This is a genomic window from Serratia sp. CY43202, from assembly GCF_052168755.1.
Lineage (GTDB): Bacteria > Pseudomonadota > Gammaproteobacteria > Enterobacterales > Enterobacteriaceae > Serratia > Serratia bockelmannii.
Genome location: NZ_JBJNMB010000002.1, coordinates 738,302 through 795,972 on the forward strand (window position 1 = coordinate 738,302; position 57,671 = coordinate 795,972).

The following is a 57,671-nucleotide window of genomic DNA, read 5'->3' on the forward strand; positions in this document are numbered from 1 at the left end:
CGACCACGCCGGCGACGCCTTCGTCGACCAAGCGCTGCGCCACGGCCACGGCGGTGCGCGGGTCGGACTGATCGTCCTCGGACAGTAATTTGAAGGTGACCGGTTTGCCGTTCAGCGTCGGTTTCTGTGCGTTAGCGTCGGCGATCGCCAGCCGTGCGCCGTTTTCGAGATCTTTGCCGATGCGCGCGGAAGGGCCGGTCAGCGGCCCGGCCAGGCCGATCAGCACGGTGTCGTCCGCCAGCGCCGGGAGGCTCAGGATCATTGTCATGGCGGCCAGCGCCAACGGCTTGATGCGAATGTTCTGCTGCATGTCATACTCCTGGTGCGGTTAAAGGTAACAACGGTTATTCACCCAAATAGATCTGTTTGATTTTTTCATCGTCCAGCATGTCGGCGGAGCGGCCGCTGTGGCTCAGGCTGCCGCTGTCCAATACGTAGGCGCGATCGGTGGACGCCAGCGCCAGGCGGGCGTTTTGCTCGACCAACAGCAGCGTGACACCGTCACGGGCTAACTGCTTGATGACCGAGAAAATGGCCTCCACCACAATCGGCGCCAGCCCCATCGACGGTTCGTCCAATATCAGCAGCCGCGGGCGGCTGAGCAGCGCGCGGCCCATCGCCACCATCTGTTGTTCACCGCCGGAAAGCAGCCCGGCCGGTTGATGCAGGCGCTCGCTCAGCCGTGGGAAGGTGGCGCACACGCGTTCGAAATCTTGCCGCACCGCCGATGCGTCACGCCGCGCATAGGCGCCCAGCTGCAGGTTTTCTCGCACCGTCAGGCGGGTGAAAATGCCGCGTCCCTCCGGCACCATCACCAGCCCCTGTTGCAGCAAGCGGTGCGGCGGCATGCCGCGAATCGAACGGCCGTCGAACAGGATGTCGCCCTCAAACGGCTGCAGGCCGGTCAGCGCCCGCAGGCTGGAGGTTTTGCCCGCGCCATTGGCGCCGATCAGCGTCACCTGTTCGCCGGCGTTCACCGTGAAATCGATGCCTTTGACCGCATGAATGCCGCCATAAGACACTTTGAGTCGTTTAACGCTCAGCAGGGCTTCAGACATGCGCGCCACCTCCCAGATAGGCCTGAATGACCGCCGGTTCGCGCCGCACCTGCGCCGGTTCGCCTTCGGCGATCGCTTTACCGTAATCCAGCACCGTCAGCCGATCGCACAGACCCATCACCAGCTTGACGTCATGTTCAATCAGCAGCAGCGTTTTGCCGCTGTCGCGGATGCGCAGCAGCAGTTCGCGCAGCGCCACTTTTTCTCCGGCGTTCATGCCGGCCGCCGGTTCGTCCAGCGCCAGCAACCGGGGCTCGGTCGCCAGCGCGCGGGCAATCTCCAGCCGCCGCTGATGGCCGTAGGCGAGATCGCCGGCGCGGTAATGAGCGAATTGGCTGATGCCGACGTACTCCAGCAGCGCATGAGATTTATCGCGCACCGCCTGTTCCTCCTCCCTGGCGCGACGGTGCCGGGCGATCGCCGCCCACAGGCCGTTGCGGGTGCGCACGTGGCAGCCGACCATCACGTTTTCCAGCACGCTCATTTCATTGAACAACCGCAGGTTTTGGAAGGTGCGGGCAATGCCGGCCTGCGCCACTTTGTCGATCGCCTGGGGTTTATAGCGCTGGCCCGCCAGGCGGAACTCGCCCGCGTCGGCGCGATACAGGCCGGTGATCAGGTTGAAGCAGGTGGTCTTACCGGCGCCGTTCGGCCCGATCAGGCCGTAGATTTCCCCCTGGCGGATGCTCATGCTGACGTCATCCACCGCCGTCAGGCCGCCGAAGCGTTTGCTGATATGGTGTAAAGCGAGCAGCGGTGTCATGCGGCGGTCCTCCCAGCATGGCGAGCCGGCCACAGGCCCGCCGGGCGATACAGCATCACCAGGATCAGCGCCAGGCCGTAAAACAGTTGGCGAATGATTTCCGGGTCGATCAGCACCTGGCCGAACAGCGCCTGCTGCAGCGGCCCCATGCTGCTGCGCAGCAGCTCCGGCAGGGCGGCCAGCAGCAGCGCGCCCAGGATCACGCCGGGGATGTGCCCCATGCCGCCGAGCACCACCATCGCCAGTACGGCGATCGATTCCTGCAGAGTGAACGATTCCGGCGACACGAAGCCCTGAAACGCGGCAAACAACGCGCCGGCCACACCGCCAAAGGTGGCGCCGATGGCGAAGGCCAGCAGCTTGAAGTTGCGGGTATTGATGCCCATCGCCCGCGCGGCGTCCTCGTCTTCGCGGATCGCTGTCCATGCGCGGCCAATGCGCGAGTTTTGCAGCCGCAGGCTGATAAACAGGATCGCCAGCAGCAGCGCGGCGAACAGGTAGTAATAGAGATACAGCCCGGAGAAACGCACGCCGAACCACTCATGCATGCCGGAGAACTTCAGGCCGAACAGGCTGACCGGGTCGATGCCGGAAATGCCTTTAGGGCCGTTGGTGAGGTTGACCGGGCGATCGAGGTTACGCATCAGAATGCGCACGATCTCGCCGAAACCGAGCGTGACGATCGCCAGATAGTCGCCGCGCAGCCGCAGCGTCGGCGCGCCAAGCAGGATGCCGCACGCCGCCGCCAGCAGCGCCGCCAGCGGGATCAGCCACAGCATCGACAGGTGCAGCCCGTCGGGGAACCACTGCAGCAGCAGCGGGAATTGCTGCGTCAGATGCGGTGATGACAGCAGCGCGGCCAAATAGGCGCCGACGGCGTAAAAGGCGATAAAGCCCATGTCCAGCAACCCGGTCATGCCCACTACGATGTTCAGCCCGAGCGCCAGCATCAGGTACAGCAGGGCGAAGTCGACGACCCGCACCCAGTAGTTGCCGCCGGCGGCGCCCGCCACCCAGGGCGCCAGCAGCAGCGCGAGAATGAACAGCGTCAGCCCCAGCCTGGCGCGACGCGGCGTGGCCAGAGGAACGGGGGGAGTCAAAACGGTCATGGTGATGTCCTTATGCGCGCGTCGCGATACGTTCGCCCAAGAGCCCGGAGGGGCGGAAGACCAGCACGGCGATCAGCACCAGAAACGCGAACACGTCCTGGTAGTTGCTGCCGAACACGCCGCCGGTCAGCTCGCCGAGATAGCCGGTGCCCAGCGATTCGAACAGGCCCAGCAGCAATCCGCCGAGCATCGCGCCGCGCAGGTTGCCGATGCCGCCGAGCACGGCGGCGGTAAACGCCTTGATGCCCGGCAGAAAGCCCATCGAGAAACCGGCGTTGCCGTAGTTGCTGGCCATCATGATGCCGGCCACCGCCGCCAGCGCGCCGCCGAGCGCAAAGGTCAGAACGATGATGCGGTCAGGACTGATGCCCATCAGGCCGGCGACCTGCGGGTTTTCCGCCGTGGCGCGCATGGCGCGGCCGAAACGGCTGTGTTCGACCAGCAGCCAGAGGCCGGCCATGACCGCCACGGCCACCACCAGCGTGACGATCGCCGTGCCGGTGATCACCGCCGGCGCATGCCCGCCGCTGCCTGCAGTCAGGGCGATGGGGGTCATTGGCAGCAGCTGCGGAAACATCAGGGGATTGCGTGACCAGATCAGCATCGCCAGGGTTTGCAGCAGCAGCGAGACGCCGATGCCGCTGATCAGCGGAGCCAGGCGCGGCGCAGTGCGCAACCGGCGGTAGGCGAGACGCTCGATCGCCATCGAGGTAATGGCGCAGACCGCCATGGCGAACAGGGCCGCCAGCAGCAGCGTGGCGTACGGTGATAACGCGGGAAAGTGGTGTTGCAACACGCCGATCGCCGACAACGCGCTCAGCGCACCGACCATCAGCACGTCGCCGTGCGCGAAATTGATGATGCGCAGGATGCCGTACACCATGGTGTAACCGAGCGCGATCAGCGCATAGATGCTGCCGAGCATCAAACCGTTGACGGTTTGCTGTACCAGCGTATCCATAAGGAGAGTCCGGAGATAATGAGTCAGGAGGCTCACAGTAGAGAATTTAAAAAAATTGTAAAATACGGAAAAATACTTTCTTATACAAAAAACGAGTGATTTTAATACGTTGATTTTTATGTATATTGAACCCATCCCTTCAGTGTCGATTTCCCAAAAACAGTCAATATATGAAAAAAACAGAACAGTACGATGAGCCATTGCCGATGCTGCCGAACGATCCGCCGCTGCGCGCCGTGCGGGCGTTCGAAGCCATCGCGCGCCTGGGTGGCATCAGCGCGGCGGCTAACGAGCTGATGATTTCGCCTTCGGCGGTCAGTCATCAACTCAAAACGCTGGAGGCATTTTTGCAGATGCCGTTGACCGAACGGCAGGGGCGTAACCTGGTGCTGCGCAGCGAGGGGCGGGAGTATTACCGTTCGATTCGCTCGGCGTTCAACGTGCTGCGCCAGGCGACCGAACACGTGCGCGAGCAGTCCGCATCGCGGCAGGTCACCATCAGCCTGATCCCGCTGTTCGGCATGGGCTGGTTCATTCCGCGGCTGCGTGGCTTTTTGCGCGAAAATCCGGATATCGACATCAATGTGGTTTACGCCAACCACCGCAATTACCTGAGCGACGCCGCCGATCTGTCGATTCGCTTCGGGGTTGGGCAGTGGACCGGCTATCGCAGCGAAAAGCTGATGTCTGGCCAAATGGTGCCGGTGTGCAGCCGGGCATTCAGTAAACTGCACGGTTTGCTGGATACGCCGGATCAGCTGGCGACGCTGCCGCTGCTGCACGACGAGGAGCGCAATACCTGGATGCAATGGTTTCAGCAGGCCGGCGTTAAACGCCCGCTGCGCAGCATCGGGCCGATGTTTGAAGACGGATTGTTGACACTGGCGGCGGTGCAGGCGGGGCTAGGGTGCGCGTTGATGCGTGAACCGTTAATCGCCCAGTACCTTGAGAGCGGTGAGTTGATCAAAATGTTCGATCTGCCGATCGACGACGGCCGCGATTATTACCTGTGCGCTCGACTGGATAGCGAGCTGTCGCAGGAAGGCGAAAATCTGCGGCAATGGCTGCGGCGTGAGGCGGCGGCTCAGAACGTCGGGGCATAATCTACAACCAACGCGTCTTTCAGCACCTGGCGGCTTGCAGTAGAGTGCGGGTTCCTGTGTCGCGATAAGGTATGACGATGCTGTTCGATTTAAACCAGCAGGCGGCCGAACTGCCCGAGGCCTGGCGTTCTGCCGTGCTGGGCCGCGTCGGTGCGGCCAATATCAAAGTGCTGCGCATGGACGCGCGCAGCATTGCGGATGAAGTGCATGATTACAGCGAAGGATTGCTGGTGATCAGCGGCCACCTGCGGCTGCAGGTGGCGGGGGAAGTGGTGGTGGTGCGCGCCGGCCAGCTGTATCAGGCCGCGGCCGGCGTGCCGCATCGCGTGTTGCCGGGCAGCGAAGGCACGCTGGTGATTGTCGATCTGCCGGAGGATTAAGCGGCGCCCAGGACCGCCAGCGCCACCTTTACCGCTGCCAATAGCCGCTCTTCAGTGACGCCGTCACGTGCCTGAATCGACAGGCCGTGCAGGAAGACGGCGAAATAGTCACCCAGGCTGTCGGCGTCGGTATCGGCCGGCAATTCGCCGGTTTGCACCGCCTGCCGCAGCCGTTCGATGATCTGCTGCGTACGCTGCAACCGATGCTCTGCCAGCCAGGTTTTGAGCCCATCGTTTTCCGCACTGACGCTGGCGGCGGCGGAGACCACCATGCAGCCCTGCGGCAGATCTGGCCGGCTGTAGAGGCGCACGGCATCTTCCAGCATACGTTGGATCGCCGGGCGAATGCCGCTTTCCTGCGCGAAGGCGCGATCGGCGAAGCCGCCTTCCTCGGTTTCGTAACTGGCGATTGCCTCGCGGAACAGCTGCTCTTTGGAGCCGAACGCCTTGTAGATGCGCGCGGAAGCAATGCCCAATTCCGCCACCAGATCCGACATCGAGGTGCCTTCGTAACCTTGCCGCCAAAATAAGTTTCGCGCCTTCAAGAGCGCCTGTTCGCGGTCGAACTCACGCGGTCTGCCAGCCATTCTCTGCTCCAATTTACCTGCCATTCAGCGACATAGGATCGCTTAAATCGGCGGGAATACCAATGTCTTTATAAATTTCGCTTGCGGTCATCGCGCCTTGCCTCTATTGTTTGTCAATTGACAACTAATAGGAGTTTACGATGAAAACCCTCAAAGGTCCAAGCCTACATCTCGCGCAGTTCAGCGATGAGACAGCGCCGTTCAACAGCCTGCCGGCCATCGCCGAGTGGGCGGCGCAAACCGGTTTTACCGCCTTGCAGATCCCGGCCTGGGATCGGCGTTTATTCGACGTGGCCACTGCCGCGGAAAGCCAAACATACTGCGACGATCTGACCGGGATGTTGGCGGAGCAGGGGTTGGTGGTCAGTGAATTGACCAGTCATATCTTCGGCCAGTTGATGGCGGTACACCCGGCTTACGATGCGCTGTTTGACAGCTTCGCGCCGCCGGCGCTGCAGAGCAATCCGCAGGCGCGCGGCGAGTGGGCGCGGCAGCAAATGCTGCTGGCGGTGAAGGCGTCGGCGCGGCTCGGGCTCAGCGAGCTGGGCACCTTTTCCGGTTCGCTGGCCTGGCCCTATCTGTTCCCGTTCCCACAGCGCCCGGAAGGATTGATCGACACCGCGTTCGACGAACTCGCCAAACGCTGGCTGCCGGTGCTTAACGCCTGCGACGAGCAGGGCATCAACCTGTGTTATGAAATTCACCCGAGTGAGGATCTGCACGACGGCGTGACGTTCGAGATGTTTCTTGAGCGCGTCGGCCATCATCCGCGCTGCCGGGTGCTGTTCGATCCGAGCCATATGGTGCTGCAGCAGCTCAACTATCTGGAGTTTATCGATATCTATAAAGAGGTTATCGGCATGTTCCACGTCAAGGACGCCGAGTTTAATCCGACCGGTCGCCAGGGCATTTACGGCGGCTATCAATCCTGGGTCGATCGCGCCGGCCGCTTCCGCTCGCTGGGCGACGGCCAGGTTGATTTCAACGGCATCTTTTCGCGCCTGACGCAGTACGGCTATTCGGGCTGGGCGGCATTGGAGTGGGAATGTTGCCTGAAAAACCCGCAGGACGGCGCGCGCGAAGGCGCAGCCTTCATTCGCGATCGCATTATCCGCGTCACCGACAAAGTGTTCGATGACTTCGCCGGTGCGCCGGTCAGCCCGCAGCAGATCAACGCCTTGCTCGGCATTCGCTGAGCCCAACTTTTCAGGGAGTCACCCCATGCAATATCGACAGAACGAGGTCCCGTTGGCGGATCTCGCGGCGGAACACGTCTATCTCCAGGTCAACGGCCGGCGCCTTCACTGCGTGGTGGCCGGTGAAGGGCGGCCGGTGCTGCTGATCCCCGGCTGGCCGCAAACCTGGTACACCTGGCGCCATGTGATGCAAGCGCTGGCGGCGGCCGGTTTTCAGGCGATCGCCGTCGATCCGCCGGGCATCGGCGATTCTGACAAGCCCGCTGGCGGCTACGACACCGGCAGCGTCGGTGCGGCGCTGCACACAATGATGGCGCAACTGGGCCATGAACGTTACCAACTGGTTGGCCACGACATCGGCATGTGGATCGGTTACGCCATGGCGAGCGATTTCCCGCAGGCGGTGGAGCGTCTGGTGCTGACGGAGGCCGTGATCCCCGGGCTGGCGCCGCCGCCGCCGATTTTCGTTGCGCCGGAGGAGAACATCTTCCTGTGGCATTTCATGTTCAACCAGCTGGCGGATTTGCCGGAGACCCTGACCCAGGGGCGCGAACGGGAGTATCTTGGCTATATCTTCAACCGCTGGTCCTATCGGCGCGATCGGGTGGCGGCGCAGGTGTATATCGCCGCCTATTCGGCACCGGGCGGCCTGCGCGCCGGATTCGACTATTACCGGGCGATCCCGGAGACCGTGCGGCAGAACCGGCTGCGCGCCGCTACGCCCTTGACGATGCCGGTGTTGACGGTGGGAGCGGAGCACGCCACCGGCGACGCGCCGCTGACGACGCTACAGGGCAATGCGCACGATCTGCGGGGCGAAACCGTCGCCGGCTGCGGCCATTTCATCACCGAGGAGTGTCATGAGGAATTTATTGCACTGATTACGTCATTCCTGGCGGGAGAGCCGTATGCCGCTTGATGAACGCATCGCCGCCTTTTTGACGGCATCGGCCGACGTGCCACCGCCCGCTTCGCTGGCGGCAATGCGCGCGGCCACGGAAACCGGTTTACGCCAGCTGCAGGGCGAGGCGGAACCGAGCGGCGGCGTCAGGGACCATACGGTGGTCGCCGCCGATGGACACCGGATTGCACTGCGCGCCTATCTACCGGCGGGGGAAAACGGCACGACCGCGCAGCCGGCGATGCTGTTCGCCCACGGCGGCGGCTGGTGCCTCGGCTCACTGGCGTTGTACGATCGGCCCTGTCAGGCGTTGGCTAACGCCACCGGCCGGGTGATCCTGTCGGTTGACTATCGTCTGGCGCCGGAATACCCGTTTCCACAGCCGCTGGAAGATGTCTATCAGGCGCTCTGCTGGGTGGCGCAACGGGCGTCGCAGTTGGGGATCGACGCGCAGCGCCTGGCGGTGGGCGGCGACAGCGCCGGGGGTAATCTGGCGGCGGCGGTCGCGCTGTTGGCGCGGGATCGCGGCGGCCCGCACATCGAGCGCCAGCTGCTGCTGTACCCGGCGCTCAGCCGCGAGATGGCGACGACGAGCTATCGCGAGTTTGCCGAGGGGCACTTTCTGACGCGCGACGCGATGGGGTTTTGTTGGCAGCAGTATCTGGGCCAGCGGCGTGATCCCGGCGCGGAACCGTTGTATGCCGCCACGCTGCGCGGGTTACCGCCGGCCACCATCCTGAGCTGCGAATACGATCCGCTGCGCGATGAGGCCGAGCAGTATGCGCAGCGGCTACGCGAGGCGGGCGTGCCGGTGCGCTGCGAACGGTTGCCGGGCATGGTGCATGCCTGTATTCACATGCTGGGGCTGACCCCGGCGGCGCGGCAGCTGTTCGAACTGGCCGGTGAGTAAAAAAAAAGCCCCGCATTGCGGGGCTTCTGGCTATTCATCCGCCGGGCGATTATCGGCCGGCGACGGTGACAAAGCGCGTTTCCAGGTAGGATTCGATCGCTTCGCTGCCGCCTTCGGTGCCGTGGCCGGAGTCTTTCACGCCGCCAAACGGCGTTTCCGGCAGGCCGAAACCGATGTGGTTGATGCTCAGCATGCCGCTCTCCACGTCACGCCCCAGCGCATTGACGGTGGCGATGTTGCGGCTGTAAGCGTAGGCGGCCAGCCCGTACGGCAGGCGGTTGGCTTCGGCGATCGCCTCGTCATAGGTAGCGAACGGGCGCAGCAGGGCGACCGGGCCAAACGGCTCTTCCGACATGGCGCGCGCGCTCAGCGGCACGTCGCGCAGCACCGTCGGCTCGAAGAAGTTGCCTTTGCCCGCCACGCGCTTGCCGCCGGTGCTGGCCTTGGCTCCGTGGGCGATAGCGTCCTGCACCAACGCCTCGATATTGTCGACGCTGCGGCCCAGCACCATCGGCCCCATTGTCACGCCGTCTTCCAGCCCGTTGCCAAGCTTGAGCTCACGCACCGCGGCGGTGAATTTCTCCACGAAGGCCTCATAAACGCCTTGCTGGATCAGGAAGCGGGTCGGGGCGATACAGACCTGGCCGGCGTTGCGGAACTTGGACTGCGCCAGCTCTTTGGCCGCCGCGTCGAGATCGGCATCGTCGAAGATCAGCACCGGCGCGTGGCCGCCCAGCTCCATGGTGGCCTTTTTCATATGCTGGCCGGCTAGCGCCGCCAAATGCTTGCCCACGCGAGTGGAGCCGGTGAAGGAGATCTTGCGAATGGTCGGATGGGGGATCAGATATTCCGAAATGTCCGCCGGGGTGCCGTACACCAGCGCGATCACCCCGGCCGGGATCCCGGCGTCGGCGAAGGCTTTGATCAGCTCAGCCGGCGAGGCCGGCGTTTCTTCCGGGCCTTTGACGATGATGGAACACCCCGCCGCCAGCGCGGCGGACAGCTTGCGCACGATCTGGTTGATCGGGAAGTTCCACGGCGTGAAGGCGGCCACCGGGCCGACCGGCAGCTTGAGGGTTTGCTGCTGCACGTCGCGGGCGCGGGACGGAATGATCTGCCCGTAGGTGCGGGTGGCTTCGCCGGCGAACCAGTCGATGACGTCGGCGGCGTTGAGAATTTCGACTTTGGCCTGCGCCACCGGTTTGCCCTGTTCCTGCGTCATGACGGCGGCGATGGCGTTAGCGCGTTCGCGCAGCAGCGCCGCCGCTTTGCGCATCAGGTTGGCGCGCTGGTGCGCGGCGGTGTCGCGCCAGACGTTAAATCCGCGCTCGGTGGCGGCCAGCGCCAGATCGAGATCCTCTGTGGCGGCGTGCGCCACTTGACCGATTATCTCGTCGGTGGCGGGGTTGGTGACCGGCAGGGTTTTTCCGGCCAGTGCGCTGCGCCATTGTCCATCGATATACAGTTGAGTATCCGGATACATTGTTGCCTCTTGTTTGCGGAGTGTCAGGGGCCGATGAGCTTCGCGATGCGGCGCGCCTGAAAGGGACAGGGACCTTAACCCTACGCCGAATGGCGGCGATCGTCCAGGCGAGGGGCACGAAAACGCCAGGGCGGCTACTCAACCGGCGATGTTTTGGCTATGCTGAGCAGATTGTCAGCACGGACGAGGAGGTCGGGTGCAAGGGGTACCACAACAGTTTCCGTTCGAGAAGGATTGCGCGCAGTTCCGGCATTTGTCGCATCTGCCGGGCGTCGAACTTTATCAGGCGCATATCGAACGCTATGCCTTCGAGCCGCATACCCACGACGCCTTCGCTATCGGCACCGTAGACACCGGGGCGGAGCGTTTCCGCTATCGCGGCGCGCAGCATCTGGCGGCGCCGGGCGCGCTGGTGCTGATGAACCCCGACGAGCTGCATACCGGCGAAGCCGAAACGCCGGGCGGCTGGTGTTACCGCATGCTCTATCTGGCGCCCGAGGCGCTGGAGCAGCTGTCCGGCGATAGGAGCCAGTGGTTCACCGATGCGGTGCGCCACGATCCGCGGGCGGCGCAGCGCCTGTCCGCCATTCTCGCCACGCTGTGGCAAACCGACGATCCGCTCACGCTGGACGGCCTGCTGTTGGAGGCGGTCGAGCTGTTGCACCCGCACATTCGCACCGGGCAGCGGGAAAAAGCCGAGGCGGCGCACCGTTTTGAGGTGGTGAAAAGCTACCTGCACGACAACTTCGCCGAGGCGGTGACCCTCAATCAGCTGGCCGAGCTGGTGTCGCTCAGCCCGTACCATTTTCTGCGCAAGTTCAAGGCCGAATACCACGTTTCGCCGCAGCAGATGCTGATGGCGATCCGGCTGTCGCAGGCCAAACGCATGCTGGAGCGCGGCATGCCCGCCGCACAGGTGGCGGCGGCGGCGGGGCTGACCGATCAGGCGCACCTGACGCGCGCCTTCGCCAATCGTTACGGCGTCACGCCAGTGCGTTTCCAGAAACAGGTGAAATTGGGCTAAAACAGCAACCTGCTACAATAATTCCTCCCCGCGTTTTCGTTACTCTGCCGCTGTCTTGTCGGGCGGGTTGGCCGCGCCGGCCGTTTGTCGGAGTCGTTATGTTCATTGGCGTTGTGTTTGCCCTGGCCGCCGGGCTGATGTGGGGACTGATTTTCGTCGGCCCGCTGCTGGTGCCGGATTATCCCGCCGCGCTGCAGTCCACCGGGCGCTATCTGGCCTTCGGGCTGATCACCTTGCCGCTGGCGTGGTTCGATCGCCGCCGCCTGCGCAAGCTGCGGCGCCAGGATTGGCTGGAAGCGCTCAAACTGACGGCCATCGGCAATCTGCTGTACTACCTGTGCCTGGCCAGCGCCATTCAGCGTACCGGCGCACCGGTATCGACCATGATCATCGGCACCTTGCCGGTGGTGATCGCCATCTGCGCCAATCTGTTTTACGGCAGGCACGACGGGCGGCTGGCCTGGAGCAAGCTGGCGCCGGCGCTGCTGCTGATCGTCTGCGGGTTAGCGTGCGTAAACATCGCCGAACTGCGCAGCAATGCGGTGCCGATCGACGGCTGGCGCTATCTCAGCGGCCTTGGGCTGGCGGTGTTGGCGGTGGCGTGCTGGACCTGGTTCCCGCTGCGCAATTCGCGTTGGCTGCGGGAGAACCCGACGCAGCGGCCGGCCACCTGGGCCACGGCGCAGGGGCTGGTGACGCTGCCGCTGGCGCTGCTGGGCTATCTGGCGGTCTGCGGCCAATTGGCGCTGAGCGAACCGGCGTTTGCCTTGCCGTTCGGCCCGCGCCCCGAGGTATTTATCCCACTGATGCTGGTTATCGGCGTGTTCTGCTCCTGGCTGGGGGCGCTGTGCTGGAACGAAGCCAGCCAGCGGCTGCCGACGGTGTTGGTGGGGCCGCTTATCGTGTTCGAAATTCTGGCGGGGTTGGCCTATACCTTTCTGCTGCGCCAGGCCTGGCCGCCGCTGCTGACATTGGCCGGCATCGTTTGCCTGATCGTCGGCGTGGTGTACGCCATGCGTATCAAGCCGCAGCCGGTGGTGGTGGCGTTGGAGGACAAGCCGAGGTGACGCCCGCCGCGAAGGCGGGCGCGAGGGTTAACGCTTGCTGTGGTGAATGATCTCTTCGGCCACGTTGCGCGGCGCTTCGGCGTAGTGGCTAAATTCCATGGTGTAGGTGGCGCGGCCCTGCGACATCGAACGCAGGGTGGTCGAGTAACCGAACATCTCGGACAGCGGCACCTTGGCGCGAATTTCCTTGCCGCCGCCGCCCGGGATCTCTTCCATACCCTGTACCAGACCGCGGCGTGAGGAGAGGTCGCCCATCACGTTGCCGGCATAATCCTCCGGCGTTTCCACTTCTACCGACATGATCGGCTCAAGGATCACCGGATCCGCCAGGCGGCAGGCTTCTTTGAAGCCGAAGATCGCCGCCATGCGGAACGCCTGTTCCGACGAGTCGACATCATGGTAAGAACCGAAGGTCAGGTGCACCTTGACGTCCACCACCTGATAACCGGCCAGCACCCCGTTGTTCAGCGCCTCGAGCACGCCTTTTTTCACCGCCGGGATAAATTCGCCCGGAATGACGCCACCCTTGATCTCATCGAAGAATTCGAAGCCTTTGCCGGGTTCGTTGGGTTCGACGGTCAGTACCACGTGGCCGTATTGCCCTTTACCGCCGGACTGGCGCACGAACTTGCCTTCCACGTCGGTTACCCGTTTGCGGATGGTTTCGCGGTACGACACCTGCGGCTTGCCGGTGGTAGTCTCCACCCCGAACTCGCGGCGCATGCGATCGACGATGATCTCCAGGTGCAGCTCGCCCATGCCGTAGATAATGGTCTGGCCGGATTCTTCATCGGTGCGCACGCGGAACGACGGATCTTCCGAAGAGAGACGCTGCAGCGCGATGCCCATTTTCTCCTGGTCGCCCTTGGTCTTTGGCTCGATCGCCTGGGCGATCACCGGCTCGGGGAAGGTCATGCGTTCCAGCGTGATGATGGCGCCAGGGTCGCACAGCGTATCGCCGGTGGTGACGTCCTTCAGGCCAACGCAGGCGGCGATATCACCGGCGTGCAGTTCGTCGATGTCCTTACGATCGTTGGCGTGCATCTGCACGATGCGGCCGATGCGTTCCTTTTTACCCTTGATCGGGTTGTAAACGCTGCTGCCTTTGGCCAGCACCCCGGAGTAGACGCGCACGAAAGTCAGCTGGCCGACGAACGGGTCGGTCATCAGCTTGAACGCCAGCGCCGAGAATTTTTCATTATCGTCGGCTTTGCGGGTGATGATTTCATCGTGTTCACCGTGGCCCTCCATCGGCGGCACGTCGAGCGGCGAGGGCATCAGTTCAATTACCGCATCCAGCATGCGCTGCACCCCTTTGTTGCGGAACGCAGAGCCGCACAGCATCGGCTGGATTTCGCCGGCGACGGTGCGCACCCGCAGCCCGTGAACGATCTCCTCTTCGCTCAGCGGCACCTGGTTGAGGTATTTCTCCATCAGTTCTTCCGACGCTTCGGCGGCGGCCTCAATCATGTTTTCACGCCACTCCTGTGCCGAGTCGCGCAGCTCTGCCGGGATCTCTTCGAAGCTGAAGTTCATGCCCTGCGAGGCCTCGTCCCACAGAATGGCTTTCATCCGCACCAGATCCACCACGCCGCTGAAGTGATCTTCGGCGCCGATAGGGATAACGATAGGCACCGGGTTGGCTTTCAGGCGCTCGATCATCATTTTGCGCACGCGGAAAAAATCCGCGCCGATGCGGTCCATCTTGTTGACGAACGCCAGCCGCGGCACTTTGTACTTGTTGGCCTGGCGCCAGACGGTTTCCGACTGCGGCTGCACGCCGCCCACCGAGTCATAGACCATCACGGCGCCGTCCAGCACGCGCATCGAACGCTCCACTTCAATGGTGAAATCGACGTGCCCGGGGGTGTCGATGATATTGATGCGGTGCTGCGGATAATTATGCTGCATGCCGTTCCAGAAGCAGGTGGTGGCCGCCGAGGTGATGGTGATGCCGCGCTCCTGTTCCTGCGCCATCCAGTCCATGGTCGCCGCGCCGTCATGCACTTCACCCAGCTTGTGGCTGACCCCGGTGTAAAACAGAATCCGCTCGGTGGTGGTGGTCTTGCCGGCATCGATATGCGCGGAGATGCCGATATTGCGGTAACGTTCGATAGGGGTGGTGCGAGCCATAATTAACCTTTCTTAGCCGCATGAAGGAGAGCGGCTTAAACAGCATGGATAATGATGATAATCCTCATAGGGTTATCCGCCGGATTGCAGAGCCTCGCTCTGGTCACAAACTAATCGTAGTTGAAGGCGTTAGTTTTTTTAAGCGATGGCTGTGATAGATGAAAGTTTGCGCGCATAACGGCTCGGGTAGAGGAAAGGGCGATAATGATCATACGGCAGCTACCTTTGTCGCGGAAATACAAAATCCATCGCGTGTATTCAGGCTAAAAAAGTCAAATATATAAATTAAATTTACGATATCAAGTAAATATCATTTAAGTGAATAATAAAGAAAGTGACGACGTGGGTGGACATCAATTTTTCATAGGTATTAGTGATGGCCGAACGCTCATTTTTGATAAAAATAAAAAACCAGTTGGCTCACGCGATTGATAGTATTTAACCCATCTTTTAATTCCCATGTTGAATTGATCAACTTCCTAGCCGCCTTGCTCCACAAGGCCTGAAAGAGGAGTTGCAGGAAAAATCTTATAAATCATAGTGATGATCTTTTGTTGTTAAGTGTGTTTGATGTAATTTTTTGTTACAAATTTTTGTTTTTACTCGCTTAACTAATGTTTCTACACTCCCTGCTCATCGGTGTTTATCTGAATTTCTTCATTTCAGAAAATCTCCCGAAAATATCGTGTCATATCGCTAGTGAATGGAATGCGCTTGCTTTTTACTCCGGAAGTTTAATTCACGTCGGATAACGTGGCTCGGGGTGTTGTTATGGCAATATTAGCCTTTCTTATTTGTTTTTCACTGGTATTGACCGTATCTATTAATTCATAGAACAGGGACAGCCATGTCTAATTCCTACCAGTCCGAGATCCCCAAGGCTCGCGTCAATATCAAACTCGATCTGCACACCGGTGGCGCTCAAAAGAAGGTTGAATTGCCCCTTAAACTGATGGTCGTGGGGGATTACAGCAACGGTGCCGAACAGCGTACGGTGTCCGAGCGTGCCAAGATCAACGTTAACAAAAACAATTTTGACAGTGTGTTGGCAGAATTCGCTCCTGCCGTAAACCTCGCCGTTGAAAACACGCTGGCTGGCGACGGCAGTGAAGAAAACGTCAGCCTGACTTTCCGTGAAATGAACGATTTCACGCCGGAACAGGTCGCCCGACAAATTCCCCAGCTTAAAGCCATGCTCTCCATGCGTAATTTGCTTCGTGATTTAAAGGCCAATCTGTTGGATAACCAGGCTTTCCGCAAGGAGCTGGAAAAAATTCTTCTGGATCCGGCGCTAAGCGCAGAACTGCGCAGCGAACTGTCAGCCCTGGCGCCGAAACGGCCTTAACCATCAAAAAGTGATAACGGATTACCGAGGAATGCTCATGTCTGTACAAAATGAAAATACGGCGGGTGGCGAAAGCGTCATCCTGGAACGCCCTTCAGCGGATGGGGTTTACGTATCCCTGTTTGAAAAAATCAATCTGAACCCAGTGTCTGAACTCAGTGCGTTGGAGATCTGGCAGGATACGCAGGCGATGTCGGATGCGACGGCTGATGAGCGTTTAACGGCCGGGATGCAGGTGTTTCTGGAGTGCTTGACGAAATCAGGTTCGAAAATTGAAAAGCTGGATAAGACCCTGATTGACCACCATATCGCCGAATTGGACCACCAGATTAGCCGCCAACTGGATGCCGTCATGCATCATGAGGATTTCCAGGCAGTAGAGAGCCTGTGGTGCGGGTTGAAGTCGTTGGTGGATAAAACCGATTTCCGCCAGAACGTCAAAATCGAATTGCTGGATCTGTCGAAAGACGACCTGCGTCAGGATTTTGAAGACGCGCCGGAAATTATTCAGAGCGGGTTATACCAGCATACGTACACGGCCGAGTACGACACCCCAGGAGGAGAGCCGATTGCCGCGCTGATCTCCGCCTATGAGTTCGATGCGTCTGCGCAGGACGTTGCCCTGTTGCGCAATATTTCGAAAGTGTCTGCGGCGGCGCATATGCCGTTTATCGGCTCTGCCGGCCCGAAATTCTTCCTCAAGGCGTCGATGGAGGAGGTGGCGGCCATCAAAGATATCGGCAACTACTTTGACCGTGCCGAGTACATCAAGTGGAAGTCCTTCCGTGAGACGGATGATGCCCGTTATATCGGTCTGGTGATGCCGCGTGTGCTGGGCCGTCTGCCGTATGGCCCGGACACCGTGCCGGTTCGTAGCTTCAATTACGTCGAAGAGGTGAAAGGCCCGGAGCACGATAAATACCTTTGGAGCAACGCCTCATTTGCATTTGCGGCCAACATGGTACGCAGCTTCATCAACAACGGTTGGTGCGTGCAGATCCGTGGCCCGCAGGCCGGTGGAGCGGTTCAGGACCTGCCCATTCATCTGTACGATCTCGGTACCGGCAATCAGGTAAAAATCCCGTCGGAGGTGATGATCCCCGAAACCCGCGAATTTGAGTTCGCTAATCTGGGGTTCATTCCGCTTAGCTACTACAAGAACCGCGATTATGCCTGCTTCTTCAGCGCTAACTCCACACAGAAGCCGGCACTGTACGAGACTGCCGATGCGACAGCCAACAGCCGTATTAACTCTCGCCTGCCGTACATCTTCCTGCTGTCGCGCATTGCGCACTACCTGAAGCTCATTCAGCGTGAAAACATCGGCACCACCAAGGATCGCCGTCTGCTGGAGCTGGAACTGAACACCTGGGTTCGTAGCCTGGTCACTGAAATGACCGATCCGGGCGACGAGCTGCAGGCCTCTCACCCGCTGCGTGACGCGAAAGTGGTGGTAGAAGATATCGAAGACAATCCGGGCTTCTTCCGCGTGAAGCTGTATGCGGTTCCACATTTCCAGGTGGAAGGTATGGACGTCAATCTGTCGTTGGTTTCCCAGATGCCGAAAGCGAAATCGTAACGTAAAGCAGGAAGCCGATGAAAACGGAACAACCGTTATGGGGCAGGGGCCAGATGGTTTCTCCCCAGCACTTTCAGCAACAGGTCGCCTATGCGGCCTGGTCTGCGGAATGCATCGCCCAGATGGGCCTGGCCCACCCCTGGGGGGTGATTGATGCCACTTTCGAACCGGATATTCTGAAACTGAGCCGCCTGCAGGCCCGTCATCTGCACGTTCGTTTTCAGGATGGCACGCTGATTGATACCGACAATGCTGACTCACTGCCGCCGGCGTTATCGCTTGAAAATGAATCGCACGACGTGGTGGTTGTCTTGGCACTGCCGCTGCTGCGGGCGAACGGCGGCAACTGCCTGAAACCCGAGGAAGTGGCCGAGCGACCAGTGCGCTATCGCCAGCGCTGGCGAGATATCCGCAATACCTTTGGTGACGACACACGTCAGATCGCAGTGATGCAACCGGCGCTGACGCTGCGTTTTGCTCATCAGAACAACAGTGATTACCTGACCTGCCCGGTCGCCCGTCTGCGGCAAGATTCGCAGGGGCTCTGGGCGCTGGACGAAACCTTTCTTCCCCCTTTGCTGGCGGTGCAGGGTAGCCGCTGGCTGGTCGCCCAACTGGAGCAACTGATGACGCAGCTGCGTGCCCGGTTGAGCCGCCTGATGGCGATGCGCCGGGAAAGTAACGAACGCATGGCTGATTTTGCCGTAGCCGACGTTTCTCTCTTCTGGTTACTCAACGCGCTGAACAGCGCAGAGCCGGTGCTGGGGCAGTTTCAGCGCAACTTGCAAAGCCCTCCCGAGCGGCTGTATCCGGAGCTGGCCCGGCTGGCCGGCAGTTTGCTGACGTTCTCGCTGGAGCATCAGGTGAGTGCCATTCCTGCCTGGCAGCATGAGCAACTCAATACGGTGTTTCCGTCGCTGTTTGATTTACTCGGTGACCTGCTCGAAGCCAGCCTGCCGTCGCGGGTGGTGGCGATTGAACTTGAGCATGATGCCCGGCTTCACTTCTGGCAGGCTCGCCTGCATGACCCACGTTTGCGCGAAGGGGCAGATTACTACCTCTCAGTGCGCTCCCCGATGCCGGTGGCGCAACTGCAGGAGCAGTTCCCGCGCCAGTGCAAAGTGGGCAGCCCGGATCACGTCAGGGGTATTGTCAACTCTTCCCGGATCGGGGTCCCTCTGACGTCCTTGCGGCACGTACCTGCAGCCATTCCGCTGCGCCTGGAAAACCAGTATTTCAGCCTGGATGTTGCGCATCCTCTGGCCATGGAAATGCTCCAGAGCGGCACCTGTATGTTTTACGTTCCCGGGATGCTCGGCGAGCCTGAACTTGAACTCTTTGCGGTACTGAGAACATGAGTGAGCGTAAACGCGGTACCGCCGCGTCCATTGATATCGATGCGCTGCTGCAGGATACCTGGCTGCAGGTTATCAGCCTACGCCACGGCCCGACATTTCAGGATGGGGAAGGGAGAAGGCTGTGGGAGCGTTGCATCGTCGATGTGGAACGCGTGCAGCGGGAACTGAAAGCGAGCGGGCTTGATGAGGCCGGCTGTCGGCATATCCTGACCGCGCAGTGTGCGCTGCTCGATGAAGCGGTCAAAGGCCGTGGCGTAGAGGATGATGCCTGCCTCCAATGGTATGACATTCCTCTACAGGGGCACTTCCTGGGCACCATGGATGCCGGTGACACGCTGTGCGAACGGATGCGTGATGTACTGCGTGAGCCGGTGCCCGACAACGCCGTCGTCACCTGCTTCCAGCGGGTGATGATGCTCGGCTTCCTGGGGAGTTTCCACTCCCTGAACGCCCCAGAGCGTCAGGCGCTCATCAACGCCCTGAGTGAACATGTCATGCCCTTTAGCTATCCGCAGACCCATCCCGTATTGGCGGAAAGCCGTACAGGACGAGGCATGGGCGGCTGGCTGGCGTCGTGGCCTGCACGCCTTGGACTGAGTGTGATCGTTGTCGTCGGCCTGTGGTGGGGGCTGAATCATTGGCTCGATCAGATGCTGCTGACCTTGCTGCCGGGAGCCGTGAAATGACGCCTGCACAACAGCGCGGGCTGGCGTTGTGGGCTGCTCTGTTGAGCGCGGTGGTTTGCCTGGGCTTTTTGCCGGTGTCCCGGCAGGTTTCCGTGCTTATTCTGCTGGCTGCCTTGGGGCTGACTGCGGTGTTCTGGTACATCGCCGGCCGTGGTTCTGAAGACAATGCCACTCTGCCGTTGGACGCCCTCCCGGAAGCCACATATCGCCGGCCGGTGGTTCTGATCTGCGGCGATCTGCCGCTGGCCTGGCCACAGCAGTCACAGGTTATGACTGCCGCGCAGGGCTGCTGGATCCGGGTGGAAGATCATCAGGACCTGGAACAGGTGGCTCGCCGGCTCCTGTGGCAACGCCCGGAGTGGGGGCGTCAGCTGTCGGTGATGGTCAGTGTCTGTCCCCAAAAGCAGGCTGACACCGAAGCGCTGGCCCGCCGCCTGCTGGCCCTGCGTTGGCAAATTAGCCGGCTGCGCAAGGCGATCGGCCATTGCGTGCCGCTGGTGCTGAGTGGCCAGATTGGCAGCGTGATGATGAGAGACAGGCTTTGGCAGGCGGCGATGCAGGGTGAAGGCGTGAGGGTTTGGCGTGAGTCAACGGCGCCTTGTTCGATAGCCACATGGGTCACCACCGGCGGGGCGCCTGCGATGCAGCAGCAGGTGCTGATGAACAGCCTGATGAGCTGGTTCCATCAGCACGTAAAGGCGGTATTTATGGATGAAAATCCCGATGTGCCGGCCATGGCTCCCACCGCGGTGCTGTGGGGGATGGGGCCCATTCTTGTCGGGAGCCTGGCCTCTTCGGCCTGGACGACGTGGTTGTCCCACCACACGGCGATGCGGCAGGTGGCGGGCTGGCAGCCGGTGGGCACGGACAGCACGGTGATGCCCCTGTTTCCGGATTTTGTGTTGCCGCTGTTGCCTGAAGGGCAAGGATTAACGCCACGAGGCCGCGCCTGGCGCTGCGCCCTCAGGTTATTCACGCTGGCGGCCATCGCGGCGCTGCTCAGCAGTGGCTGGAACAATCGTCAGTTGCTGCACCGGGTGAGTTTCGATATCGCCCGTTATGACCGGCTCTCAATGGATGATTCTGGCCCGAAGGCTGAGGCTGTCGCCGTTTTGCGAGAGGATGCCGCGCAGCTGGATAACCTGACACGTAATGGCGCACCGATTCGGATGGGCCTGGGGTTGTATCAGGGAGAACGCCTGCGCATGCCGGTGCTGGATGCCATCCGTTCGTATGTGCCACCGCTATCGCCGCCACCTGAACCTCAATCAAAGCCGAAGCTTGCACCGAAAATTGTGCGCCTCGACAGTCTGTCGCTGTTCGACTCCGGCCAGTCTGTGCTGAAGACCGGCTCCACCAAAGTGCTGATCAACGCCCTGGTCGATATAAAAGCGAAGCCAGGCGGGTTGATTGTCGTTAGTGGGCACACCGATAACACCGGCAACCCGCAGCAGAATCAGACGCTCTCCCAGAGGCGTGCCGAAGCGGTACGCGACTGGATGCGTGATACCGGCGACGTGTCTGAAAGCTGTTTTGCGGTCCAGGGTTACGGCGCAGGCCGCCCGATCGCCACCAACGAGACGTCGGAAGGGCGTGCGCTCAACCGCCGTGTCGAAATCAGTCTGGTGCCGCAGGCCGACGCCTGTCGGATGCCGGATACCCCCTGACGCCATCGCAGGATGATGGCGCATCACAACACAATGGAGAGTAATTTCATGGCAATTCCTGTTTATCTTTGGTTGAAAGACGACGGCGGTGCGGACATCAAAGGGTCTGTGGACGTTCAGGATCGCGAAGGCAGCATCGAAGTGGTGGCGCAGGCGCATAACCTGTACATCCCGACCGACAACAACACCGGCAAACTGACCGGTACGCGTATTCACACGCCATTCCTGTTCACCAAGGAAATCGATGCTTCCAGCCCATACCTGTACAAAGCGGTGACCACCGGTCAGACCCTCAAGTCTGCGGAATTCAAGTGGTACAAGATCAACGACGCCGGCCAGGAAGTGGAGTACTTCAACACCACACTGGAAAACGTAAAAGTGGTGAAAGTGAACCCCGTGATGCATGACATCAAGGATCCTGCCTACGAGAAACACAACCATCTCGAGCAGCTCGAACTGCGTTACGAAAAAATCACCTGGACCTACAAAGACGGCAACATCATTCATTCCGATTCCTGGAACGAACGCGCCACCGCGTAAACCCGATGCGGGCAGAGTCTCTCTGCCCGCTTTTTTGCTGAGCGCCTGCCTGGCACGGGGGTTGAGCAAAGAAACCTACTATCTGCCTGCCTGACCGTATGCGCTTTGGTCTCCCAAATGGGAAACAGCGAGGGGCGGTAGCGTGCCCGGAAGCCATCAAGAGAGAGAAAAATGGAAAACCCAGCCATCCTGTTACGTCGTTTGAATCCTTACTGTGCCCGCGCCCTGGAAGGCGCCGCCTCCCTGTGTCAGACCCGCGCCCATGCGGAAATTCTGCCGGAGCACTGGCTGCTTAAATTGCTAGAGCAGGGTGAGGGCGACTTGACGGTACTGGCGCGCCGCTATGAGTGGGATATGGATGCGTTATGGCAGGATTTGCTCCGTTGGCTGGACAAACAGCCGCGATCCGTGCGCCGCCGTCCGCAGTTATCTGACAGCATTCAACAGCTCATGCAGCAAGCCTGGCTGATTGCCTCGCTGAGGGGGGAGGAACAGATCCGCAGCGTCCATTTGCTGATGGCGCTGATTGATAAACCGCAGCAGGTGCGTTGCGATGGCCTGTGGCCGTTGCTGACGCTTGGGCAGAACCAGCTCGAACGTTTACGGCCATTACTGGATGCGCAGTCGGATGAACGCCCGGAGATGCAGCAAGAGGCTGCGCTGGCCCACCGTGGCGGGGAGGTGGAAAGCGCCGCACTTCCGGTAGCGGCCACTGCGTATAAAGAGGGCGAGCTGAGCCCGGCATTGCAGAGCGTGCTGGATAAATTCACCCTCGATGTGACCGCCAAAGCGAAAGAAGGCAAAATCGACCCGGTCTTTGGCCGCGATAGCGAAATCCGCCAGATGGTGGACATTCTTTCCCGTCGCCGCAAGAACAACCCGATCCTGGTGGGGGAACCTGGCGTCGGAAAAACCGCGTTGGTTGAAGGGCTCGCGCTGCGTATTGCCGAAGGCAACGTGCCGGAATCTCTCAAACCTGTCATCCTGCGCACCCTCGATCTCGGCCTGCTGCAGGCGGGGGCGGGCGTGAAAGGCGAATTCGAACAACGTCTGAAAAACGTCATCGACGCCGTGCAACAGTCGCCGGTGCCGGTTCTGCTGTTTATCGACGAAGCGCACACCCTTATCGGCGCGGGCAATCAGGCGGGTGGCGCTGATGCGGCTAACCTGTTGAAACCGGCGTTGGCTCGTGGCGAGCTGCGCACCATCGCCGCGACCACCTGGAGTGAATACAAGCAGTACTTTGAACGCGACGTCGCGCTGGAGCGCCGTTTTCAGCGGGTGAAAGTGGATGAGCCGGATGACGATACCGCCTGTCTGATGCTGCGGGGCCTGAAATCTCGCTACGCGCAACACCACAACGTGCACATCACCGACGATGCGGTGCGTGCCGCGGTCACGCTGTCCCGCCGTTACCTGACCGGCCGCCAGTTGCCGGACAAAGCCGTGGATCTGCTGGACACCGCAAGCGCCCGCGTACGCATGAGTCTCGATACCGTTCCGGAGGCCATCGTTCGCCTGAAAGCGCAACTGACTGCACTGGAACTGGAAGAGCAGGCGCTGCTGGAAGATATTGCCGCCGGCAGTCGCCGTCAAGGTGACCGCCTGGGTGCCATTGCGCAGCAGCGGGCTGAACGGGAAGCGCGAATCCAGGAGCAGGAAGCCCGTTTCAGCAACGAAAAGGCGCTGGTGCAGCAGTTGATGACCAGCCGTCTGGACATCAGTCAGCAGGCTGACATTGCCGATTTGCAACAGCAGCTTGAGCAGGCGCAGCAGGGTGATGTGCTGGTTCAGGCGGATGTGGATGCCCGCACTGTCGCGAATGTTATCGCCGACTGGACCGGCGTGCCGCTGTCCTCCTTGATGAAAGATGAGCAGACCGAACTGTTGAACCTGGAAAATGAAATCGGCCAGCGTGTGGTTGGGCAGGATGCCGCGCTCGACGCCATCGCTCAGCGCCTGCGCGCGGCGAAAACCGGGCTGACGGCGGAAAATGGCCCGCAGGGCGTGTTCCTGCTGGTCGGCCCGAGCGGGGTCGGCAAAACCGAAACCGCGCTGGCGTTGGCGGATGTGCTGTACGGCGGTGAAAAGTCCCTCATAACCATCAACCTCTCGGAATATCAGGAGCCGTACACCGTTTCCCAACTGAAAGGCTCCCCGCCGGGTTACGTGGGTTATGGCCAGGGCGGCATTCTGACGGAAGCGGTACGCAAGCGTCCCTACAGCGTGGTGCTGCTCGATGAAGTGGAAAAAGCCCACCGTGACGTGATGAACCTGTTCTATCAGGTATTCGACCGCGGTTTTATGCGCGACGGCGAAGGGCGCGAAATCGACTTCCGTAACACCGTTATTCTGATGACCTCCAACCTCGGCAGCGACTCCCTGATGCAGTGGCTTGATGAGCAGCCGGAAGCAACCGAAGGTGACCTGCACGAATTACTGCGCCCGATATTGCGCGACCATTTCCAGCCGGCCTTGCTGGCTCGCTTCCAAACCGTCATTTACCGGCCACTGGCGGAGACGGCAATGCGCACTATCGTCGGGATGAAACTCGGTCAGGTCAGCCAGCGTATGAACCGCCACTACGGTCTCAACACACATATCGACGAGAGCCTGTATGACGCTCTCACCGCCGCCTGTCTGCTGCCGGACACCGGCGCTCGCAATGTCGACAGCCTGCTTAATCAGCAAATATTGCCGGTGCTAAGCCGGCAGTTGCTGACTTATATGGCCGCGAAACAGAAGCCGCAGTCGTTACACCTTAGCTGGGATGAAGACGAGGGGATCGGGTTGGTGTTTGACGCTCTGCAACCGAACGTTTTGTGACGTGATATCAGACAGTTGCCACGCAATCGTAGTTCACCTCCACTCAGGAAAATAAAAATCATGAAAATGTTCAAAGCTCTATTTCTTGCCATGTTGATGACCGTACCAACGTTAGCGTTAAGCGGGTGTGGCACGCTGGACAGGGGAATGAGTTACCAATCGACATATCGAGGATTTGACAGGGATAAGACGGTGGGGAGTCAGGCTGTCCTATGGATATACACGTTAGGCGTTATACCTATTTTTTACATTGTGTCCATGCCCGTTGATCTCGTCGTTGATACGGTTCTGCTTCCTTGGGATCTTAATGCCAGCAGAGATAGCGATCGTAAAGCGCCAGCCTCAATAGTGACTCCCTTTCGGGAGTAGCAGGGAAGTAACGGTGCACTACAAATGATGCTGAACAACGCTGAGGTTTTGACGCGTTACGGAAACCGCCCGCGGTCTGATGGGCTCCGACTCAGCCGCAGGGAGTGGAAACGCCGGCGTACCGGCTGCAAAATAATAAGGACATCATCATGAGCGCAAACCCGATTTCTTTTTTCAGCCACAACCACCATCTGCTGACGGTGAAAGGCGGTGCGTCAGCGCTCGATGTGCTGGCGTTTACAGGCGATGAGGCACTAAGCCGGCCGTTCAGCTACCGTATTGAGTTCACAAGCTTTGACCCTGCCATCAGCAAAGAAATGATGCTGATGAAAGCCGCCTCCCTGACGCTGCAGGCCCCGGTGGACCAGGGCTGGGGCATCAAGGTGCAACAGCCGGTGCGCGTGGTGCAGGGGGTGATCACCGGCTTTGAGCGTTTTGGCTCCTCCGCCGACCAGACCCACTACGCCGTTACCCTGCAGCCGCGCCTGGCGCTGCTCGACCGTTCGCACCAGAACGCCATCTATCAGGATATCTCCGTCCCGCACATCGTGGAAAAAATCCTGCGTGAGCGCCACGGCATGCGCGGCCAGGATTTTCTGTTCTCGCTGACACGAGAATACCCGCGCCGCGAGCAGGTGATGCAGTACGGCGAAGACGATTTGCACTTTATTACTCGCCTGCTGGGCGAGGTCGGCATCTGGTTCCGCTTTACCACCGATACGCGTCTGAACATCGATGTGGTGGCGTTTTACGACAGCCGGCAGGGGTATGAGACAGGGCTGACGTTACCGGCGGTGCCGCCATCCGGCCAGCACTCAACCGGCGCGGACGCGGTCTGGGGGATGACATGCCACCACCAGGTGGTGCAGAAACAGGTCAGCACCCGCGATTACAACTACCGCCAGGCCACCGAAGACATGAATACGCAGGTCGACGCCACCCGGGGGGACACCACCACCTACGGCGATACCTATCACTACGCCGACAACTACCTGACGCCGGGCAGCACAGACGATAACAACCCGGCCCCGGAGTCCGGGGCGTTCTATGCCCGTATTCGCCATGAACGCTACCTGAATGGCCAGACGCAAACGCAGGCCCTCACCAGTTGCCCGACGCTCTCCCCGGGCCAGCTACTCAACGTCACCGGCGGTGATGACGTGGCGGAGGTGTTTGCTCAAGGCGTAGTCATCACGGCGATGCACAGCCAGGCCCGCCGTGACCGGGATTTTGAAGTGTCATTCAGCGGTATCCCTGACGGCAACGATTTTAGCTTCCGCCCCGAGCCCGGTGCCCGCCCGGTGATGGCCGGCACGTTGCCGGCGCGGGTGACCAGTACCACCGAAAATGACACCTACGGTCATATCGATAAAGACGGCCGCTACCGCGTCAACCTGCTGTTTGACCGCGATAACTGGGAAACCGGCTTTGAAAGCCTGTGGGTGCGTCAGTCCCGTCCGTATGCCGGGGACACCTACGGTCTGCATCTGCCGCTGCTGGCGGGCACCGAAGTGGCGATTGGTTTTGAGGACGGCAACCCGGACCGGCCGTACATCGCCGGGGTGCTGCACGATTCGGCGCACGGCGACCACGTCACTATCCGCAACTATAAACGCAACGTGTTGCGCACCCCGGCGAACAACAAAATCCGCCTCGACGATGAACGGGGAAAAGAGCACATCAAGGTCAGCACCGAGTACGGTGGCAAGAGCCAACTGAACCTCGGGCACCTGGTAGACAGCGAGCGGCAAAAGCGCGGCGAAGGTTTTGAGCTCAGAACCGACGGGTGGGGGGCGATACGCGCGCAGAAGGGCCTCTTCATCAGCGCGGACGGCCAGGCAAAGGCGCAGGGGCAGGTACTGGCGATGGAGCCGGCCATCAGCCTGCTGAAAGGGGCGGTGAATCAGGTTGCAGAATGGGGAACGCTTGCCCAGACCCACTACAACTTTGCACCGGATGCGCAGCCTCTTCAGGCGCTTGCTTCAGCTGCCAGTGAGCTGAAAGAACCGACGGTGTTGCTCTCTGCGCCGAAAGGTATTGCCGCCGTCACACCGGAAACGGCATTGCTGCATACAGGGAAAGGTCTGTATCTGCAAAGTCTGGGCGAGGTGAATATCAGCGCGGCGCAGCGTTATTCAGTCAATGCCAGCCAGGCCATCTCCATACTGGCTCATCAGGAGGGCATGCGCCTGGTCTCTGCCAAAGGCCCGCTGGCGGTGGAATCCCACGCAGATACGCTGTCCCTGACGTCGATGAAAGATGTCACGGTACAGTCCACCCAGGGACATTTGCAACTGACGGCAAAGAATGGGATCACGCTTGCCTGTGGCGGTGCTTACATCCAACTGACCCCACAGGGCGAAATCAATGTGCATGGTCCTGGTCTGCTAAGCCTCAAAGGGCAGCACAAATTACAGGGCCCGACGAGTGAGGATTATCCGCTGCCTGAATTGCCTTCGTCGGTGTGCAAAGAGTGTCTGAAAAAGGCGCAGCAGGCTGCACAAGGCTTTGTGCCAAGGGAGGTATAAGTGAACATGACACGCATTGCTGACTGGGTGAATCTGCTGGAGCAAACCTGCGCTAATATTGAAATGGCCCACCTTGATTTTATTATCGACCAGTGCGGTATCGATTTTTCCGTCATTCCTGTACTCCGGAGTTTTTCACCGCCTTTAGCATGGCAGTCTCTCTACCAGGGGCTGCCGGAAGAGGCTTTACCCGATGAGTCGCCGCTGTTGATCAGGATTTCGCTGAATGATCCTCAGCAGAAACAGTGGTTTATTGAGTTAGCTCAGAAAATACAAAAGACCGCCCCGCTATTGGTTCTCGGTTCTCGTTGGCCTTTCGCTATTCTGGCTGAATGGTTAACGACCTGTACCGACGCGACCCATGAGGGGCGTGCCGGGCTGTTCAGATACTTTGATGCCCGTATTTTCCCTTATCTGTTTTCTCATATTTTGTCATCCGAACAGCAGGTTCAGTTGCAGCGTCCTGCACTGTTCTGGAGTTGGCTGGATCTTGACGAGAAGCCGGCATTATTGCTGGGGCAAGGGGCTCAACCCGCAATCAATGAGAAGTGCCAGAACATCGCTTTTAGCGATAGCCAGTTTGAATCCCTGATGTGCATCTGCGACGTAAAGTTGATGCTTCGCTATCGAGACGTTCCCGCTACTGGATTTACCTCTCAGGATGAACGGTTTACTGCCTGTTTCAACGGCATGCTTTCAGCCACTGCCGAAGGAATACTAGGGGATAAAGAGCGTCAAGACTGGGTGATAGATACCCTGAGCGAGCGGCCTGCTGAACAGGCCTAAACGCGGAGTTATGGTGCTGCTCATCTTCTGGAGGGGCAGCATTATGCCATCCCGAAAAGCCATGGCTAAGCAAAACGCACATAACCTGTTAATTCATCAAAGGAATGTAAAATGAAAACACGACACTACCTCGTGGCACTGGGTGCGCTGTTGCTGGCGGGCTGCAGTCAGCCGACGGCGAAGGCCAAAACCCGAAGCGGTGGCGGTGGGATTATTGTCGCCATCAACCACACCAAATGGGCGATCAACCATTTCAGCGTCGACGGTCAGTCGGGGATAGACATTATCGGGCCCTATCAGGGCGGCGGTGGTGGCTGCTGCTATGGCGTGCCGGCGAAATGGCGGCCGGGTATGACGGTAAAAATCGACTGGGAAACAGGGGTGGGCGATATGGACGGATTTCCAGGGTTTGGTGATGATGCGAAATATCTGGCCTGGGAAAAAAAAATGAAGGCTCAGAATAAGCAGCACAGCACGGTGGTGCCGGTGCCGGACTATACGGGGCAGAAAACCTGCGGGATCACGGTGCATTTTATGCCCTGCGATGAGGTGAAGGTGACGACCAGCTGTGTGAGCCCCGGCCGACCGGGCTATCCGATCAACGAGCCGCTGCAGATGCCGGAGCCAAAAGTATGTCCGAAATAATCACCGATCTGGCGTGGTTCCTCTTCTGCAATGCTTAGCCATGCCATCCCGAAAGCCATGGCTAAGCAAGACGCACATAACCTGTTAATTCATCAAAGGAATGTAAAATGAAAACACGACACTACCTCGTGGCACTGGGTGCGCTGTTGCTGGCGGGCTGCAGTCAGCCGACGGCGAAGGCCAAAACCCGAAGCGGTGGCGGTGGGATTATTGTCGCCATCAATCACACCAAATGGGCGATCAACCATTTCAGCGTCGACGGTCAGTCGGGCATTGATGCTATTGGGCCCTATCAGGGCGGCGGTGGCGGCTGCTGCTATGGCGTGCCGGCGAAATGGCGACCGGGTATGACGGTAAAAGTCGACTGGGAAAGTGGTGAGGCATCTACAAAAGGGTTTCCGGGATTTGCAGATACGGAAAAGTACTTGGCTTGGGAAAAGAAAATGAGTGCGAATAACCAGCAGCACAGCACGGTGGTACCGGTGCCGGACTATACGGGGCAGAAAACCTGCGGGATCACGGTGCATTTTCTGCCCTGCGATGAGGTGAAGGTGACGACCAGCTGTGTGAGCCCCGGCCGACCGGGCTATCCGATCAACGAGCCGCTGCAGATGCCGGAGCCAAGAGTATGTCCGAAATAATCACCGATCTGGCGTGGTACCCGCCGGCGTTTCCGGCTCAGGGGCGTTTACCCACCCAGGCTGCGCTGGTTGGGGCCAACTGCGCCCGGCAGGACAGCCATGAGCTGACTTACCGACAGGCGTTATGCCTGGCGGCCGGGCGGCGCGTGGCGCCCCCCTGCTGCAAGACCCTGCATATCAGCCTGTTTTTCGACGGCACCGGCAATAACCTCAATCACGACTTATATATTGCTAAGCCGAAGCACCCGACCAATATTGCTCGGTTGTTCCGCGCTACCATCGGCCAGGGCTACGCCGGGGGGGGGGCGGATAACACAGAGGAGCTACTGGATGCCATCGGCAGCGGCGAGGATAAATACTACAAATATTATATTCCCGGCGTCGGCACGCCTTTCCCCGAAGTGAACGATCTGGATTTCAGCATGATGGGGCTGGCGGCGGCGACCCACGGGGAGGATCGTATCAACTGGGGCCTGCTGCGGCTTATCGACGCCCTGAAGAGGACGATGGGGAGCGATCCCCTGTCGGACGACGAGAGCTGGAAGGCGGTGGACAAAATGGCGACCTCGATGGCGTCCTTTGGGCTGACCGGCAGCGCTAACCGTTTTGAGACCTTCCAGCGCCTGCTGAAGGAGATGTCACCCGAGCTGCAAAAGGCGCTGATACCCGCCGAGCCTGGAAAGCCGAAGCTGCTAGGGATCAAACTGTACGTGTACGGCTTTTCGCGCGGGGCAGCGGCGGCGCGGGCCTTTGTTCGCTGGCTCAGCGAGCTGCTGCCAAAGCCTGAAGAGGGGCAGGACAAGCCCGAACAGTGCCTGGCGGTGGGGGGGCTAAAAATCCCGCTCAGCGTCGAGTTTCTTGGCCTGCTGGATACGGTAGCCTCGGTGGGGGTGGCACATATCGCCCCGGTGGCGGAAGGGCACATGGGCTGGGCCGACGGAACCCAGGAGCTGCCGGCAGAGAAGACCTACGGCGGGTTGATCAAAAAGTGTGTCCACCTGGTCTCTTCCCACGAGCAGCGGCTGTGCTTCCCGCTGGATTCGATCCGTCGCCCGGATGGTCAATATCCGGCTCATAGCGAGGAAATCGTCTATCCGGGCATGCACTCGGATTTAGGGGGCGGCTACCCGCCGGGGGATCAGGGAAAGGCAAATGGTGATAACGATAGTTTACTGTTGTCACAAATTGCGTTGAATGACATGTATGCCGCTGCTTTTGAATCAGGAGCCCCCTTAAAAGTCCCGGAAGATGCATTACCAGATGAATTAAAAAATGTGGAATGGAGAAAGATGACTTTAGATGTACTTAAAGCATTTTTTGTTCATAAAACTCTTTCCAATCGTTTCAACGCCTGGCGTGAGCTAACCCTGGGGGTGACCATCACCTCCGATCCTATTTCCCCCGAACAGGCAGCAAAATACGATCCGCCGCGCGCGCCCGTCAGCCTGGAGAAAGCCATTGAAAATCAGCTGGGTTGGATCACGGCGTGGCGCATCAACCGCTATGCCGGGGGAAGCTACAAGACCCAGCGTTTTTATGTCGATTCGGCGGCGAATGGGCTGGATAAAGACAGCGATCCGCTGGTCAGAAAGCAGTCTGAGAAAGACAGAGAAGCTGCACAGAAAAAAGTTAACGATGATCGTCGGGATATGAAAACGCAACATAATCCGGATGATGGCTTCCTGAAGCTCCCGCCGGGGCCGAAGGATTTTGATGCGGCGCTGGGGCAGACTCAGCTGCGTCAGGCGGCGGAGGAGTTCAGAGAGGATTATCACGGCCTCTCCCGAACCAGTACCGGGAACTGGTATTTTAGTATTGCTGATTCAATGAGTAACGCTATTTTCCTGCTGAATAATGATGATGAGTACGGCGAGTGGTTGAGAATAAAAACCGCCGGAGACGATCGCGTAAAAGTGCTTTTCCCGCTTACCGGGGAAGCGAGTAACGCCACGCAGCCTGCCGGGCTGGTGCGGGCGCTATTTGACGATCAGATCCACGATTCCCGCGCCTGGTTTATGCACAACGCCTTCGGCTCCCGTGAACCCTGGGGCAGCTATTTCCTCTACCGGATGATCTATTTCGGCAGCCGCAGCAGTAAACCGATGACGCCATTGATGATTGCCGGTGCGGTGGTGGGGGTTGCGACACTTGCAGCAGGCGCGGCCGTGATCATCAAACAGAAAAGCGTGAAGGGCAAACTGGCGGGCCTTGCCGGTACCGTAGGGGCTATTTATCTGGAAACTCAGGCGATCGATCTGCTTTCTGGTAAGCCTTTGCCTATGCTGCTCAATGCCGCACAGCTGCAGGCGCCGACAATGGAACCCGGTGTGATTGTCGCGCAGCAAACGCAGGCGATCGGTGAACAACGCTTGGCGCTGGCAAAGTCGCTGATTGAGTCCGGCTGGGCGGAAAAGCTTAAATCGACCGTGACGGCATAATTCATGGAGGGATGACGGATGAAAGCGATCATACGTGAGGGCGATACCCTGCGGGAGTACGGCGGGAAAGTGCTGGGCGGGCATTATCTGTGCTTCGGCAAAGGGATTGCCTGCAAAGGCGATGCGGTAAAGTGCAATAAGCATGGTATGACGGCCATCAGCGAAGGCAGTGCGTTATCGGAGGCAGACGGGCAGCCGGTGGCATTGCACGGCCACCGCTGCGCCTGTGGTTGCACGCTGGTGAGCTCTTTCCCTGATTGCGGCATTGCGCTGTGAGGCCGTTACCGAAGTATCCACCCTACCGGATCGCGCATCCGCCTGATGTTAAACGCTGGCTGTCAGTGGGTGCGCTGCTGGTACTGTTGTGCGCAGGCGGCGGTGCACTGCTTCATTCTGCTGGGAGCCGCGTTGGGCTGATGATTAAAGGGATGGCTGGCGCGGCGGTTCTGCTGGGCGTGCTCTGGTTAATGCGCTTGCTGTATTACCGGGTTTCGGCCTATAACGCCCGGTATTATGCGCAGCTGGTTGAACAGCAGCAGCAGGCCTGGTGGGAGCAGCATCAACGCCGTTTCGCGCTCAGTGAAATGGTGTTGCTGGGCCCGGCCGGAACCGATGCGCCACACTGGCTGCGGTTGTTACAGCGGGAGCATCGGGTTCCTGAGATAAAAAATGAGTCGAGCGGAAAAGCGCTGCGCATCGGCCGGACGTTGGTCGACTCGGTGGCTGAACGAGAGACTTTGTTGGCAAAAATGCTGGTGCTGCAGTGGCAGACGCAAAACGCAAATTCCCCCCTCCCGCACATACGGCGCTGCTACTGGCTGGGTTCCCTGGTGGCCTGGCGGGCATTTTGCGCGCAAATGCAGCTTTCGTTTGTTGACGCTGCGCTACCCGAAAAGCCGGAGAAATGGCAAGGCGAAGAGACGTTGTCAGTACTTGCCGCCGTCGCTCAAACGCTCCCGGAGACCGAAGCCATTCTGGTCGCCGGGTGCCATTCGATGACGGCCTCGTTTAACTCAGAGCAGCCTGCCGGTGAGTCTGCGGCTTTGTGTCTGGTGGCTCATAAAGGCCTGGTCAGCCTTACCCGAGGGGAGGTCTACGATCCCACCGGGAAAGAGGTTTTAACCGCAGTCAGCGAGCGAGCGGAGCAGCAAAGCGAAATCGAAAAGGCACCTGACGCTTGCATGCTGTTCTCACAGCCCACGTTACCCGTGCTGGCGCAAAGTGGCTGGAATGTGACTCATCACGTCCAAGATCTCAACTGGGGCAACCCGGGTGAGATGGAGATGCTCATCGTGCTGGTCCTGGCAGCCTTGTATGCCAAACAGTATCAAGAACCCTGCGGCTGGATAGCCAAAGATCCTCTACACACTCTCGCACTTGGAATTATTAAACCTTATGGAGAAGGAAAATAAACCCGCTGAATTTTCTGTGGTTTCCACAGCGGTGTTGTTTGTTGCTACTGTCACGTTGCTTGTGCTGGCAGGTGGATTGCTGTGGTGGTACTGGGAGAACGATCTCTCCACGGAATGGAATGTGCTACGCCAGATCATGACGGCCTGTTTTGTTGTCTGGGTAGCGTCGCTCTGTGTACTGGTACTGGGTTTTATCGCGTTTCATTTAGTGATTCGGGATAACGTGATGGGAGACGCTTCTTCCAGACCAGTGAAAAAGAAAAGCCCCTCCCGGTTGCCGCTCAAGGCAGACATCGCCAGTTATCTCCGCCAACGTTATACCTTCTTCTGGCGCCAAAAAGTCCGTCTCCTGCTTGTCACGGGCGATGAAGCCGTTATCGAACGGCTGGCACCGGGCCTTCAGCAGCAGCAATGGCTTGAAGGCAATCGCACGGTGCTGATTTACGGCGGCAGTCTGGCATTAGAGAGGGACAGTGATAAATACACCGCGCTGCGCAAGCTGCGCCGGGGCCGTCCGTTGGATGGCATCGTGCGGATGCTGGCTGAAGGCCAGGATCTTACCCCGCAGATGAGCGATAGCGATCTGCGGGGGCTGGAGAAAATTGGCGAGGCGCTACGCTATTCTGCCCCGGTCTATCTGTGGCAGCTGTGTGGCAGCAACTGGCCGCAGGCGGGGCGTAAATCTCAGCCAATTGGGGTGACGTTCCCGCCGCGAGCCGCGCCGGAAAATGTGGCTGCGCAGCTTAACGCGCTATTGCCGCAGCTGCGTGAACAAGGGCTTTCTCAGGTTGCAGAAAATCGCAGCTATGATTTTCTGCTGCGTTTGGCGCAACAGTTTGAACAGGGGGAAAGCGAACGCTGGAAAACGCGTCTGGCTCCCTGGCTCTACGGTTCCCAGCAGCAAGTCCCGCTACGAGGGCTGATGTTCAGCCTGAATGGCGAAGACGAACCGGCAATCGAGGCCGTTGGAATCGATGCTCGTCGCGCTCACCTGCATGCCCTGACCCTGCCGGTAACCTGGCAGGGCATCGTCGATGACTGTACCCGGGTTCGTGGGCGTCGGGTGGGGATGGCGTGGGAGCAGGCGCTCGTTTGGGCACTGTTGGGCATCATTGGCGTCTGGGGGACGGGGCTGTTGCTCTCCTTTGCGCTGAATTATAGCCAGATAACTTCCGTGGCAGGAAAAGCCCGCGTTTTGGTGGAACACCCTGCCATTTCCGATAGTCAACTGACCGGCCTGCATGATTTGCGTAATGAGGCTGGTCGACTGCAACAGCAGGTTGAGGATGGCGCCCCGTGGTACCAGCGTTTTGGGCTGGGCCACCATGCGCAGTTGCTGAATGCCATGTTGCCGTGGTATGGCGTGGCGAATAATCGTCTGATTCGTGACCCGGCGAATAATGCCTTGGCGCAGAAGCTCAGCGCCCTGGTCAATTCAGCGCCAAACAGCGACCAGCGCATCAAGCTGACGAAACCGGGTTATGACCAGCTTAAGGCCTGGCTGATGATGGCCCGTCCGGATAAAGCCGACGGTGCATTCTACGCGCAAACCATGAAAACGGTGCAGCCAACGCACAGGGGCATCTCAACCGGCCTGTGGCAAAGCCTGGCGCCGGATTTATGGGCCTTCTACATTTCCGAGCTGCCGAAGCAGCCCCAGTGGAAAGTTACCCCGGAGGCGCAACTGGTGAGCCAGGGGCGTCAGGTTCTGTTGCAGCAGATTGGTCGCCGCAACGCAGAAGGCGCGCTGTATGAAAACATGCTCAAGTCAGTACGCCGCAACTTCGCCGATGTGACACTGGAGGACATGACCGGCGGCACCGATGCGCGCCGCCTGTTTACCACCGATGAGGTGGTGCCGGGCATGTTCACCCGTCAGGCGTGGGAAGGCGGCGTTCAGCAGGCAATTGATAAAACGGCGAACACGCGTCGGGATGAGATCGACTGGGTGCTGAGCGACAACCGCAAAGCGCTATCCGCAGAAATCTCCCCGGAAGCACTGAAAGCGCGGCTGACCCAGCGTTACTTCGCCGACTTTGCCGGCAGCTGGCTGAACTTTCTCAACAGCCTGCGGCTGAACCCGGCGCATAACATCGCCGATGTGACCGACCAATTGACGTTGATGAGCGATGTGCGCCAGTCCCCGCTGATTGCGTTGATGAACACGCTGGCCTGGCAGGGGCAGACCGGGGAACAGGGGGAAGGACTGTCGGATTCCATCATTAAATCGGCAAAAGATCTGATCGGCAGTAAAGATAAACCGGTCATCGATCAACATGCTGCAGGCCCACAGGGGCCGCTGGATGAGACCTTCGGGCCGCTGCTGGTCCTGATGGGGAAAAACAAAGCCGGTAACGTGATGTCCGCGGATAACTCGCTCAGTTTGCAGACCTATCTGACCCGCATCACCCGCGTGCGATTGCGGTTGCAACAGGTGGCAAACGCGTCCGATCCGCAGGCGATGATGCAAACGCTGGCACAGACCGTTTTTCAGGGCAAAAGCGTGGATCTGACTGATACCCAGCAGTACGGCAGCCTGGTGGCGGCTAGCCTCGGGGAGGAGTGGAGCGGATTTGGCCGCACGCTGTTTGTGCAGCCGTTGACCCAGGCCTGGGAAACCGTGTTGCAACCGTCCGCCGCCAGCCTGAACGAACGCTGGCGCCGTTCGGTGGTCACGAACTGGCGCACGGCGTTTGATGGCCGCTTTCCGTTTAGCGTCGGCAAAAGCGATGCGTCCTTGCCGATGCTGGCCGAGTTCATCCGCAAGGATACCGGACGTATAGACCGCTTTCTGACGGCAGAGCTCGGCGGGGTGCTGCACAAAGAAGGCAGCCAGTGGGTGCCGGATAGCGCCCACAGTCAGGGCCTCACGTTTAACCCGGCGTTCCTTAAAGCCGTTAACCAGCTCAGCCAGCTGTCAGACATTCTGTTTACTGACGGTAGCCAGGGCATCAGCTTTGAGCTGCAGGCGCGCGCGGTGCCTCAGGTGGTGGAAACACAGCTGACGATCGACGGCCAAAAGCTGCACTACTTCAATCAGCTGGCCGACTGGCAGTCGTTCCGCTGGCCGGGGGAAAGCTACAAGCCGGGGACGATGCTGACCTGGACGTCAGTCCATGCCGGTGCGCGCCTGTTTGGGGACTATACGGGGACATGGGGGTTCATTCGCTGGCTGGAGCAGGGGAAACGTCAACAGCTTGACCGCAGCCAATGGATGGTGAGCTTTACGGCACCTGACGGAAGAACGCTGCAGTGGGTGCTGCGCACCCAGTTGGGCAACGGGCCGCTGGCGCTGCTGGGGCTACGCAATTTCAGTCTGCCGGATAGCGTATTCAGCGTAGAAACCTCAGCCGCCGAGCAGGCGCTGATCCGTTCGGAGCCCTCAATCCTGGATGAGGAGGAATAATGGCCGCATTACAGAATGTACTTCACGCGTGTGGAGTGGGTGAAGATGCCTTGCTGAGCCAGGCCCGGGCGCGTAGCGCTGACTGGGCGAGCTGAGACATCGGGTTCGGGAGCCTGAGGATGAAGGGGCCAGAAGGCGGTTTGAGATAGCCTGTCTCCGGTTGTTGTTTCCCGATGAATGAACGCCACATCTACAAGGAAAGTCAGATGAAACATGCATTATTAAGCCCGCTGCTGGCGGGATTGCTGCTGCTAACCGGCTGCTCACAGCCTGCCGCTCAGGCAGGGGGCGGTGGTGGCACCATCGACGCCATCAACCACACCAAATGGGCGATTAACCACTTCAGCGTGGATAACCAGTCGGGCATCGACATTATTGGCCCGTTCCAGGGCGGTGGCGGCGGTTGCTGCTACAGCGTGCCCGCCCGGTGGACGCCGGGTATGACGGTGCGTATTGACTGGGAAAGTGGGGAGGGTTCATCAGCTGGTTTCCCCGGATTTGCTGATGAGGATAAGTATCTTGTCTGGAAAAAAGGCATAGATGCCCAAAAACGTCAGCACAGCAAAACCGTCCCGGTTCCCGACTATACCGACCAGGATGTCTGCGGCATCACGGTGCACTTTTTGCCTTGTGATGACGTGAAGGTCACGACCAGTTGCTACACCTACGGCAGTCCGGCCTACCCGATAAAAGAGCCCATCAGGATGAAGGAGCCCAAAGACTGTCCGAGATAGCCTGTCTCCGGTTGTAGTTTCCCGATGAATGAACGCCACATCTACAAGGAAAGTCAGATGAAACATGCATTGTTAAGCCCGCTGCTGGCGGGCCTGCTGCTGCTAGCCGGTTGCTCACAGCCTGTCGCTCAGGCAGGGGGCGGTGGTGGCACCATCGACGCCATCAACCACACCAAATGGGCGATTAACCACTTCAGCGTGGATAACCAGTCGGGTATCGATTCTATAGGTCCATTCCAGGGCGGCGGCGGCGGTTGCTGCTACAGTGTGCCCGCCCGGTGGACACCGGGTATGACAGTGCGTATTGATTGGGAAACCGGAGTGGGTTCATCTGCTGGTTTCCCAGGATTTGCCGACAGAGCTAAATACAAGGCATGGATAGCAGATATTGACGCCCAAAAACGTCAGCACAGCAAAACAGTCCCGGTACCCGACTATACCGACCAGGATGTCTGCGGCATCACGGTGCACTTTTTGCCTTGTGATGACGTGAAGGTCACGACCAGTTGCTACACCTACGGCAGTCCGGCCTACCCGATAAAAGAGCCCATCAGGATGAAGGAGCCAAAAGACTGTCCGAGATAGCCTGTCTCCGGTTGTAGTTTCCCGATGAATGAACGCCACATCTACAAGGAAAGTCAGATGAAACATGCATTATTAAGCCCGCTGCTGGCGGGCCTGCTGCTGCTAACCGGCTGCTCACAGCCTGCCGCTCAGGCAGGGGGCGGAGGTGGCACTATCGACGCCATCAACCACACCAAATGGGCGATTAACCACTTCAGCGTGGATAACCAGTCGGGCATCGACATTATTGGCCCGTTCCAGGGCGGTGGCGGCGGTTGCTGCTACAGCGTGCCCGCCCGGTGGACGCCGGGTATGACGGTGCGTATTGACTGGGAAACCGGGGTTGGTGATACAGAAGGTTCCCCTGGATTTGGCGATGATGAAAAATATCTCGCCTGGGCTAAGAAAATGAAAGCCCAGAATCGCCAGCACAGCAAAACCGTCCCGGTACCCGACTATAACGGCCAGGATGTCTGCGGCATCACGGTGCACTTTTTGCCCTGTGATGACGTGAAGGTCACGACCAGTTGCTACACCTACGGCAGTCCGGCCTACCTGATAAAAGAGCCCATCAGGATGAAGGAGCCAAAAGACTGTCCGAGATAGCCTGTCTCCGGTTGTTGTTTCCCTATGAGTAAACGCCATATCTACAAGGAAAGTCAGATGAAACATGCATTATTAAGCCCGCTGCTGGCGGGATTGCTGTTGTTAACCGGCTGCTCACAGCCTGCCGCTCAGGCAGGGGGCGGTGGTGGCACCATTAAAGCCATCAACCACACCAAATGGGCGATTAACCACTTCAGCGTGGATAACCAGTCGGGTATCGATTCTATAGGTCCATTCCAGGGCGGCGGCGGCGGTTGCTGTTACAGCGTGCCCGCCCGGTGGACACCGGGTATGACGGTGCGTATTGATTGGGAAACGGGGGGGGGATATTCCATGGACTTTCCTGGCTATCAGAATAGGCAAAAATATCTTGCCTGGAAAAAAAACATAGATGCTCAAAAACGTCAGCACAGCAAAACCGTCCCGGTACCCGACTATAACGGCCAGGATGTCTGCGGTATCACGGTGCACTTTTTGCCCTGTGATGACGTGAAGGTCACGACCAGTTGCTGGTCACCGAGAAATGCCAACTACCCGATTAAAGAGCCCATCAGGATGAAGGAGCCCAAAGTATGTCCGAGATAAAGGAAACCGATTTAACCTGGGTGCCACCGCCATTTCCGGCGCAGGGGCGCCTGCCGAACCAGGCGCTGCAGGTGGGGCAGAGCCTCTATCAGCAGGACAGCGCCGAGCTGCTCTACCGTCAGGAGCTGTGCCTGGCCGCCGGACGACGCGTGGCCCCACCGTGCTGTAAAACGCTGCATATCAGCCTGTTTTTCGACGGCACCGGCAATAACCTGAATAATGATTTACTTCTGTCAAACCCAAAACACCCGACCAATATTGCCCGTCTGTTTCGTGCCACTATCGGGAGCGGTACGGCAGGTGGGGTACCGACCAACGATCAGAACGCGCTGTTAGATGCTGCTGAAGAAGGTGAGGGGAAATATTTTAAGTTCTATATGCCTGGCGTGGGCACCCCGTTCCCGGAAGTGAACGACCCGGACTATTCCACTATGGGTTTGGTGGGTGCCGCTAAGGGCGAGGAGCGGATTAACTGGGCGCTGCTGCGCATTATTGATGTACTGAAGTTTAGCGCCACGGAAAAGTGGCTGACTACTGCGGAGAGCCGCCGGTCTATCAACAACATGGGCACCAGCTGGAACCGCCTGTGGTTTGGTGGCAGCCACAACCGTTATGAAGAGTTCAGCCGCTTACTGAATGGTTTAGCCCCGCAGCTAAAGCCTTTGCTGACACAACCGGAGCCCGGTAAACCCAAGCTGTTGGGCATCAAGCTGTACGTCTATGGCTTTTCCCGTGGTGCGGCGGCGGCGCGTGCCTTTGTGCGCTGGCTGAGCGAGCTGCTTCCCCCGCCAAAGGCGGAAGGCGAAAATCCCCCGCAGTGCCTGCAAATAGGTGACATGCAGCTGCCCATCAGCGTGGAATTTCTCGGGCTGCTGGATACCGTGGCCTCGGTTGGAGTGGCGCACGTGGTGCCGATTGCCGAAGGGCATATGGGCTGGGCAGACGATTCGATGGAACTGCCGAGCGATGAAACCTATGGCGGGCTGATAAAAAAATGCGTGCACCTGGTATCCGGCCACGAGCAGCGCCTTTGCTTCCCGCTGGACTCGGTGCGCCGGGGTAACGGCAAATATCCGCTTTATGCTACCGAGGTGGTGTATCCGGGGATGCGTTCAGATATCGGCGGTGGCTATCCGCCGGGAGACCAGGGGAAGGCGAATGGCGAGGATGATGCTTTATTACTCTCACAAATTGCCTTGCATGATATGTATGCTTCAGCATTTTCCACTGGTGCACCACTCAAAATACCTCCAGCGATGTTACCGCAAGAATTAAACCAGCAGCTTTGGCGAGCGATGTCACCAGACTTGCAGGCGGAATTTGTAATAGATTCACCATTAGTCCATCGCTTCAACGCCTGGCGCGAACTCACCCTGAACTTGACCACGCCAGAAAAAATCACTGCTGAAGAGGCCGCCAGCTACAACCCGCCGCGCGCCAGCAGCAGCCTGGAAAGCCTCGTCGACAATCAGATTGCCTGGATCACCGCCTGGCGTATTGACCGCTATGCCAAAGGGACGCTGGTGGAACAGCGGTTCTATAAAGCGGCGACGGATAAGGAAGCATTACCTGCTGCGCGCAAGGCGGCAGAAGAAGCACGGGATGCAAAGCAGCGAGAGGTGCTCAAAACGCGTCAGGGTCAGATAGCCAAACAGCCCGCCGACCAGATGGACGATCTGGTGCTCCATCCGGGCGTCAAGGATTTTGATCCGAAGATGGATAAGCCCCAGCTGTTCGAAGCGGCGAAGGAGTTTGGCAAGGATTACCACGACGGCTACCGCATTCCGGATAATCTGGCGCAGGCGGTGCTGGATACCGTGCTGCAACCGATGATTTTCGTGCTCAATACCGATGATGAACCGCAGGAATACCGGCGAATAAAGGCTGACGGAGATGCCCGAGTGGCTGTCCTGTTCCCCGCCGCCGGCGAGGCCAGCAATGCGCAGCAGCCCGCCGGGCTGGTCAGGGCGCTGTTTGACGATCAGGTGCACGACTCGCGCGCCTGGTTTATGCACGCCGCGCTGGGGACGCGCGAGATGTGGGCCGGCTACTTCCGTTACCGCATGATTTACTTCAGCGACCAGTGCAATAAATCGCTGTCGCCACTGGTGATCGCCGGGAACGTGGTCGGGTTCGCCACCCTCGTCACGGGTGTGGCGCTGAGTTTCAAGCAAAAGAGCCTGACCGGCAAGCTGGCCGGCCTGGCCGCCACCGGCGCGGTGCGTTCGCTGCAGGTCGAGGTGCTGGACAGGCTTACCGGCCTGCCATTGCCGGCGCTACCGGGGGGCGAACAGCTCAGGGCCTTTACCAACGAACCGGGCGTGGTGGTCGCTCAGCAAAAAGCCTTTGTGGCACAGCAGCAGCAACTGCGGCTGGCGCGGGCGCAAGCCGCGATCCCGGCCAGTTGGTTGGAACAAGCCCTGGAGACAATCACCTGAGATCACGGAAGGAGATCACGATGAGTAAAGTTATCCGCAAAGGAGAGTGCCCTGCGGGAATATGGCGGCGAGGGAAGAAGAATGCGCCAACGGTTTGACCGCGTGAGCTTTACGGCACACTAAACCCTGGATGAGGAGGAATAATGGCCGCATTACAGAATGTACTTCATGCGTGTGGGGTGGATGAAGATGCCTTGCTGAGCCAGGCCCGGGCGCGTAGCGCTGACTGGGCGAACTGGTTGATGCCGGTGGCGGCGGATCGCCCTACGGGTGACGATCCCGGCTACGACGATGATTTCCAGCGGATCCGCGAGGAGGTTAATAAACTCTCCGGTATTGATACGGGATTGATTTGTGAACTGGCAGAAAAACTGCTGACCAACGTCTGTAAGGATCTGCGGGTGATCGGTTTTTACGTCTGGGCGCGTCTGCACCAGGATGGGGAAATCGGGTTGGCGCAGGGGGTTGAACTGTTGGCGGCCATGCTTGAACGGTTTGGCAACGAGCTCCATCCTCTGCGCGCTCGCAGCCGTCAATCCGCGCTGACGTGGTTGGCTAGCCGTCGCGTGACTGACAGCCTTGCTCTCTATCCTGAGGTGGATATGTCCGTCATGCAGCGCATCATGGGGGCGCTGTTATTGTCAGAACAGGCGTTTATCGCGCTGGATGAAGCCTCCCGCCCGGATCTTGGCGGGCTGTATCAGGCTTTAGATAACCGGCTGATCCAAAGCGGCGGGGCAAACACGCTGGTACCGCAAACCAGCCGTGAAGAGGGCGCGCCGGTTACCTCGGCGCTATCGTCAGCGCCGGCGTTGAATGCCGTGACGTCAGGGCGTGATTTGCTCGATCAGGCCAAAGTGTTGGCGAAATACCTGCGTGACCAGCCCGGTGGTTGGCTGGCCGGGCATCATTTGTTGAAAAGTGTCCGCTGGGACACGCTGACGGACCTTCCTCCTCTGGATGCCGCCGGTCGCACCCGCCTGGCCCCGCCCAAACCCGACAACAAAGCGCACCTCAAACGCCTGTTTTTGCAGAAAAGCTGGTTAGAACTGTTAGAGCATACGGACACGTTGTTGGCGCAGGGCGTTAACCACCTGTGGCTGGATGTGCAGTGGTATGCCTGGCAGGCGCTGGCGAAACAGGATCATGACAGCGTGCGTGCAGACATTCTCTGCCGTGATTTGAAAGGCCTGCTGGCCCGCCTCCCAGGGCTGGAAGCGCTGGCTTTCAGTGACGGCACACCTTTCGCCGATGAAGTGACGCTGAACTGGATAAATGAAAGCGTGCTCGATGACATAGCCGGATGGAAAGAGGAGTCGGTATCCGTCGTGGCCAGCAGCCACGATGATGTGCTGGCACTGGAGCCGGAAGTGCTGGCGAAAGCCGACAGCGAGGGTATTGAAGCCGCGCTCAACTGGCTTCAGGTTCAGCCGGGTTACACCTCCTCCCGGGATCAATGGCTGATGCGCCTGCTGATGGCCCGGGTGAGTGAACAGTACGGAAAAAATGACATGGCGCTGCATCTGCTGCGCGAGCTGGACGACAGTGCCGGCGCGCTTACGCTTGCGCAGTGGGCACCGGCGCTGATGTTTGAAGTCAAAGCCCGCCGGCTCAAACTGCTGAGAGGCAGATCCGGGCGCGGCGAAGTTGATAAAACCCGGCTGCAGACCGAAATGGATACGCTGCTTTCCGGGCTTATCGTGCTGGATCCCGCACGCGCAGTGGTGCTGTGCGGGTAACGCCTTTCGTCCCGTTTTTCCCCTCTCGTCCGGTTTCGGTTCCCCCGATCCCCGACAGACATTCAGCCACAAACAGAGACATTATGGACGACTTAACCCTGCGTTATTACGACGCTGAAATGCGTTACCTGCTGGAAGCCGGCGAAGAGTTTGCCCGCGCTCACCCAGAGCAGGCGGCAATGCTCAACCTCGATAAAGCGGGTGCTCGCGATCCGTATGTGGAGCGCCTGTTCGAGGGCTTTGCCTTCCTGATGGGCCGGCTGCGCGAGAAGCTTGACGACGATTTGCCTGAGCTGACCGAAGGGCTGGTCAGCCTGCTGTGGCCGCATTATCTGCGCACCATTCCGTCGATGTCGGTGGTGGAGTTCACGCCCGAGTGGCGCGAAATGAAAGAGACGATGCGTATTGTCAAAGGCTTTGAGGTGAACTCGCGGCCGATCGGTGAAAAGGGCACGCGCTGCCGGTATACCACCACCAAGGAAATAGATCTTCCGCCACTGGCGCTGGAATATGCCCGCCTGTCGACCGATGCGGAGGGCCGTTCGGTTGTTACATTGCGCTTTAACTGCAGCGAGCTGGCGGACTGGAGCCGTATCGATCTCCGCCATATTCCTTTCTATTTCAATGCCGATGCGCCGCTGGCCTGCGCCATGCATGAAGCGTTCACCCTAAATGTGGCCCGGATGGGGTTGCGGATGCCCGGCGATGTGGACTGCAGACCGCTGGAAGGGCATTTCACCTCGCTCGGGTTTGACGAAAACGACACGCTTTGGCCGAGGAGCAACGGCAGTTTCAGTGGCTACCAGCTCTTGCTGGAGTACTTTACCTTCCGCGAGAAATTCATGTTTACCGGCCTGCGTGGGCTGGAAACCGTGGCTTTTCCGGCTGAACTTCCCTGGTTTGAGATTGAGATGGTGCTGGCCGAACGCTGGGCGCATGACTTCAGCTTTACCGAAAAGCATCTGCGTCTGAACTGCGTGCCGGTGATCAACCTGTTCCCGCTGGAATCCGAACCCCTGACGCTGAACTCGCTACAGACCGAATACATGCTGCGCCCAATGCGCGTGCAGGATGGCCATACCGAGATTTACGCCGTGGATTCGGTTATCTCTTCGAGTGGCCATACTTACGTCCCGTTCTCGAGCTTCCGCCACAAAGGCGGGATGATGCGCCATGGGGCTCCCGAATATTACTACCACACCCGTGTGCGGCACGGCCCGTCCGGGTTGCATAACACCTGGCTCATCCTCGGCGGCGAAGCCTTTGATAACCACACCGTGCCCGAAGATGAGAGCCTGTCGTTGACGCTCACCGGCACCCACGGTCAATTACCGCGGCGTGCGCTGCAAAGTACGGTGCTGGATACAGTGATGAAAACCACCTCGGTCAGTATCAGCGTACGTAACCTTTGCGCACCGACGCTCCCGTGTTATCCGCCGGCACAGGACCGCTTTCACTGGCGTGTACTGAGTCATCTCGGCAGTGGTTTTCTTTCGATGATGGATAACGCCGACGTGTTACGCGGCACGCTCGCGCTGTATGAATGGACAGACAGCGAAATGAACCGCCGCCGGCTGGAGGCCATCATCGACGTGAAGCACAGTGAAATTGAACGCTTTGAACAGGGCTACCTGGTGCGCGGTGTGCAGGTTGATGTGACCCTCGACAGCCACGGTTTTACCGGAAGAGGAGACATCTGCCTGTTCGGTGAAATGCTGAGTCGCTTCTTTGCGCTCTACACCGACATCTACCTGTTTAATCGCCTGATTATTATTCTGCAACCGACCGGAGAGCGTCTGGAATGGGAAGAGAAGCACAATCGCCGCATTCCCGGCTGACCCCACGGCTGGAAGCCGACCTTAACCGCATTAACTTCTACCGTTTCTGCCAACTGCTTGAAAAACTGAACCCGGACAGGCCGTTACTGGGCTCCACCAGCCACCCGGCGGACGATCCGGTGCGCTTTGCTCGCCATCCAGGGATGGGGTTTCCGGCCAGTGAACTGAAAACCGTCGAATATGACGAAGACGATGACAGTAAACCCCCGGTCATCCGCACGACCTTCATGGGGATGTACGGCGTCGATTCTCCGCTGCCGACCGCGTATCTCGATGATATCACCCAGCGCCGGGAAGGGCATGAGGCGCTGCAGGGCTTTTTGGATATCTTCAACCATCGCATCCTGACACAGTTTTATCGCATCTGGCGCAAATACTCCTACCCGGCCACGTTCGAACCCGGAGGGACCGACAGCCTCTCGCAGTCACTGTTGGGTCTGGTAGGGCTGGGCATTCCCGGCACCGCAGAACATATCGCCACGCCAGTGTCACGCTTTCTGTCATTGCTTGGCGTGCTGCAGCAGCCCGGAAAAACCCAGGAGGGTATGCAGGCTCTGGTGCAGTTGCTGGCGCCGGATACCACCGTGCATCTCAGCCCTTACTGCCTGCGGCCCGTGGAGGTCAGTAAACCACTGGGCTTTTACGATGATGAGGATGTTCTGCTGGATGGCAACATGCCGCTTGGCGACGAAGTCATGGATGCCGGCAGCCAATTGCTGATTGCACTCACGACAGAGAACGAGCAAGAGGCTCGAGGATGGAAACCGGATGGGCTGCTGTATCAGGATTTTCTGGTCATGCTCCGGGTCTATCTGGGGTGGCGCTTTAAGGCAAAAATCACCCTGACCACCCAGACCCACCTGCTGGCGCTCCCTCCGCTAGGCGAAGGGCCTTTCTGGCTCGGCATGAATGGGGTGTTGGGCGCCGATGAGAGTGAACTTCCTGACGATATCCCGCAGGCCTTTACCACAGAACTGGGTTATTACACCGGCCTGCAGTCTGCAACACCACAACAAGGAAACCGACGTGTTACATACAAGTTTGCCTAAATCGGCTTGCTGGTTGCCGGCGCTGCTGGCGTTGAGTCTGACAGGCTGCGGCCTGACTCAGGGCGTCAGTGACGGCACCAAATCGGCCTTCACCGCTGTATTCTATAAAAAAATCAAGGTACTGCATCTGGACTTCACGGCCCGCGAAGCGCTCAACACCGACTCCCGCGAGAGTCATTCGCTATCGGAACCGGTCATGGTGCGAGTTTACCAGCTGAAAGATCACAAAGCCTTCGACAAGACGGTGTACCAGCAACTGCTGAAAGACGATGAGAGGGCGCTCGAGGCTGACCTGTTGGCCACACGAGAGGTCGTGGTGAAGCCAGGTGGAGATGCAACCCTCGACATGCCGATGGCTGAAGAGGCGAAATATGTGGCCGTGGTGGGATTATTCCGCCATCCGGATACGGTGAAAAATACCTGGAGGTTGACGCTGAATCGTGAAGAACTCGATCCGGACAAGGCCCGGGTGGTTGAGGCCGGGGATAACCATCTGACGCTGCTGCCGGTAAAGGATAAATAATGTCCCAGTCTCACCACTCGCCCTCGCTATATGAAATGCTTGCCGGTAATTTCTCAGGCGGCCTCGATTTACATCAGGTCAGTGAAGAAAATCAGGTGATCCTCTCCGTCCTCGACAATATGCAACGTATTCTCAACTGCCGCGCCGGCACGCTGGCGCATCTGCCGGACTATGGTCTGCCGGATATGACCAAAATCCTCCAGGGAATGCCCGGTACCGCGCATGAGCTGATGGGGACGCTGTCGGCGGTGCTGCTCAAATACGAGCCTCGGCTGAAAAAGATAGCCGTGATACTTCTGGAGCAGGAAATCCCTGGGGAACTGCGTTACGCCGTCGACGCGGAACTCAACGGTATCGGGCTGGTGCGCTATGGCACGGAGTTTAGTCCCGAAGGACGGGTGCTGTTACGCCATCTGAAGCAACAGCAGCATCTCGACAAAGCAACACGGACGTAAGGCCAAACATCATGTCAGTAAAATCACAGTTCCTCAAAAAGCTACAGTCCCGACACCCTACATCCGCCGCTTCAAACAACAAAAGTCAGATCGATATCGCCACATTTCGCTGGGGAATGGAACAGCTTCAGGCGCAGATGGACACGTGGCTGATGGAGACTGGGCTGAATGCGCAAACGCTGACGGCCTCCATGATGGATTTGCTGGTGGAGGGCGGCGCTTTTGAGATCCCGGCTATTGTTCTGCATTATGAAGATCGGGTAATAAAATTTATGCCGATATTTCTGTACGGCCAGGGCGTGATGGGGTGCGTGGAGGCGACTCTCCATACGGGGAAAAGCGTTATCGCTTTGGGGCGCCTGTTCATGCGGGCAGGCCACGTGAGCGACTGGACGTTTACGCCCCCGGGCTCGTTGTCCCACACCGGGGACGTCTTCGATGAAGAGACATTTTATCACCTGATTGCCGGCCTCCTGCCATAACAATCACCGCCTATAGTGGTAGACACATCAGATGGACAATGGGTCATGAATGACAGTATCCCTCGTAAAATCAAAACCGGCGGCGACCCGCGCACCCTGCCGGACTATGTTGCTTTGCGCGATGAACTGAACAAACTGACACACCCGGCTCGCCCGGATGTGGATTGGCATTATGTCGAAAATCGCTGCCTCTCGCTGTTTGAGCAAAACGGTGTGGAACTGCAGACGGCAGCCTGGTACACGCTCGCCCGTACGCAACTGGCCGGGGTAGTCGGTTTGAACGAAGGCCTGACAATGTTGGAAGCCCTGATTGGCCATCAATGGGGCGTCTTCTGGCCTCAGCCTGCACATGCCCGAATGGAAATTCTCAGCAGTCTGAGCCGGCGATTGCAGCAACGAATGCGCATGCTTCCGCTGAATTACGGCGACCTCAGCGAGCTGTATCGGGCGGAGCAATTGCTTACCCGTCTGGGCAACGAGTTGCAGCGGCTGGAGCTTAAACACCTGAGCCAGATCGAGACATTGCGAACGGTGCTGCACAACAGTGCTGTCCGGCTGGAAAACAGTGACGATACATCCGGTTTTGACACTGCGGGTATCGTGCTGTCTACCACGGCGATGAATGGGCCGGAAATATCGGCTGATGCTCTGCCCGGTGTCGCGGCCAGAGAGAAAAATGCCCCGGACAGTACGGTGAGGTGGGAGTCTGTGCCACAGCCGGAACATCAGCCTAATGTCGACATCATCGCGGCGATCCCGGTGCCCGCAACAAAGTGGGCGTTCTTCGCCGCCGGGATGTGTACCATGCTGGTGCTCAGCGTGGCCGCGATGTGGGGCTGGCCTTATCTTCATCGGCCTGATCCGCTACAGGCCCAGCTTGCCGCCTCGCTGGCGCCATTACCTGCACCTCTCACGCCTGAACAGCTGAATATATTCCGCCAGCAATCGCCGTTACCGCAAACGACACAAACACAGCAGCAGATTACCCGCCTGAGTGAACTTCCTCCTGACTGGAATATCGTCTACAGCCGGCAGCTCGTCGAACAGGCTCAAGCGCTGTGGCCTGAACGTATTAACCCTCTGATACAACAGTGGCAGCAACAGATTAATCTCTCAGTACTGCCTGTTGATGCATTGAATGGTTGGCATGAGGGAATGATCCAGCTTCAGGCGCTGGCCGATAAACTGAATGCGCTTGACGGCCAGAAGGGAAGATACATCACCGTCAGTGAGCTTAAATCGCAGGTCTTTGGCATGATGACAAGTTTCCGACAGACCGTTCCGGTGGAAGAGCAGTTTCGACAGTTGAGACAGTTACCTGAAGATTCACCGCTGCGTCAGCAGCAGCTTCTGCAGGCTGAGCAACACCTCCGGGCACAAATCTATTCGCTGGTTCAGGAAAAACACCGTGACTGATATAAAGGTGCCTGGCGTGCCCTTTGTTAAACAATGATTATTGGGTGATAACATGGTTACGATTTGCGTCGAAGGGGAAAATAAAACCCACCAAATTACGGACTGGACTTTATGGCCAGGAAATGACACAGGCGAGATTATGCTGAGCTGTCACTTTCGTGGCGGAAAAAAATATACTCGCCCGCTTTCTGTCTGTCAGATAACACCGACCAGGCTCCTGCGAAATGTTTTTCTCGAGCGGGAGGGATGTTCTGTCACCTCATTGACTCAGAGGGTTATTATATATGGTAATAAATACGCAGTTGTTTATTATCCTGGAAGTAATAAGCCTTACGTTATGAGAACACTGGGGCTCGATTTCCAGGTATGCTCTGACTTTACGGATCACGCCGCTTTTAATTATTTTATTCGTGTGGCTAATGACCGCATTTTTCATGCTCGTGGAAACGACAGGAGTATCGCTGAGAATGTTCTTCGGCAGCTCAAGAGTGTTGTTCCTCATCCGGATACGGCTCTGCATGCATACTGTACAGGGCAGAGTAAAAAACGCGAGTCTCCAGAGGGGATGATTTTCCCGTTTGGTCTTAATGAAAGCCAGTTACTTGCAGTAGAGCGGGCATTTTCTTCACAGGTTTCAGTTATCGAAGGGCCCCCGGGCACTGGTAAAACACAGACGATACTCAATGTTATCGCTAATATTTTGATTCAGAATAAAACGGTGGCAATTCTGTCCAATAATAACACTGCGGTCAGTAATATTTATGAAAAGATGGACAAGCAAGGGTTGGGGTATCTGATTGCCCGGCTGGGAAATGCAGAGAATAGACAACAGTTTTTTGCTACATCCGCTTCGCTTTCTGATGAGGCATTATCAGATTCGCCTCCGGCACGTGAAATTGATGATGTACTTCAGCAAGTGAAAAAACACCTGAATGCCATTAACCAGGTTGCTTCGCTGCAAGCCGAAATTAATGAGCTGAGTGTTGAATATGAATACCTGCAGCAATGGCAGGAACAGAATCCTTGGACGGAAGGTTCCTTTGCCGGCAGTTACCGCTTATCCACCCATAAAACAACCGATCTGATGGCCTACATTCATTATCTTTCCGATCGACGAATTGGGCTAAAAAATAGGGTTGACTTGCTGTTGAATTTCAGGATTCTGAGAGTAAAGCCGTTGGGCAATCAGGAGAAAAGACGGGCGCTTTTTACCTTTCTTCAATTATCTTATTATGAAAGAGCTATCCAGGAAAAGCAAAAGGCTCTGACTGAATGCAATGCGTTATTAGCGTCGGCTGATTTTACTTGTTTACTGGGCCAGCTTACATCGTTGTCCATGCTTTATTTAAAGAAACATTTGCGGGAGAGCATTTCAGCAACGTCCTCTTTTTCGGTGGATACATATCGGCATGACTTTGATAGTTTTATAAAACGCTTTCCTATTATCGGTAGTAGCACTCATTCGATTATTAACTCCATCGGTAAAGGTGCGATTTTTGACTATGTCATTATCGATGAGGCCTCGCAACAGGACATTGTTCCCGGCATCCTTGGGCTGGGGTGCGCACGTAATGTGATTATTGTCGGCGATCGCAAACAGCTCCCACATGTTCCGATATTACACCCGAACATACCACCGGCCCAGCACTATGATTGCGTAAAATACAGCCTACTTGATTCTCTTTGCATGCTATTCGGTGAAACGGCTCCGGTAACGCTTTTGAAAGAACACTATCGCTGCCATCCTAAAATTATTCAGTTCTGTAATAAGCAATTTTATGACAATGAATTGATCCCGCTGACGACAGATTCAGGCGAAGCCTCATTATCTTTAGTGGTCACGGCAAAAGGAAATCATACCCGTAACTTTTCAAACCTCAGGGAACTTGAATCCATTGAAGGGCATTACTGGGATGAGGAAAGCAGCAGAGGATACATTGCCCCCTATAATGCACAGGTTAATTTGGCTGAGACGGTGCTGCCGGCCGATTTTGTGAAATCGACGGTGCATAAATTTCAGGGGCGAGAGTGCGATGAAATTGTGTTTTCTACCGTGCTGGATAAGAAATGCGCTAGCCAGCAAAGTCGGAACATCGCATTTGTTGATGATCCTAATTTGGTGAACGTGGCTGTTTCCAGGGCCAGAAACAAATTTACGCTGGTGACCGGCGATGATGTTTTTGCAAATCACGGCAGACACATTGCCGCTCTGATTCGTTACATCAAATACTACGCTAACGACGGAGACGTTTTCGAGAGCCCGGTGATCTCCGCGTTTGATTTGTTATACAGCGAGTATGATAAATCATTGGAGCGGCTGAATAGCCGGTTGAATCCGGAGGATTCACGTTTTAAGTCAGAGCAGATCACAGCCAGTTTGTTGAGGGATATCCTGTCGCAGGAGAGCTACCGAAGTATGATGTTCCACTCACAGATAGCACTTAACCAGTTGGTATCATTGGAACAGGGAGATTTTTCCCCCAGAGAACTTTCCTTTATGCGTAACGGGGCCAGCTGTGATTTTGTGATTTACTATAAGGTCGGAAAGACCCCGGTAGGTGTTATCGAGGTGGATGGCGGTTATCATCAGGAAAAAGCTCAGATTGAGCGTGATGAACTTAAGAACAGCATACTGAAGAAATGTGATCTGCCATTGCTTAGGCTTCGCACGATAGACAGTGATATCACAGGAAAACTGGGTTCATTTCTATCAGGCCTGTCGGAGTAATCGGAGCAAAAGCTCAAGACGCCAATATCGTGTTCGGTATTACACGGCATTCTGTCGTTATTGATGAAAAGGGGCTAAAACCCCACAGAAAAGTTTGTGGTAAGATACACGAAAAGGCATAGAGGTGATCATATTGATTTTGTTAGCATAATCAGCAGATCGAAAAACTCTATGCCGGTCTTTTCTTGGGGCCTTAGCCAGTACGTCCTGTTGTCGTAGGGCGCATTCGCCGCTTATTTGCGGCCCAGCAGGAAGCCGAAAACGATGCCGACCGCTGCTGCAACGGCTACGCCGGCCAGCGGGTTGGCTTCCACCTGCGTTCTTACGCTGTCCGCTGCGTCACGGGCGGCATAGCTGGCCTGGGAGGCGTATTTGCGCGCCGCGCCGCGCACCTGATGCTCCGGCGAATCAACGGCTTTGCCGAACGCTTCTTGTACCGCGCCTGCGGCTTCATTGGCTTTGTCTTCCGCTTTACCAAACATGCTGCTCTCCTGTTCCTTGTGGGTTAACGAACACTAAGCCTAGCAGGTGAATGGCATTTTTTGCAGCATTCTGTGCGTTATAAGATCAATCTGAGCAAAGAAAAGTCTTTCCATACGCACGGCGTCGGCTTCACCCGCGCGTTTTTTTATGTTCTATTGGCTAGCGGTTTAACCGAGTATCTTTACCCTTTGACCGATTCGTTGAGTTGAAAGGACTCCCCATGTCAGTACTGCGTATTCTGGCGCTGTTCGCCGCGACCGCCGCCGCGTTGCCCGCCCTGGCCAAGCCGGCGGCTCACGGCATGGCGGTCGAGAACGGCATTCGTTGGCAATCTTGTCTCAACAGCGGTTTTCAGCGCTGGTTCGATGAGGCGCCACCGCCGGGGCTGCGCTGCGGTTACCTCGAGGTGCCGTTAGCCTACGCCACGCCGCCCGCCCATGCGGCGCAGGCGGGCGAACAGACCGTGCGTCTGGCACTGACCCTGCAGCCCGCCACCGGGCCGAAAAAGGGCAGCGTAGTAATGATCAGCGGGGGCCCAGGCCTGCCGGGCATCAACCCCTATCTGGGCAACGACGCCCACGTCGCCAAGCTGCGAAAATCCTACGACATCATCGGTTACGATCCGCGCGGCGTCGGTCAGTCGACGCCGAAAATCTCCTGCCAGCTGGCCGAAGGCGACGAAACCCCGACGCCGGACGATAACGACGTGGCCGGCGCGGAGAATCAGACGCGCACCCTGATTGCCGCCTGCATCAAACAGACCGGCGCGGACGTGTTGCAACACATCGGCACCGACGAGGCGGTCAACGATCTGAACGCAATCCGCCACGCGCTGGGCGAACCGGGGCTGACGGCGGTGGCATACTCTTACGGCACCAAGGTGGCGGCGCTGTATGCCGAACGTTTTCCGAAGAAGACGCGCGCGCTGGTGCTGGACGGGGTGGTGGATCTGGCGGAGGACGATTTCACCCAGCGCATGAACCAGGAGCGGGGCTTCCAGCAAAGCTTCCTGCGCTTCGCCGCCTACTGCGGCAAAACCGACAGCTGCCAGCTGGGCGGCGGCGCTAATCAGGCGCTGCAGCGCTATCATGCCTTACTGCGCAAGCTGCACGATCAACCGTTCGTTACCGCCGCGGGCTATGAAATCTCCGCCGACGATGTGCTGACGGTCACGCGTTCGCTGCTGCTGTGGCCGGAGCGCTGGCATGAGCTGGCGACCGTGCTGCGTCAACTCGATGCCGGCATCGCCGGGCAGCAGGTTTCCGATCTGATTGACGAAAGCTATTCGCCGGATGCCGATGACGCCCTGAACGTCATCACCTGCGCCGACGTCGCCAACCCGACAGCCGATCCGCAGCAGTTGCGCAGGCAGCGGCAGGAGATCAATACCGCCGCTTTGTACGCTCACTACCTGCCGCTACACGAGTATCCGCTGGAAATGTGCGATCTATGGCCGTACCGCGGCAAAGATCGGCCGCACACCCCGGTGGCGTCCGCCGCGCTGCCGCCGCTGCTGTTCGTCGCCCAGCGCTACGATCCAACCACGCCGTACCGCAACGCCCAGGTGATGGCCGCCGCCTTTAAAAGCCCGCTGATCACCCGCGAACGCGACGGACATACGCTGGCGCTGAACGGCATCGACAGCTGCGTTGACGAAAGCGTGGTGGAGTATCTGCTGGCGCCGAAAAAGCCGCGCCGCGACAAGGTTTGCCGCTGAGGAGGCCGGGGGCAGCCCGGCCTCTTTTCTTGTTTACCTCCGTTCTTTCGCCACTATTTCGTTGATAATGAAAGAAATTCAACACCGCTTTTGGTTATGACTCATAGCGATTAATGATTTAATTTATTCCACTGCCTCATTGCATATTGAACGAGATAAAACACTCATCAGGGATATCGACGTGAAATATTCATTCAATGGCAAGAAATTGGCTGGTTTAATCATCCTGGCTTTTAACGCGACGGTCGCACAGGCGGCCGAGGTGCCGGCGGGCGCTAAACTGGCGGCGGCGCAAGAACTGGTGCGCGCCAACGGGTATGAACCGGCGACGCTGGATCCAAACCTGGCCGAGAGCAATGTGGAGTTCTACATCTTCAACGATCTGTTCGAAGGCTTGCTGCGCGTCGGAAAAGACGGCGAAGTGATCCCGGCGCTGGCACAGAAGTGGGAGCACCAGGGCAACGTCTGGACTTTCCATCTGCGGCCGCAGGCCAAGTGGTCGAACGGCGATCCGGTCACCGCCGACGATTTCGTTTACAGTTGGCAGCGCCTCACCGATCCGAAAACCGCGTCGCCGTACGGCAGCTATCTGGCTTCGGCCTATGTGCTGAACGCGGCGGCGATCAACGCCGGCAGCAAGCCGCCGAGCGAGCTGGGCGTCAAGGCGCTGGATGCGCACACCCTGCAGGTGACGCTGTCGGAGCCCAACTCCTATCTGCTCAAACAACTGGTGCATTTTCCGGTCTTGCCGGTTAACCGCAAGGTGGTGGAGCAGTACGGCAAAAACTGGACTCAACCGGCGCATTTTGTCGGCAACGGCGCGTTCCGCCTCAGCCAGTGGGTGGTGAACGAAAAGGTGGTGGTGGAACGCAATCCGCAGTATTGGGATAACGCCAACACCGTGCTCAACAAGGTGACGTTCTTGCCGATACAGGGATTCCCGGAAGTGGCGCGTTTTCGCGCCGGCGAGGTGGAATTGGGGTATACCACGCCGCCGGAGCTGTATCAGCAGCTGAAAAAAACGCTCGGTGAGCAACAGCTGGTGACCTATCCGCTGCTCTCCACCAGCTATTTCGCCTTCAACAACCGCCAGGCGCCGTTCAACGACGTGCGGGTGCGTCAGGCGCTGAATCTGGCGCTGGATAAAGAGATCATCGCCGGCAAGGTGCTGGGATATGGCCAGCAGCCGGCCTGGACCTTTACCCCAACGGGGGCGGGCGGCTATCGCCTGCAGCCCGGCGCCGCGGCCGGCTGGACGCCGGAACAACGGCACGCCCAGGCGAAGCAACTGCTGGCGCAGGCCGGTTTCAACGCCGAGCATCCGCTGCGCTTTACCGTGCTGTACAGTAACGACGCCACCATCAAGAAGATCGTCATCGCCGCCGCCGCCATGTGGAAAAAGAACCTCGGGGTAGAGGCCACCTTGCAAAGCCAGGAGCGTAAAGTGACGCTGGATAATATCAACCGCGGGCAGTACGGCGTGGCCTTTACTCGATGGCTGGCGGATTACAACGATCCGTCTACTTTCCTGAACGTGTTCCGTTCCGACAGCAGCGAAAACAGCCCCAAATACCGCAATCCGGAGTACGACCGCATTCTGCATCAGGCGACGGCGGCGCCGACACCGCAGCAGGTGCAGCAGTATTTCCAGCAGGCCGAGGCGGTGCTGGCCGTCGATACGCCGGTCGCGCCGGTGTACTACGAAGCCAACGCCACGCTGGTCAAACCTTACGTGAAGGGGATCGACTTTACCCGTCAGGGCGCGCTATACGATAAAAACGTCTACATTCTCGCGCACTGAGAAATAAAAAAACGGCTGATTTATATCAGCCGTTTTTATAGATTCACATTTAATAAAATTATCCTAAATACTCCATAAACGACGGGCAATCTTTTCTTCCCGCCGGATAAAACAACGCCTATACTGCGCCGGTAGTTTATATGCAGTATCTCGTTTGGCGAGGCTCCTATACAAACACAGGTTACTGATCTGACGACATCGAGAGATGCCCAAGGTTAAGACAGGCTTTATCGGATTAAGGTTCAGCCCAAAGTAACTTCCGAGCAACAATTCGGATACGTTGTATAGTGCTAAAACCTGGACGCGGAGATAGGCAGTCTGCACTCCCTCTGTGGTTACGCCCCTATGCGATTCGCTGTTGAAGTTCACAACAGAAATAGGGACTGACAAAATGATCAAGTCACATCAATACTCTTCTTCTCCGGCGCTGCGCGCGACTGAAACTCTCGATGAAACTTCAGTTGCCGGTTATATGAACGCCGATTTTATTACCGTTCCCGCGACGATGACGGTCACGCATGCCCGGGAATATTTACTTTCGCAGCTAAAAACGGACGAAATTCCCACCCGGGTCTTTATTACCGCGGACGACTATCATTTGCGCGGCACGCTGTCGGTGAAAAAACTGCTGCAGTGCGACGATGAGGATAAAGCGGTCGGCGTAATGATGGATTACAGCTATTTCCAGGTTTCACCCGACGACGATCGCAATGACGTGGCGCATCTGCTGGGCAAAGGCGGTTTGGACGTGGTGCCGGTCGTGGCGAACAACACGCTGGTCGGCGTGCTGGGCGAGCGCGAGATCGCTCGGCTGGTCGAAGATGAAAACACCGAAGACGCGCAGCGTCAGGGCGCGAGCCTGCCGCTGGACAAGCCTTATCTGGAGACCAGCCCGTGGGCGCTGTGGCGCAAACGCTCGGTGTGGCTGCTGATGTTGTTCGTGGCCGAAGCTTACACCGGCAACGTGCTGAAAGCGTTTGAAGATCAGCTCGAAGCGGCGATTGCGCTGGCGTTCTTCATCCCGTTGCTGATCGGCACCGGCGGCAACAGCGGCACCCAGATCACCTCGACGCTGGTGCGTGCTATGGCGCTGGGCGAGGTCAGCCTGCGCAATCTGGGCGCGGTGATCCGCAAAGAGGTCACGACCTCGCTGCTGATCGCCGTCACCATCGGTCTGGCGGCCTGGGTGCGCGCCTGGATCATGGGCGTCGGCATGGAGGTGACGCTGGTGGTCAGCCTGTCGCTGGTGGCGATCACCGTGTGGAGCGCCATTGTTTCGTCGATCATTCCGATGCTGCTGAAACGGCTCGGTATCGATCCGGCGGTGGTGTCGGCGCCGTTTATCGCCACCTTTATCGACGGCACCGGCCTGATTATTTATTTCAAAATCGCCCAGCACGTCCTGGGAATTTAAACGGGTCCCGCGCTTGAAAGCGCGGGAATGTTGCCAAAAAGAGGAGGACGTTAAAAAACCATGGATACCGACCAACCCCGATATTTAACGCAAGGGGCTTTTATCGATAACATTTAACCTGAGGACAAAATAATGGGAAACATGACTATTTTTATGGGATTCCTGGCAATGATCAGCTCGCTGGGCCTGTTGGCGGCC

The 57,671-nt window shown here is 58.3% G+C and carries 47 protein-coding genes, 1 pseudogene and 1 riboswitch (2 of these 49 running past the window's edge); of the genes and pseudogenes, 39 read left to right on the forward strand and 9 right to left on the reverse strand.

Annotated features, from left to right (window positions below):
* From ACJ8J5_RS05325 to ACJ8J5_RS05345, 5 genes are all read right to left on the reverse strand, one after another.
* Positions 1-268, reverse strand: partial view of a branched-chain amino acid ABC transporter substrate-binding protein gene (locus ACJ8J5_RS05325; protein WP_376783384.1) — the 5' end (the start) only. It extends 842 nt beyond the left edge of the window; the window shows 268 of its 1,110 coding nt (coding positions 1-268); its start codon is at positions 266-268; its stop codon lies beyond the left edge, outside the window.
* Between the two features lie 76 nt (positions 269-344).
* Positions 345-1,058 (reverse strand): ABC transporter ATP-binding protein, encoded by a 714-nt coding sequence (locus ACJ8J5_RS05330; RefSeq protein WP_043143459.1) that lies wholly within the window; start codon positions 1,056-1,058, stop codon positions 345-347.
* Positions 1,051-1,821: an ABC transporter ATP-binding protein gene (locus tag ACJ8J5_RS05335; RefSeq protein WP_033643185.1), complete on the reverse strand. Its 771-nt coding sequence runs from the start codon at positions 1,819-1,821 to the stop codon at positions 1,051-1,053. The genes ACJ8J5_RS05330 and ACJ8J5_RS05335 overlap by 8 nt, the downstream gene beginning before the upstream one ends.
* Positions 1,818-2,930 (reverse strand): ABC transporter permease subunit, encoded by a 1,113-nt coding sequence (locus ACJ8J5_RS05340; protein WP_025302933.1) that lies wholly within the window; start codon positions 2,928-2,930, stop codon positions 1,818-1,820. Before ACJ8J5_RS05340 ends, ACJ8J5_RS05335 begins: the two co-directional genes overlap by 4 nt.
* A 10-nt stretch (positions 2,931-2,940) precedes the next feature.
* Complete coding sequence (locus tag ACJ8J5_RS05345) at positions 2,941-3,891, reverse strand: branched-chain amino acid ABC transporter permease (protein WP_049205650.1); 951 nt, start codon at positions 3,889-3,891, stop codon at positions 2,941-2,943.
* A 170-nt stretch (positions 3,892-4,061) separates the two neighbouring features.
* Between ACJ8J5_RS05345 and ACJ8J5_RS05350 the strand changes: the two genes are divergently transcribed.
* On the forward strand, positions 4,062-4,994 hold the full coding sequence (locus ACJ8J5_RS05350) for a LysR substrate-binding domain-containing protein (protein WP_049207516.1): 933 nt from the start codon (positions 4,062-4,064) through the stop codon (positions 4,992-4,994).
* A 77-nt stretch (positions 4,995-5,071) separates the two neighbouring features.
* The gene (locus ACJ8J5_RS05355) at positions 5,072-5,374 is read left to right on the forward strand and encodes a cupin domain-containing protein (RefSeq protein ID WP_043143548.1); all 303 of its coding nucleotides are present in this window, start codon (positions 5,072-5,074) and stop codon (positions 5,372-5,374) included.
* Here the strand turns inward: ACJ8J5_RS05355 and ACJ8J5_RS05360 are convergent.
* Entirely contained in the window at positions 5,371-5,961 is a 591-nt protein-coding gene (locus ACJ8J5_RS05360; protein ID WP_025302929.1) for a TetR/AcrR family transcriptional regulator, read from the reverse strand. The genes ACJ8J5_RS05355 and ACJ8J5_RS05360 overlap by 4 nt on opposite strands.
* Positions 5,962-6,101: 140 nt before the next feature.
* On the opposite strand from ACJ8J5_RS05360, the gene ACJ8J5_RS05365 reads away from it, so the two are divergent.
* From ACJ8J5_RS05365 to ACJ8J5_RS05375, 3 genes are read left to right on the forward strand one after another with little or no spacing between them, the layout of a single operon-like run.
* Positions 6,102-7,157, forward strand: coding sequence for a sugar phosphate isomerase/epimerase family protein (locus tag ACJ8J5_RS05365; RefSeq protein WP_414104468.1), 1,056 nt, complete (start codon positions 6,102-6,104; stop codon positions 7,155-7,157).
* Positions 7,158-7,182: 25 nt separating this feature from the next.
* On the forward strand, positions 7,183-8,076 hold the full coding sequence (locus tag ACJ8J5_RS05370) for an alpha/beta fold hydrolase (RefSeq protein WP_197810842.1): 894 nt from the start codon (positions 7,183-7,185) through the stop codon (positions 8,074-8,076).
* Positions 8,066-8,968 (forward strand): alpha/beta hydrolase, encoded by a 903-nt coding sequence (locus tag ACJ8J5_RS05375; protein WP_148123471.1) that lies wholly within the window; start codon positions 8,066-8,068, stop codon positions 8,966-8,968. Before ACJ8J5_RS05370 ends, ACJ8J5_RS05375 begins: the two co-directional genes overlap by 11 nt.
* 49 nt (positions 8,969-9,017) lie before the next feature.
* On the opposite strand, the gene ACJ8J5_RS05380 is transcribed toward ACJ8J5_RS05375, so the two are convergent.
* Complete coding sequence (locus ACJ8J5_RS05380) at positions 9,018-10,451, reverse strand: NAD-dependent succinate-semialdehyde dehydrogenase (protein ID WP_414104469.1); 1,434 nt, start codon at positions 10,449-10,451, stop codon at positions 9,018-9,020.
* Between the two features lie 196 nt (positions 10,452-10,647).
* Between ACJ8J5_RS05380 and ACJ8J5_RS05385 the strand changes: the two genes are divergently transcribed.
* Both ACJ8J5_RS05385 and ACJ8J5_RS05390 read left to right on the forward strand, forming a co-directional pair.
* Positions 10,648-11,475, forward strand: a complete 828-nt coding sequence (locus ACJ8J5_RS05385) for an AraC family transcriptional regulator (RefSeq protein ID WP_060387784.1) — start codon at positions 10,648-10,650, stop codon at positions 11,473-11,475.
* A gap of 98 nt (positions 11,476-11,573) precedes the next feature.
* Entirely contained in the window at positions 11,574-12,542 is a 969-nt protein-coding gene (locus ACJ8J5_RS05390; RefSeq protein ID WP_060433125.1) for a DMT family transporter, read from the forward strand.
* Positions 12,543-12,569: 27 nt separating this feature from the next.
* On the opposite strand, the gene fusA is transcribed toward ACJ8J5_RS05390, so the two are convergent.
* Entirely contained in the window at positions 12,570-14,675 is a 2,106-nt protein-coding gene (gene fusA / locus ACJ8J5_RS05395) for an elongation factor G (RefSeq protein WP_087762777.1), read from the reverse strand.
* Positions 14,676-15,522: 847 nt separating this feature from the next.
* Here fusA and tssB point away from each other — a divergent pair.
* From tssB to ACJ8J5_RS05535, 28 genes and pseudogenes are all read left to right on the forward strand, one after another.
* The gene (tssB, locus tag ACJ8J5_RS05400) at positions 15,523-16,020 is read left to right on the forward strand and encodes a type VI secretion system contractile sheath small subunit (RefSeq protein WP_060447722.1); all 498 of its coding nucleotides are present in this window, start codon (positions 15,523-15,525) and stop codon (positions 16,018-16,020) included.
* A 31-nt stretch (positions 16,021-16,051) separates the two neighbouring features.
* The gene (tssC, locus tag ACJ8J5_RS05405; protein WP_060447721.1) at positions 16,052-17,599 is read left to right on the forward strand and encodes a type VI secretion system contractile sheath large subunit; all 1,548 of its coding nucleotides are present in this window, start codon (positions 16,052-16,054) and stop codon (positions 17,597-17,599) included.
* Positions 17,600-17,616: 17 nt separating this feature from the next.
* Complete coding sequence (gene tssK, locus ACJ8J5_RS05410; RefSeq protein ID WP_197780369.1) at positions 17,617-18,957, forward strand: type VI secretion system baseplate subunit TssK; 1,341 nt, start codon at positions 17,617-17,619, stop codon at positions 18,955-18,957.
* Positions 18,954-19,643: a type VI secretion system protein TssL, short form gene (tssL, locus tag ACJ8J5_RS05415; protein ID WP_173890200.1), complete on the forward strand. Its 690-nt coding sequence runs from the start codon at positions 18,954-18,956 to the stop codon at positions 19,641-19,643. Before tssK ends, tssL begins: the two co-directional genes overlap by 4 nt.
* Positions 19,640-21,354: pseudogene (locus ACJ8J5_RS05420) on the forward strand (OmpA family protein). The gene tssL and the pseudogene ACJ8J5_RS05420 overlap by 4 nt, the downstream one beginning before the upstream one ends.
* 4 nt (positions 21,355-21,358) lie before the next feature.
* Positions 21,359-21,850 (forward strand): type VI secretion system effector Hcp, encoded by a 492-nt coding sequence (hcp, locus tag ACJ8J5_RS05425; RefSeq protein WP_060447717.1) that lies wholly within the window; start codon positions 21,359-21,361, stop codon positions 21,848-21,850.
* Positions 21,851-22,021: 171 nt separating this feature from the next.
* The gene (gene tssH / locus ACJ8J5_RS05430) at positions 22,022-24,676 is read left to right on the forward strand and encodes a type VI secretion system ATPase TssH (protein WP_414104470.1); all 2,655 of its coding nucleotides are present in this window, start codon (positions 22,022-22,024) and stop codon (positions 24,674-24,676) included.
* Between the two features lie 518 nt (positions 24,677-25,194).
* The gene (locus ACJ8J5_RS05435; protein ID WP_414104471.1) at positions 25,195-27,573 is read left to right on the forward strand and encodes a type VI secretion system Vgr family protein; all 2,379 of its coding nucleotides are present in this window, start codon (positions 25,195-25,197) and stop codon (positions 27,571-27,573) included.
* A gap of 6 nt (positions 27,574-27,579) precedes the next feature.
* Positions 27,580-28,359 (forward strand): DUF4123 domain-containing protein, encoded by a 780-nt coding sequence (locus ACJ8J5_RS05440; RefSeq protein WP_244590508.1) that lies wholly within the window; start codon positions 27,580-27,582, stop codon positions 28,357-28,359.
* 111 nt (positions 28,360-28,470) lie between these two features.
* A complete protein-coding gene (locus ACJ8J5_RS05445; protein WP_414104472.1) occupies positions 28,471-29,004 on the forward strand; it encodes a DUF3304 domain-containing protein in 534 nt (177 codons plus the stop codon).
* A 107-nt stretch (positions 29,005-29,111) separates the two neighbouring features.
* Positions 29,112-29,645 carry a DUF3304 domain-containing protein gene (locus ACJ8J5_RS05450; protein WP_414104473.1) on the forward strand — a complete coding sequence of 178 codons (534 nt, stop codon included), beginning with the start codon at positions 29,112-29,114 and terminating at the stop codon, positions 29,643-29,645.
* Positions 29,633-32,083: a T6SS phospholipase effector Tle1-like catalytic domain-containing protein gene (locus ACJ8J5_RS05455; protein ID WP_414104474.1), complete on the forward strand. Its 2,451-nt coding sequence runs from the start codon at positions 29,633-29,635 to the stop codon at positions 32,081-32,083. The genes ACJ8J5_RS05450 and ACJ8J5_RS05455 overlap by 13 nt, the downstream gene beginning before the upstream one ends.
* Before the next feature lie 18 nt (positions 32,084-32,101).
* Positions 32,102-32,359, forward strand: a complete 258-nt coding sequence (locus ACJ8J5_RS05460; RefSeq protein WP_060448531.1) for a PAAR domain-containing protein — start codon at positions 32,102-32,104, stop codon at positions 32,357-32,359.
* 140 nt (positions 32,360-32,499) lie between these two features.
* Positions 32,500-33,495, forward strand: a complete 996-nt coding sequence (locus ACJ8J5_RS05465; RefSeq protein ID WP_244590503.1) for a hypothetical protein — start codon at positions 32,500-32,502, stop codon at positions 33,493-33,495.
* Positions 33,479-36,901 carry an ImcF-related family protein gene (locus ACJ8J5_RS05470; RefSeq protein WP_414104475.1) on the forward strand — a complete coding sequence of 1,141 codons (3,423 nt, stop codon included), beginning with the start codon at positions 33,479-33,481 and terminating at the stop codon, positions 36,899-36,901. The genes ACJ8J5_RS05465 and ACJ8J5_RS05470 overlap by 17 nt, the downstream gene beginning before the upstream one ends.
* 206 nt (positions 36,902-37,107) lie before the next feature.
* Entirely contained in the window at positions 37,108-37,635 is a 528-nt protein-coding gene (locus ACJ8J5_RS05475) for a DUF3304 domain-containing protein (RefSeq protein ID WP_197825712.1), read from the forward strand.
* 57 nt (positions 37,636-37,692) lie between these two features.
* On the forward strand, positions 37,693-38,220 hold the full coding sequence (locus ACJ8J5_RS05480) for a DUF3304 domain-containing protein (protein ID WP_414104476.1): 528 nt from the start codon (positions 37,693-37,695) through the stop codon (positions 38,218-38,220).
* 57 nt (positions 38,221-38,277) lie between these two features.
* A complete protein-coding gene (gene tli1, locus ACJ8J5_RS05485; protein ID WP_089180375.1) occupies positions 38,278-38,805 on the forward strand; it encodes a T6SS immunity phospholipase A1-binding lipoprotein Tli1-KP in 528 nt (175 codons plus the stop codon).
* Positions 38,806-38,862: 57 nt separating this feature from the next.
* Positions 38,863-39,390 (forward strand): T6SS immunity phospholipase A1-binding lipoprotein Tli1-KP, encoded by a 528-nt coding sequence (tli1, locus tag ACJ8J5_RS05490; protein ID WP_414104477.1) that lies wholly within the window; start codon positions 38,863-38,865, stop codon positions 39,388-39,390.
* On the forward strand, positions 39,378-41,828 hold the full coding sequence (locus tag ACJ8J5_RS05495) for a T6SS phospholipase effector Tle1-like catalytic domain-containing protein (RefSeq protein ID WP_442520470.1): 2,451 nt from the start codon (positions 39,378-39,380) through the stop codon (positions 41,826-41,828). Before tli1 (ACJ8J5_RS05490) ends, ACJ8J5_RS05495 begins: the two co-directional genes overlap by 13 nt.
* Before the next feature lie 143 nt (positions 41,829-41,971).
* A complete protein-coding gene (gene tssA / locus ACJ8J5_RS05500; RefSeq protein ID WP_173888747.1) occupies positions 41,972-43,567 on the forward strand; it encodes a type VI secretion system protein TssA in 1,596 nt (531 codons plus the stop codon).
* Between the two features lie 83 nt (positions 43,568-43,650).
* Positions 43,651-45,405: a type VI secretion system baseplate subunit TssF gene (gene tssF, locus ACJ8J5_RS05505; RefSeq protein ID WP_173888749.1), complete on the forward strand. Its 1,755-nt coding sequence runs from the start codon at positions 43,651-43,653 to the stop codon at positions 45,403-45,405.
* Positions 45,369-46,454 carry a type VI secretion system baseplate subunit TssG gene (tssG, locus tag ACJ8J5_RS05510; RefSeq protein ID WP_334273573.1) on the forward strand — a complete coding sequence of 362 codons (1,086 nt, stop codon included), beginning with the start codon at positions 45,369-45,371 and terminating at the stop codon, positions 46,452-46,454. Before tssF ends, tssG begins: the two co-directional genes overlap by 37 nt.
* Complete coding sequence (tssJ, locus tag ACJ8J5_RS05515) at positions 46,432-46,977, forward strand: type VI secretion system lipoprotein TssJ (RefSeq protein ID WP_099817242.1); 546 nt, start codon at positions 46,432-46,434, stop codon at positions 46,975-46,977. Before tssG ends, tssJ begins: the two co-directional genes overlap by 23 nt.
* A complete protein-coding gene (tssE, locus tag ACJ8J5_RS05520) occupies positions 46,977-47,432 on the forward strand; it encodes a type VI secretion system baseplate subunit TssE (protein ID WP_099817243.1) in 456 nt (151 codons plus the stop codon). The genes tssJ and tssE overlap by 1 nt, the downstream gene beginning before the upstream one ends.
* An 11-nt stretch (positions 47,433-47,443) precedes the next feature.
* Positions 47,444-47,914: a hypothetical protein gene (locus tag ACJ8J5_RS05525; RefSeq protein WP_099817244.1), complete on the forward strand. Its 471-nt coding sequence runs from the start codon at positions 47,444-47,446 to the stop codon at positions 47,912-47,914.
* Between the two features lie 45 nt (positions 47,915-47,959).
* A complete protein-coding gene (locus ACJ8J5_RS05530) occupies positions 47,960-49,330 on the forward strand; it encodes a VasL domain-containing protein (RefSeq protein ID WP_173888753.1) in 1,371 nt (456 codons plus the stop codon).
* A gap of 52 nt (positions 49,331-49,382) precedes the next feature.
* Positions 49,383-52,058: an AAA domain-containing protein gene (locus ACJ8J5_RS05535; RefSeq protein WP_414104478.1), complete on the forward strand. Its 2,676-nt coding sequence runs from the start codon at positions 49,383-49,385 to the stop codon at positions 52,056-52,058.
* 233 nt (positions 52,059-52,291) lie between these two features.
* Here ACJ8J5_RS05535 and ACJ8J5_RS05540 read toward each other — a convergent pair whose 3' ends face one another.
* Positions 52,292-52,540 carry a CsbD family protein gene (locus tag ACJ8J5_RS05540; protein WP_016927634.1) on the reverse strand — a complete coding sequence of 83 codons (249 nt, stop codon included), beginning with the start codon at positions 52,538-52,540 and terminating at the stop codon, positions 52,292-52,294.
* Positions 52,541-52,761: 221 nt separating this feature from the next.
* Here ACJ8J5_RS05540 and ACJ8J5_RS05545 point away from each other — a divergent pair, with 221 nt between their 5' ends.
* The 4 genes from ACJ8J5_RS05545 to mgtS all read left to right on the forward strand — a co-directional run.
* On the forward strand, positions 52,762-54,258 hold the full coding sequence (locus ACJ8J5_RS05545; RefSeq protein ID WP_025302921.1) for an alpha/beta hydrolase: 1,497 nt from the start codon (positions 52,762-52,764) through the stop codon (positions 54,256-54,258).
* Positions 54,259-54,439: 181 nt separating this feature from the next.
* Entirely contained in the window at positions 54,440-56,059 is a 1,620-nt protein-coding gene (locus tag ACJ8J5_RS05550) for an ABC transporter substrate-binding protein (RefSeq protein ID WP_043143549.1), read from the forward strand.
* Positions 56,060-56,201: 142 nt separating this feature from the next.
* Positions 56,202-56,375: riboswitch (M-box (ykoK) riboswitch) on the forward strand.
* Between the two features lie 75 nt (positions 56,376-56,450).
* Entirely contained in the window at positions 56,451-57,473 is a 1,023-nt protein-coding gene (locus ACJ8J5_RS05555; RefSeq protein WP_025302916.1) for a magnesium transporter, read from the forward strand.
* A gap of 132 nt (positions 57,474-57,605) precedes the next feature.
* Positions 57,606-57,671: the 5' portion of a protein MgtS gene (gene mgtS, locus ACJ8J5_RS05560; protein WP_004938109.1), read on the forward strand. Its footprint extends 27 nt past the window's final position; only the first 66 of its 93 coding nucleotides appear in the window; its start codon is at positions 57,606-57,608; the stop codon falls past the right edge of the window.

Bases quoted from the DNA above. Each gene is read 5' to 3' on its own strand.
- ACJ8J5_RS05330 (WP_043143459.1), bottom strand. From the start codon at position 1,058: ATGTCTGAAGCCCTGCTGAGCGTTAAACGACTCAAAGTGTCTTATGGC.
- ACJ8J5_RS05335 (WP_033643185.1), bottom strand. From the start codon at position 1,821: ATGACACCGCTGCTCGCTTTACACCATATCAGCAAACGCTTCGGCGGC.
- ACJ8J5_RS05340 (WP_025302933.1), bottom strand. From the start codon at position 2,930: ATGACCGTTTTGACTCCCCCCGTTCCTCTGGCCACGCCGCGTCGCGCC.
- ACJ8J5_RS05345 (WP_049205650.1), bottom strand. From the start codon at position 3,891: ATGGATACGCTGGTACAGCAAACCGTCAACGGTTTGATGCTCGGCAGC.
- ACJ8J5_RS05350 (WP_049207516.1), top strand. From the start codon at position 4,062: ATGAAAAAAACAGAACAGTACGATGAGCCATTGCCGATGCTGCCGAAC.
- ACJ8J5_RS05355 (WP_043143548.1), top strand. From the start codon at position 5,072: ATGCTGTTCGATTTAAACCAGCAGGCGGCCGAACTGCCCGAGGCCTGG.
- ACJ8J5_RS05360 (WP_025302929.1), bottom strand. From the start codon at position 5,961: ATGGCTGGCAGACCGCGTGAGTTCGACCGCGAACAGGCGCTCTTGAAG.
- ACJ8J5_RS05365 (WP_414104468.1), top strand. From the start codon at position 6,102: ATGAAAACCCTCAAAGGTCCAAGCCTACATCTCGCGCAGTTCAGCGAT.
- ACJ8J5_RS05370 (WP_197810842.1), top strand. From the start codon at position 7,183: ATGCAATATCGACAGAACGAGGTCCCGTTGGCGGATCTCGCGGCGGAA.
- ACJ8J5_RS05375 (WP_148123471.1), top strand. From the start codon at position 8,066: ATGCCGCTTGATGAACGCATCGCCGCCTTTTTGACGGCATCGGCCGAC.
- ACJ8J5_RS05380 (WP_414104469.1), bottom strand. From the start codon at position 10,451: ATGTATCCGGATACTCAACTGTATATCGATGGACAATGGCGCAGCGCA.
- ACJ8J5_RS05390 (WP_060433125.1), top strand. From the start codon at position 11,574: ATGTTCATTGGCGTTGTGTTTGCCCTGGCCGCCGGGCTGATGTGGGGA.
- fusA (WP_087762777.1), bottom strand. From the start codon at position 14,675: ATGGCTCGCACCACCCCTATCGAACGTTACCGCAATATCGGCATCTCC.
- tssB (WP_060447722.1), top strand. From the start codon at position 15,523: ATGTCTAATTCCTACCAGTCCGAGATCCCCAAGGCTCGCGTCAATATC.
- tssC (WP_060447721.1), top strand. From the start codon at position 16,052: ATGCTCATGTCTGTACAAAATGAAAATACGGCGGGTGGCGAAAGCGTC.
- tssK (WP_197780369.1), top strand. From the start codon at position 17,617: ATGAAAACGGAACAACCGTTATGGGGCAGGGGCCAGATGGTTTCTCCC.
- tssL (WP_173890200.1), top strand. From the start codon at position 18,954: ATGAGTGAGCGTAAACGCGGTACCGCCGCGTCCATTGATATCGATGCG.
- hcp (WP_060447717.1), top strand. From the start codon at position 21,359: ATGGCAATTCCTGTTTATCTTTGGTTGAAAGACGACGGCGGTGCGGAC.
- tssH (WP_414104470.1), top strand. From the start codon at position 22,022: ATGGAAAACCCAGCCATCCTGTTACGTCGTTTGAATCCTTACTGTGCC.
- ACJ8J5_RS05435 (WP_414104471.1), top strand. From the start codon at position 25,195: ATGAGCGCAAACCCGATTTCTTTTTTCAGCCACAACCACCATCTGCTG.
- ACJ8J5_RS05440 (WP_244590508.1), top strand. From the start codon at position 27,580: ATGACACGCATTGCTGACTGGGTGAATCTGCTGGAGCAAACCTGCGCT.
- ACJ8J5_RS05445 (WP_414104472.1), top strand. From the start codon at position 28,471: ATGAAAACACGACACTACCTCGTGGCACTGGGTGCGCTGTTGCTGGCG.
- ACJ8J5_RS05450 (WP_414104473.1), top strand. From the start codon at position 29,112: ATGAAAACACGACACTACCTCGTGGCACTGGGTGCGCTGTTGCTGGCG.
- ACJ8J5_RS05455 (WP_414104474.1), top strand. From the start codon at position 29,633: ATGTCCGAAATAATCACCGATCTGGCGTGGTACCCGCCGGCGTTTCCG.
- ACJ8J5_RS05460 (WP_060448531.1), top strand. From the start codon at position 32,102: ATGAAAGCGATCATACGTGAGGGCGATACCCTGCGGGAGTACGGCGGG.
- ACJ8J5_RS05465 (WP_244590503.1), top strand. From the start codon at position 32,500: ATGATTAAAGGGATGGCTGGCGCGGCGGTTCTGCTGGGCGTGCTCTGG.
- ACJ8J5_RS05470 (WP_414104475.1), top strand. From the start codon at position 33,479: ATGGAGAAGGAAAATAAACCCGCTGAATTTTCTGTGGTTTCCACAGCG.
- ACJ8J5_RS05475 (WP_197825712.1), top strand. From the start codon at position 37,108: ATGAAACATGCATTATTAAGCCCGCTGCTGGCGGGATTGCTGCTGCTA.
- ACJ8J5_RS05480 (WP_414104476.1), top strand. From the start codon at position 37,693: ATGAAACATGCATTGTTAAGCCCGCTGCTGGCGGGCCTGCTGCTGCTA.
- tli1 (WP_089180375.1), top strand. From the start codon at position 38,278: ATGAAACATGCATTATTAAGCCCGCTGCTGGCGGGCCTGCTGCTGCTA.
- tli1 (WP_414104477.1), top strand. From the start codon at position 38,863: ATGAAACATGCATTATTAAGCCCGCTGCTGGCGGGATTGCTGTTGTTA.
- ACJ8J5_RS05495 (WP_442520470.1), top strand. From the start codon at position 39,378: ATGTCCGAGATAAAGGAAACCGATTTAACCTGGGTGCCACCGCCATTT.
- tssA (WP_173888747.1), top strand. From the start codon at position 41,972: ATGGCCGCATTACAGAATGTACTTCATGCGTGTGGGGTGGATGAAGAT.
- tssF (WP_173888749.1), top strand. From the start codon at position 43,651: ATGGACGACTTAACCCTGCGTTATTACGACGCTGAAATGCGTTACCTG.
- tssG (WP_334273573.1), top strand. From the start codon at position 45,369: ATGGGAAGAGAAGCACAATCGCCGCATTCCCGGCTGACCCCACGGCTG.
- tssE (WP_099817243.1), top strand. From the start codon at position 46,977: ATGTCCCAGTCTCACCACTCGCCCTCGCTATATGAAATGCTTGCCGGT.
- ACJ8J5_RS05525 (WP_099817244.1), top strand. From the start codon at position 47,444: ATGTCAGTAAAATCACAGTTCCTCAAAAAGCTACAGTCCCGACACCCT.
- ACJ8J5_RS05530 (WP_173888753.1), top strand. From the start codon at position 47,960: ATGAATGACAGTATCCCTCGTAAAATCAAAACCGGCGGCGACCCGCGC.
- ACJ8J5_RS05535 (WP_414104478.1), top strand. From the start codon at position 49,383: ATGGTTACGATTTGCGTCGAAGGGGAAAATAAAACCCACCAAATTACG.
- ACJ8J5_RS05540 (WP_016927634.1), bottom strand. From the start codon at position 52,540: ATGTTTGGTAAAGCGGAAGACAAAGCCAATGAAGCCGCAGGCGCGGTA.
- ACJ8J5_RS05545 (WP_025302921.1), top strand. From the start codon at position 52,762: ATGTCAGTACTGCGTATTCTGGCGCTGTTCGCCGCGACCGCCGCCGCG.
- ACJ8J5_RS05555 (WP_025302916.1), top strand. From the start codon at position 56,451: ATGATCAAGTCACATCAATACTCTTCTTCTCCGGCGCTGCGCGCGACT.